Source organism: Rhodococcus sp. NPDC056743 (assembly GCF_042790355.1).
Classification (GTDB): Bacteria; Actinomycetota; Actinomycetes; order Mycobacteriales; family Mycobacteriaceae; genus Rhodococcus_F.
Genome location: NZ_JBHTZI010000005.1, coordinates 1 through 56,820, shown reverse-complemented (window position 1 = coordinate 56,820; position 56,820 = coordinate 1). Strand labels below are relative to the sequence as shown.

53 protein-coding genes (1 of these 53 only partly in view) are annotated in these 56,820 nt (G+C 62.1%); 27 read left to right on the top strand and 26 right to left on the bottom strand.

The genetic code is table 11. The annotated features are described in order from the left end of the window. On the bottom strand, positions 1–2,675 hold the 5' portion of the coding sequence (gene lysX / locus ACFRFQ_RS12510) for a bifunctional lysylphosphatidylglycerol synthetase/lysine--tRNA ligase LysX (protein WP_378657597.1). The gene continues 682 nt to the left of window position 1, outside the view; the window shows 2,675 of its 3,357 coding nt (coding positions 1–2,675); its start codon is at positions 2,673–2,675; its stop codon lies beyond the left edge, outside the window. Positions 2,676–2,762: 87 nt separating this feature from the next. Here lysX and ACFRFQ_RS12505 point away from each other — a divergent pair, with 87 nt between their 5' ends. Further along, positions 2,763–2,990: an RNA-binding S4 domain-containing protein gene (locus tag ACFRFQ_RS12505; RefSeq protein WP_033235435.1), complete on the top strand. Its 228-nt coding sequence runs from the start codon at positions 2,763–2,765 to the stop codon at positions 2,988–2,990. Positions 2,991–3,005: 15 nt separating this feature from the next. On the opposite strand, the gene rraA is transcribed toward ACFRFQ_RS12505, so the two are convergent. Then, positions 3,006–3,482 (bottom strand): ribonuclease E activity regulator RraA, encoded by a 477-nt coding sequence (rraA, locus tag ACFRFQ_RS12500; protein ID WP_095888081.1) that lies wholly within the window; start codon positions 3,480–3,482, stop codon positions 3,006–3,008. A 116-nt stretch (positions 3,483–3,598) separates the two neighbouring features. Between rraA and ACFRFQ_RS12495 the strand changes: the two genes are divergently transcribed. Next, positions 3,599–3,895, top strand: coding sequence for a putative quinol monooxygenase (locus ACFRFQ_RS12495; protein WP_378657593.1), 297 nt, complete (start codon positions 3,599–3,601; stop codon positions 3,893–3,895). A gap of 24 nt (positions 3,896–3,919) precedes the next feature. Here the strand turns inward: ACFRFQ_RS12495 and ACFRFQ_RS12490 are convergent, their stop codons facing one another. Next, positions 3,920–4,816 carry an oxygenase MpaB family protein gene (locus tag ACFRFQ_RS12490; RefSeq protein WP_378657590.1) on the bottom strand — a complete coding sequence of 299 codons (897 nt, stop codon included), beginning with the start codon at positions 4,814–4,816 and terminating at the stop codon, positions 3,920–3,922. Positions 4,817–4,969: 153 nt separating this feature from the next. Here ACFRFQ_RS12490 and ACFRFQ_RS12485 point away from each other — a divergent pair, with 153 nt between their 5' ends. Beyond that, positions 4,970–5,428, top strand: a complete 459-nt coding sequence (locus ACFRFQ_RS12485; protein ID WP_033235361.1) for a hypothetical protein — start codon at positions 4,970–4,972, stop codon at positions 5,426–5,428. Here ACFRFQ_RS12485 and ACFRFQ_RS12480 read toward each other — a convergent pair. Continuing rightward, positions 5,418–6,866, bottom strand: coding sequence for a histidine phosphatase family protein (locus tag ACFRFQ_RS12480; RefSeq protein WP_378657586.1), 1,449 nt, complete (start codon positions 6,864–6,866; stop codon positions 5,418–5,420). The genes ACFRFQ_RS12485 and ACFRFQ_RS12480 overlap by 11 nt on opposite strands. A 132-nt stretch (positions 6,867–6,998) precedes the next feature. Continuing rightward, positions 6,999–7,718 (bottom strand): TSUP family transporter, encoded by a 720-nt coding sequence (locus ACFRFQ_RS12475; protein WP_378657582.1) that lies wholly within the window; start codon positions 7,716–7,718, stop codon positions 6,999–7,001. Between the two features lie 83 nt (positions 7,719–7,801). Here ACFRFQ_RS12475 and ACFRFQ_RS12470 point away from each other — a divergent pair, with 83 nt between their 5' ends. After that, complete coding sequence (locus ACFRFQ_RS12470) at positions 7,802–9,301, top strand: PLP-dependent aminotransferase family protein (protein ID WP_378657579.1); 1,500 nt, start codon at positions 7,802–7,804, stop codon at positions 9,299–9,301. Position 9,302: 1 nt separating this feature from the next. Here the strand turns inward: ACFRFQ_RS12470 and ACFRFQ_RS12465 are convergent, their stop codons facing one another. Together ACFRFQ_RS12465 and ACFRFQ_RS12460 are read right to left on the bottom strand one after the other, a co-directional pair. Then, positions 9,303–10,562 carry a Glu/Leu/Phe/Val dehydrogenase gene (locus ACFRFQ_RS12465; RefSeq protein WP_378657576.1) on the bottom strand — a complete coding sequence of 420 codons (1,260 nt, stop codon included), beginning with the start codon at positions 10,560–10,562 and terminating at the stop codon, positions 9,303–9,305. Then, on the bottom strand, positions 10,559–11,911 hold the full coding sequence (locus ACFRFQ_RS12460; protein ID WP_378657573.1) for an aspartate aminotransferase family protein: 1,353 nt from the start codon (positions 11,909–11,911) through the stop codon (positions 10,559–10,561). Before ACFRFQ_RS12460 ends, ACFRFQ_RS12465 begins: the two co-directional genes overlap by 4 nt. Before the next feature lie 311 nt (positions 11,912–12,222). Between ACFRFQ_RS12460 and ACFRFQ_RS12455 the strand changes: the two genes are divergently transcribed. Genes ACFRFQ_RS12455 through ACFRFQ_RS12435 form a run of 5 tightly spaced genes read left to right on the top strand, consistent with a single transcriptional unit; the run spans position 12,223 to position 17,018 of the window. Further along, a complete protein-coding gene (locus tag ACFRFQ_RS12455) occupies positions 12,223–12,960 on the top strand; it encodes an SDR family NAD(P)-dependent oxidoreductase (RefSeq protein WP_378657570.1) in 738 nt (245 codons plus the stop codon). Continuing rightward, positions 12,957–13,874: an ABC transporter permease gene (locus tag ACFRFQ_RS12450; RefSeq protein WP_378657567.1), complete on the top strand. Its 918-nt coding sequence runs from the start codon at positions 12,957–12,959 to the stop codon at positions 13,872–13,874. The genes ACFRFQ_RS12455 and ACFRFQ_RS12450 overlap by 4 nt, the downstream gene beginning before the upstream one ends. Further along, on the top strand, positions 13,871–14,941 hold the full coding sequence (locus ACFRFQ_RS12445) for an ABC transporter substrate-binding protein (protein ID WP_378657565.1): 1,071 nt from the start codon (positions 13,871–13,873) through the stop codon (positions 14,939–14,941). The genes ACFRFQ_RS12450 and ACFRFQ_RS12445 overlap by 4 nt, the downstream gene beginning before the upstream one ends. Beyond that, positions 14,938–15,762, top strand: coding sequence for an ABC transporter ATP-binding protein (locus tag ACFRFQ_RS12440; protein ID WP_378657562.1), 825 nt, complete (start codon positions 14,938–14,940; stop codon positions 15,760–15,762). Before ACFRFQ_RS12445 ends, ACFRFQ_RS12440 begins: the two co-directional genes overlap by 4 nt. Positions 15,763–15,803: 41 nt before the next feature. Then, positions 15,804–17,018, top strand: coding sequence for a lipase family protein (locus ACFRFQ_RS12435; protein WP_378657560.1), 1,215 nt, complete (start codon positions 15,804–15,806; stop codon positions 17,016–17,018). Between the two features lie 97 nt (positions 17,019–17,115). Here ACFRFQ_RS12435 and ACFRFQ_RS12430 read toward each other — a convergent pair whose 3' ends face one another. After that, complete coding sequence (locus tag ACFRFQ_RS12430) at positions 17,116–18,765, bottom strand: class I adenylate-forming enzyme family protein (RefSeq protein ID WP_378657558.1); 1,650 nt, start codon at positions 18,763–18,765, stop codon at positions 17,116–17,118. After that, positions 18,762–19,715, bottom strand: coding sequence for a cyclase family protein (locus ACFRFQ_RS12425; protein ID WP_378657556.1), 954 nt, complete (start codon positions 19,713–19,715; stop codon positions 18,762–18,764). The genes ACFRFQ_RS12430 and ACFRFQ_RS12425 overlap by 4 nt, the downstream gene beginning before the upstream one ends. A gap of 163 nt (positions 19,716–19,878) precedes the next feature. Between ACFRFQ_RS12425 and ACFRFQ_RS12420 the strand changes: the two genes are divergently transcribed. From ACFRFQ_RS12420 to ACFRFQ_RS12410, 3 genes are all read left to right on the top strand, one after another. Then, positions 19,879–20,757, top strand: coding sequence for a TetR family transcriptional regulator (locus tag ACFRFQ_RS12420; RefSeq protein WP_378657554.1), 879 nt, complete (start codon positions 19,879–19,881; stop codon positions 20,755–20,757). 149 nt (positions 20,758–20,906) lie between these two features. Beyond that, positions 20,907–22,301: a DUF1214 domain-containing protein gene (locus tag ACFRFQ_RS12415; protein WP_378657550.1), complete on the top strand. Its 1,395-nt coding sequence runs from the start codon at positions 20,907–20,909 to the stop codon at positions 22,299–22,301. A 9-nt stretch (positions 22,302–22,310) separates the two neighbouring features. Continuing rightward, entirely contained in the window at positions 22,311–23,648 is a 1,338-nt protein-coding gene (locus tag ACFRFQ_RS12410) for a DUF1254 domain-containing protein (RefSeq protein ID WP_378657547.1), read from the top strand. Positions 23,649–23,694: 46 nt separating this feature from the next. Here the strand turns inward: ACFRFQ_RS12410 and ACFRFQ_RS12405 are convergent, their stop codons facing one another. Both ACFRFQ_RS12405 and ACFRFQ_RS12400 read right to left on the bottom strand, forming a co-directional pair. After that, a complete protein-coding gene (locus ACFRFQ_RS12405) occupies positions 23,695–24,072 on the bottom strand; it encodes a DUF5313 family protein (protein ID WP_378657544.1) in 378 nt (125 codons plus the stop codon). A gap of 31 nt (positions 24,073–24,103) precedes the next feature. Next, a complete protein-coding gene (locus ACFRFQ_RS12400; RefSeq protein WP_378657542.1) occupies positions 24,104–25,075 on the bottom strand; it encodes a GlxA family transcriptional regulator in 972 nt (323 codons plus the stop codon). A 70-nt stretch (positions 25,076–25,145) separates the two neighbouring features. Between ACFRFQ_RS12400 and ACFRFQ_RS12395 the strand changes: the two genes are divergently transcribed. The 4 genes from ACFRFQ_RS12395 (at position 25,146) to ACFRFQ_RS12380 (ending at position 29,150) form a co-directional block, all read left to right on the top strand. Then, on the top strand, positions 25,146–26,471 hold the full coding sequence (locus ACFRFQ_RS12395) for an MFS transporter (RefSeq protein ID WP_378657539.1): 1,326 nt from the start codon (positions 25,146–25,148) through the stop codon (positions 26,469–26,471). 32 nt (positions 26,472–26,503) lie between these two features. Continuing rightward, positions 26,504–28,057, top strand: coding sequence for a succinic semialdehyde dehydrogenase (locus ACFRFQ_RS12390; RefSeq protein ID WP_378657536.1), 1,554 nt, complete (start codon positions 26,504–26,506; stop codon positions 28,055–28,057). Positions 28,058–28,066: 9 nt separating this feature from the next. After that, positions 28,067–28,528, top strand: coding sequence for an SRPBCC family protein (locus ACFRFQ_RS12385; RefSeq protein ID WP_378657534.1), 462 nt, complete (start codon positions 28,067–28,069; stop codon positions 28,526–28,528). Between the two features lie 163 nt (positions 28,529–28,691). Further along, the gene (locus tag ACFRFQ_RS12380) at positions 28,692–29,150 is read left to right on the top strand and encodes a hypothetical protein (RefSeq protein WP_378657531.1); all 459 of its coding nucleotides are present in this window, start codon (positions 28,692–28,694) and stop codon (positions 29,148–29,150) included. A 9-nt stretch (positions 29,151–29,159) separates the two neighbouring features. Here the strand turns inward: ACFRFQ_RS12380 and ACFRFQ_RS12375 are convergent, their stop codons facing one another. The 4 genes from ACFRFQ_RS12375 to ACFRFQ_RS12360 all read right to left on the bottom strand — a co-directional run bounded on the left by ACFRFQ_RS12375 (position 29,160) and on the right by ACFRFQ_RS12360 (position 33,291). After that, complete coding sequence (locus ACFRFQ_RS12375; protein ID WP_378657528.1) at positions 29,160–29,975, bottom strand: siderophore-interacting protein; 816 nt, start codon at positions 29,973–29,975, stop codon at positions 29,160–29,162. A gap of 80 nt (positions 29,976–30,055) precedes the next feature. Continuing rightward, entirely contained in the window at positions 30,056–31,405 is a 1,350-nt protein-coding gene (locus ACFRFQ_RS12370) for a DUF222 domain-containing protein (protein ID WP_378657525.1), read from the bottom strand. 69 nt (positions 31,406–31,474) lie between these two features. Continuing rightward, entirely contained in the window at positions 31,475–32,092 is a 618-nt protein-coding gene (locus tag ACFRFQ_RS12365; protein ID WP_378657522.1) for a LuxR C-terminal-related transcriptional regulator, read from the bottom strand. Further along, positions 32,089–33,291 carry a sensor histidine kinase gene (locus ACFRFQ_RS12360; RefSeq protein ID WP_378657519.1) on the bottom strand — a complete coding sequence of 401 codons (1,203 nt, stop codon included), beginning with the start codon at positions 33,289–33,291 and terminating at the stop codon, positions 32,089–32,091. Before ACFRFQ_RS12360 ends, ACFRFQ_RS12365 begins: the two co-directional genes overlap by 4 nt. Before the next feature lie 114 nt (positions 33,292–33,405). Between ACFRFQ_RS12360 and ACFRFQ_RS12355 the strand changes: the two genes are divergently transcribed. From ACFRFQ_RS12355 to ACFRFQ_RS12345, 3 genes are all read left to right on the top strand, one after another. Then, on the top strand, positions 33,406–34,452 hold the full coding sequence (locus tag ACFRFQ_RS12355) for an ABC transporter permease (RefSeq protein ID WP_378657516.1): 1,047 nt from the start codon (positions 33,406–33,408) through the stop codon (positions 34,450–34,452). After that, positions 34,449–35,189: an ABC transporter ATP-binding protein gene (locus tag ACFRFQ_RS12350; protein ID WP_378657514.1), complete on the top strand. Its 741-nt coding sequence runs from the start codon at positions 34,449–34,451 to the stop codon at positions 35,187–35,189. The genes ACFRFQ_RS12355 and ACFRFQ_RS12350 overlap by 4 nt, the downstream gene beginning before the upstream one ends. A gap of 109 nt (positions 35,190–35,298) precedes the next feature. After that, positions 35,299–35,739 (top strand): PAS domain S-box protein, encoded by a 441-nt coding sequence (locus tag ACFRFQ_RS12345; protein WP_378657512.1) that lies wholly within the window; start codon positions 35,299–35,301, stop codon positions 35,737–35,739. Between the two features lie 18 nt (positions 35,740–35,757). Here ACFRFQ_RS12345 and ACFRFQ_RS12340 read toward each other — a convergent pair whose 3' ends face one another. Then, the gene (locus ACFRFQ_RS12340; RefSeq protein ID WP_378657509.1) at positions 35,758–36,396 is read right to left on the bottom strand and encodes a TetR/AcrR family transcriptional regulator; all 639 of its coding nucleotides are present in this window, start codon (positions 36,394–36,396) and stop codon (positions 35,758–35,760) included. A gap of 53 nt (positions 36,397–36,449) precedes the next feature. Between ACFRFQ_RS12340 and ACFRFQ_RS12335 the strand changes: the two genes are divergently transcribed. Beyond that, the gene (locus tag ACFRFQ_RS12335; RefSeq protein ID WP_378657507.1) at positions 36,450–37,427 is read left to right on the top strand and encodes a hypothetical protein; all 978 of its coding nucleotides are present in this window, start codon (positions 36,450–36,452) and stop codon (positions 37,425–37,427) included. On the opposite strand, the gene ACFRFQ_RS12330 is transcribed toward ACFRFQ_RS12335, so the two are convergent. Genes ACFRFQ_RS12330 through ACFRFQ_RS12320 form a run of 3 tightly spaced genes read right to left on the bottom strand, consistent with a single transcriptional unit; the run spans position 37,378 to position 39,399 of the window. Beyond that, a complete protein-coding gene (locus tag ACFRFQ_RS12330) occupies positions 37,378–37,668 on the bottom strand; it encodes an SHOCT domain-containing protein (RefSeq protein ID WP_378657505.1) in 291 nt (96 codons plus the stop codon). The two genes, ACFRFQ_RS12335 and ACFRFQ_RS12330, sit on opposite strands and share 50 nt — an antisense overlap. After that, positions 37,665–38,156: a hypothetical protein gene (locus tag ACFRFQ_RS12325; RefSeq protein WP_378657502.1), complete on the bottom strand. Its 492-nt coding sequence runs from the start codon at positions 38,154–38,156 to the stop codon at positions 37,665–37,667. The genes ACFRFQ_RS12330 and ACFRFQ_RS12325 overlap by 4 nt, the downstream gene beginning before the upstream one ends. 28 nt (positions 38,157–38,184) lie before the next feature. After that, positions 38,185–39,399, bottom strand: coding sequence for a hypothetical protein (locus ACFRFQ_RS12320; RefSeq protein WP_378657499.1), 1,215 nt, complete (start codon positions 39,397–39,399; stop codon positions 38,185–38,187). 121 nt (positions 39,400–39,520) lie between these two features. On the opposite strand from ACFRFQ_RS12320, the gene ACFRFQ_RS12315 reads away from it, so the two are divergent. Next, a complete protein-coding gene (locus ACFRFQ_RS12315; RefSeq protein WP_378657497.1) occupies positions 39,521–40,108 on the top strand; it encodes a DinB family protein in 588 nt (195 codons plus the stop codon). 8 nt (positions 40,109–40,116) lie between these two features. Here ACFRFQ_RS12315 and ACFRFQ_RS12310 read toward each other — a convergent pair whose 3' ends face one another. Further along, the gene (locus ACFRFQ_RS12310; RefSeq protein ID WP_378657494.1) at positions 40,117–41,679 is read right to left on the bottom strand and encodes a YfcC family protein; all 1,563 of its coding nucleotides are present in this window, start codon (positions 41,677–41,679) and stop codon (positions 40,117–40,119) included. After that, on the bottom strand, positions 41,676–43,052 hold the full coding sequence (locus ACFRFQ_RS12305; protein ID WP_378657491.1) for a M20/M25/M40 family metallo-hydrolase: 1,377 nt from the start codon (positions 43,050–43,052) through the stop codon (positions 41,676–41,678). Before ACFRFQ_RS12305 ends, ACFRFQ_RS12310 begins: the two co-directional genes overlap by 4 nt. Before the next feature lie 174 nt (positions 43,053–43,226). Between ACFRFQ_RS12305 and ACFRFQ_RS12300 the strand changes: the two genes are divergently transcribed. From ACFRFQ_RS12300 to ACFRFQ_RS12285, 4 genes are all read left to right on the top strand, one after another. Next, positions 43,227–43,490 carry a hypothetical protein gene (locus ACFRFQ_RS12300; protein WP_378657489.1) on the top strand — a complete coding sequence of 88 codons (264 nt, stop codon included), beginning with the start codon at positions 43,227–43,229 and terminating at the stop codon, positions 43,488–43,490. 168 nt (positions 43,491–43,658) lie between these two features. Then, complete coding sequence (locus ACFRFQ_RS12295) at positions 43,659–45,119, top strand: hypothetical protein (RefSeq protein ID WP_378657487.1); 1,461 nt, start codon at positions 43,659–43,661, stop codon at positions 45,117–45,119. Positions 45,120–45,212: 93 nt separating this feature from the next. Then, on the top strand, positions 45,213–45,890 hold the full coding sequence (locus tag ACFRFQ_RS12290; protein ID WP_378657483.1) for a class F sortase: 678 nt from the start codon (positions 45,213–45,215) through the stop codon (positions 45,888–45,890). 98 nt (positions 45,891–45,988) lie between these two features. Continuing rightward, complete coding sequence (locus ACFRFQ_RS12285) at positions 45,989–49,210, top strand: carboxyl transferase domain-containing protein (RefSeq protein WP_378657480.1); 3,222 nt, start codon at positions 45,989–45,991, stop codon at positions 49,208–49,210. On the opposite strand, the gene ACFRFQ_RS12280 is transcribed toward ACFRFQ_RS12285, so the two are convergent. The 5 genes from ACFRFQ_RS12280 to ACFRFQ_RS12260 are packed head-to-tail and all read right to left on the bottom strand — an operon-like array spanning position 49,161 to position 52,558. Further along, on the bottom strand, positions 49,161–50,102 hold the full coding sequence (locus ACFRFQ_RS12280; RefSeq protein ID WP_378657477.1) for a CopD family protein: 942 nt from the start codon (positions 50,100–50,102) through the stop codon (positions 49,161–49,163). The genes ACFRFQ_RS12285 and ACFRFQ_RS12280 overlap by 50 nt on opposite strands. A 4-nt stretch (positions 50,103–50,106) precedes the next feature. Beyond that, positions 50,107–50,655: a copper resistance protein CopC gene (locus ACFRFQ_RS12275; RefSeq protein ID WP_378657474.1), complete on the bottom strand. Its 549-nt coding sequence runs from the start codon at positions 50,653–50,655 to the stop codon at positions 50,107–50,109. Next, entirely contained in the window at positions 50,652–51,320 is a 669-nt protein-coding gene (locus ACFRFQ_RS12270) for a YcnI family protein (RefSeq protein WP_378657472.1), read from the bottom strand. Before ACFRFQ_RS12270 ends, ACFRFQ_RS12275 begins: the two co-directional genes overlap by 4 nt. A gap of 46 nt (positions 51,321–51,366) precedes the next feature. Further along, a complete protein-coding gene (locus ACFRFQ_RS12265) occupies positions 51,367–51,894 on the bottom strand; it encodes a hypothetical protein (protein WP_378657469.1) in 528 nt (175 codons plus the stop codon). Between the two features lie 10 nt (positions 51,895–51,904). Further along, positions 51,905–52,558 (bottom strand): DUF6474 family protein, encoded by a 654-nt coding sequence (locus ACFRFQ_RS12260; RefSeq protein ID WP_138873531.1) that lies wholly within the window; start codon positions 52,556–52,558, stop codon positions 51,905–51,907. 124 nt (positions 52,559–52,682) lie between these two features. Between ACFRFQ_RS12260 and ACFRFQ_RS12255 the strand changes: the two genes are divergently transcribed. Further along, positions 52,683–54,239: a TM0106 family RecB-like putative nuclease gene (locus ACFRFQ_RS12255; protein WP_378658559.1), complete on the top strand. Its 1,557-nt coding sequence runs from the start codon at positions 52,683–52,685 to the stop codon at positions 54,237–54,239. Between the two features lie 257 nt (positions 54,240–54,496). Further along, entirely contained in the window at positions 54,497–56,710 is a 2,214-nt protein-coding gene (locus ACFRFQ_RS12250; RefSeq protein WP_378657466.1) for a putative bifunctional diguanylate cyclase/phosphodiesterase, read from the top strand. Positions 56,711–56,820: the final 110 nt, after the last annotated feature.

Below are 56,820 nucleotides of genomic sequence, written 5' to 3'. Positions count from 1 at the left end.
TCGTATGCCTCGAGGATCGTGAATTCGGGGTTGTGTTTGAAGTCGACACCTTCGTTGCGGAACACGCGCCCGATCTCGAACACCTTCTCCATGCCGGCGACGCACAACCGCTTCAGGTACAACTCGGGCGCGATGCGTAGGTACAGATCGAGGTTGTACGCGTTGATGTGTGTCAGGAACGGCGCAGCGTTTGCGCCGCCGTGAACCTGCTGCAGGATCGGCGTCTCCACCTCGAGGAACCCGCGGTTCCCGAGCGAATCACGCAGCGACTTGACGACGGCACTTCTGGCTTCGAGCAGGTCGCGGGCCTTGGGGTTGAGAGCGATGTCGAGGTAACGCTGACGGACACGAGTTTCGGGATCGGACAGGCCTTTCCACTTGTCGGGCAGCGGATGCAGGCACTTGCCGTTCATGCGCCATTCGAGCGCGATCAGTGACAGTTCACCCTTGCGGCTGCGACCGATCGTTCCGCTGACCTCGATCAGGTCGCCGAGATCGAATTCGGCAGCGAACTCCGTCAGCTTCTCGCGTCCGACGTGGTCCTGGTCCACCAGTACCTGAATATCGCCGGACCAGTCACGCACGTCGGCGAATGCAACACCGCCGTAGTCACGGACCCGGAGGATTCGCCCGGCAATCCGAACCCGGGTGCCTTCCGGTGACTGTGCCGCCGCGGCAATCGTGTGTGTCGGGGGGTAAGCGACGGGATATGCGCTGATGCCTTCGTCTGCGAGCGTCGCCAGTTTGTTCATCCGGACGCGAACCTGCTCGGGCCGTCGTGGTCCCGGTGCTGCCACCGCCGGTGCGGAGTCCGGCAGGCTGCCGTCGGCGTGCAGACCTTCGGCGGTGACCAGTGCGGCTGGCAGCGTTTCGTGAATTCCGGTGTGCTGGGTTGCCTTGCTGGATCTGCGACTGACGGTAGGTAGAACAACAAAGCCTTCGGCGATCGCCGATGCAAAGCCGACGCGGGGGAGTTCGCGATTGTCCTCGAAGCACAGGAAGCGCGGCGCCCAGTCCGGCTGGTACTTCACATTGGAGCGGTACAGGGCTTCGAGCTGCCACCAGCGGGAGAAGAAGACCAACACCGATCGCCAGATACGCAGGATCGGGCCGGCGCCGATACGGGAACCTTCCTCGAACACGGATCGGAACACCGCAAAGTTGAGCGAGACTCGGACGATGCCGAATTCGTCGGAGCGCGTGGCAAGTTCGGAGACCATCAACTCCACAACACCGTTGGGTGCCGTCGGCTTGCGGCGCATGAGGTCGAGGGAGACTCCGTTCGATCCCCACGGGACGAGCGAGAGCATGCCGACGACGGATTCGTCATCGGTGCCTTCGCCTATTACGGCTTCGACGAGAAGGCAGTCGCCGTCGAGCGGATCGCCCAGTCGGCCGAGTGCCATGGAGAAGCCGCGTTCGGTTTCGGTGTCGCGCCAGTCGTCGGCGCGAACGATGGCGGCGGACATGTCGATCGGGGGCACGTCGCGGTGGCGTCGTATCCGGACGGTCACGCCGCCGCGTCGTACGCGCGTGACGGCCTGGCGCACCGGGCGCATGTCGCGTCCGTTGAGATTGAATTCGCGAGTACGCAGGATCGCCTCGTCACCGAGTTGCAGGACGTTGAGTCCTGCACGCTTGTAGGCGGTTGCACCGGTTTCGCTGGCACCCATGACAGCGGTGGCCCAGCCGTACTTCGACGCCAGGTCCTGCCAGGCTTCGATGGCGTGCGGCCAGGCTTCGGGATCGCCGATCGGATCGCCGCTGGCCAGGCAGACGCCGATCTCGACGCGGTAGGTGACCGCGGCTTTGCCGCTCGGAGCGAAGATCGCGGCCTTGTCGCGGCGGGTGGCGAAGTAGGCGAGGGAATCGTCGGCGCCAAAACCTTGGATGAGTCCGCGGATCGCGGACTCGTCGTTGCCGGTGAGTGCGTTGTTGGATCGTTGGGCGCGGAAGAGGGTGATGACGGCGGCGAGGAGGGCCATTGCGCCGAGAAGGCCGAGGATCGTATTCACGAAGGCATGGGGGTGGCCGTCGAAGACTTCGTTGTCGACCGCCGCCGCAGCAGTCACACGGTTCAGTGCCCAGAGGAATCGCTGCCCTTCCGGCAGCGAGCCGGGGAAGAGTGCGACCAAACCCCAGCCCAGCAGGGTAGCGATCGCCAAGCCGCCGATCAGGACGCCGAGAGCTTTCCACCCGGCGCCGCGTCGTACGCGGGTGTAGAACTCGGGACGTGCCGCGATCAGAATTCCGATGATGATCAGCAGCACCACCGCGGCGACGGCATTGTTCGGATTCTTGTCGGTGATCGTGGACACGATGTCGGTCAGAACGATCAGCGCAAGATAAATCGTCAACAGCCACCACGCGATGCGTTTGCGACTGGCAAGTGCGGCAGCGAGCAATCCGACGACGAGCGCCCACGACAAGCTCGTATCCGGTGCATCGAAGTAGTAGTTGTCGATGTATTCGCGTGGGACCCGGACGATATGGCGCAGCGTCGGCGAAAGACTCCACAGGAAAACGAGGACGGAGAAAACTCCGAGGATCAAGCCGGAAATGTGCGGGACCTGGCTCAGCCGTCCCGACTGGAATCGGCGTGCTTTCCGGGGATTTTCCGGCGGAGTTTCAACCAACTCCGCGGTTGTATCCGTTACCTCGCTGATAGGTGCCATCGAGCTTCCTCCCATGCCGGTCGATCAGTCCCACTGTTCAGTGTGGCCGTTCATGTCCGGTTTTGTGCGAGGAGCAGAATGATTGCCATGAGTGCCAACATTCCCGCAGTACCGATCCGCGACGAAATGATCCGTCTCGGTCAGTTCCTCAAGCTCGCCAACCTCATCGAATCCGGCGCAGAAGCCAAAGAGGTCATCGCCGACGGCATGGTGTCGGTCAACGGCGAGGTGGAGGACCGTCGCGGTCGTCAGCTCCGAGACGGTGACGTGGTCGAGATCGGCGGGATGGCCGCCAAGGTGGAAGCTCCCGCCTGATCTCGACCTTCATTTCTAGCTTTCGCGGACGACTACCCCGTCCTGGTCGCTGTAGACGATTTCACCGGGATTGAAGGTGACACCACCGATTTCGACGGGCACGTTCTTCTCACCGGAACCGGTCTGCGTGCTCTTGCGCGGGTTGGTGCCGAGAGCTTTGACGCCGATGTCGAGCGTCCGAAGGATTGCGGAGTCACGGACGGCGCCGTTGACGATCACTCCGGCCCAGCCGTTGTCGACTCCGCGACCGGCGATGATGTCGCCGACCAGAGCAGTATGGATGCTTGCATCACCGTCGACGACGAGGACGCCGCCGTTGCCCGGTTCGCTGAGGGTCTGCTTCACCAGCAGGTTGTCCTGGAAGCACTTGATGGTGGTGATGGGGCCGGCAAAAACCTCACGTCCACCGAACTGGGTGAACTGCGTGTCGCAGCTACGGATGTCGGGTCCGATTTCGTCGGCAAGGTCAGCAGTGGCTACAGGCTCGGTCATGCACGACAGAATAGTCGCCGGCGAGAAAATGGCTTCTACGACTTGGCGCACATCACTTTCCGATAGCCTGGCCGCGAACAATTCGATCCATTGCAGCTGGCGACTAGGAGTGTTCTGTGACGATTTTTGCGATTCTGGACTTGCGGTTGAAGAAGGAAAGCCTTGATAGCGCTCGCGAGGTAGTCGGGAGAATCTTGGCTGAAACCCGTGCATTCGACGGTTGTGAAGGCGTCGACGTGGTGATCGATGCCGAGGACGACGCGCACTGGTTGTGCGTGGAGAAGTGGGCGTCCCCCGAGGCCGATGCCGCTTACCGCGAATGGCGCGCGGGTCCGGGCGCCATCAAGGATTTAGGACCGCTTCTCGCCGGAGCGCCGGGTCTGGGCAAGTACGCATTGGATTCCGCGATCTGATCTTCTTTGCTCGCGCTCGGCCACTCAGGCTTGCGCCTGCTCACTCGGCTTGGCGTGCTTGACGGGGCACCCGGTGGGGAAAGTTCCGAGTTGATCGACCTTGAAGCCGGCCGGGTAGCTGCGGATATTCGGAAGATCGCGGGCGAACTTCCGGGTAGTGCGCGGTGGGAAGAATCGTAAGAGGTGGCCGCGTGCCTTGAGGGCGCTCCGGGAGAGCGCCCTCACCGCCGCGGGTGGACGCTTGTAGCCGAACGCGTCGAGTAGGTGATCGTCCATGAGCGAGTAGGCGAATGCCTTGATCAGGGGCTTCGGCGCCAGGTTGTTGGGCGGGAACGTACACATGAGTTCGAGCGTGGAATCGGCAACCGCCCGGGCTCCGGGATCGAACGAAAAGTGTTCGCGCTCATACTCGTCCAACAGTTTTGCGAATCCGTCGTAGGTGGCGGGCAGGTCCTTGATGTTCATGTGACGGCCGAGTTCACGGTAATAGTAGGTGGATCCGGCTATTTCGTTGGGCGTCAGCGGGCGCCAACCGTACGACTCGAGCCAGCGGACCGGGGTGACGACAAAGGTGGCCAGCACGTAACGCATGTCGTCGTTGGAGATGTCGTACGAGCCGTGCATCTGATTCATCCGGCGAACACTCGATCGACCTTCGTCGCTGCCCAGGCCGTGCTCGAGGATGGCGTCGAGAATGAGGCTGGTGTCGTCGTAGCGTTTCTGGACCCGGTCGGTGAATTCACCGGTGGAAAAGAGCAGTTTGCCGATCGACGGCACCGCGTAGGTGCGGAACAGTGCAAAGCTGAGGGCCTGGTTGATATCCCAGGGAAACTCTTGAGCAGCAAGAATGCGAGACATCTCTTCGTAGTCGGTCTCGGGATCGAGTTGATCCGTGCGAGCGCGAAGGTCGTAGCGCTTCATGTGAACACTCCCATGGCTTCGGTGTGAGCTGTGCCACCGAGAGTAGTTCTGACAACGCATGTTGTCTAGAGGTGTCGAATTGCCACCGTTCGGTCGTTTCGGGGTTTGTACCAGGGGTATCCGATCAGGGAGTTATCAACCCGAGGAGTTTCCATGAGCATCTCCCGCACCGCCCGAATCCTGGCAGCCGTCGGATTGCCGATCGTTGCGTCACTCGCATACGTGGGCACGGCGTCAGCGGATCCACCACATCCGTTCGGTGGTGCTGCCGTGACGATCGGCTGTCCCAACCAGGGGTCACTGGCATCGATGACCGGTCTGACCGGGCAGTCCGGGCCAGAGGCAAACCCGCCGATCGCCAAGGGCGACATACGCTTCGAGTCTTTCCCTGCCGCCGCACCGATACCGGCCGCCGGGCAGGTCACGGTCGCGTGGGTCAACACCGACACCGGTAAGGCCGGAATCGTCGATCTGATGGGGACGTATCCCTATCTGTCGGCGACCGTGAATACCGGTGTCGGCAACGTTGTCGCGACTGCTTTCGGTTCCATCAACTGGGGCAGCAGCCCTATCTGCCAAAGCAATCCGACGATTGGCCGGTTTATCGCATAGAAATTTCCGGTAGGCAGCGCTCGAGTTCTGCCGGCGTGTAGAAGTAGCTTCCGCTTGCAACCGGCGTGCATGGCTCGGCGAATGCGGTTTCACGCTCGTTGTAGAGCATGCGAACCAGTTGTGCGTTGTCGGGTCCGGCAAAGACGTCCCACTGGATATTGGCGCCCATCGGGCTTACCTGCTCGCCGCGCCACGGGTTGTTGTCGTACGTGTACAGGGTGCCCTCGGGTTGCGCGACAGTGCTGCCGGGGAGCTTCAGCAGCGCGGCAAAGGGGATGATCGTTTCAGCGTGCGCAAATCGAAAGTCTGCTCCGGGCAGAGCATCTGCACTCGAGTGCTCTTTCAATCCGGTTAGGAATTCATCGCGGAGCACCGACGCCATCCGGTAGGTGACGTCCTCGCCGGCAAATCCCGGACCCTTGGCGTAGAAGTCCTCTGCGTCATTGGTGTACGCCAGCCACTGGGCGTCGTCCTGGTCGATGAAGCGCCCGAAGTTCCAGTCGCCTTCCTCGGACATGCCCGGGGTGATGATGTACGTGTTGTAGAGCATGTACGCGGCGTCGACCTCATTGTCGATCTTCTCCGAGCCCTTGCCCCGGTCGACGAGCGAGAACTCGCCGGCGACAAGACGATCCACGAAGCTCTTCGAGTACAGCTTTTCCATCATGTGACGCGACACGTCGCGAGTGCGAGGCAGGTTCTCGATCTGCTCGTCCACAGCTTCGAGGCGAGGATCGGAATCCTCGTATTCCTTGTAGTCCTCGTTGAGATCGGAATCGTGGAAGTAGAGGACATCCGGATCGGACGCCACGGCTCCGATATTTCCGGCGACGGCCGGAACGGCGGTGCTCACGCCCTGGGCGAAGTTGGCGGCGCTGTCCACTGCGCGGTCTACACCCGAGGACGTCAGGGTGATAGCGCCATCCTGATCGGCGATTGCGTCGAACAGCTGCGGAAGGCGCTCTGTCACACGCGCACCCATCTCGCGATGCTCGGTGACACCGAGACCACTCAGGTTGCCGTAGCCCAACTCTTCATTGGCGGCCATGAGCTCGCGAAGTACGGGGCCGAACTCCTTACCGACGGGAGTCAGGGCGTTCTCCGCCTCGGCGATCTCCCACAGTTGCAGGCTCAGGTCATCGTACTTCAGGCTCGAGAGCGCGCGGGAACCGTGGCGGGCAGCGCTTTCCGTGTACACGGGAGTGAAACCCGCGGGCGCGGCCTGGAGTTCGCCGATGGTCTGGCCGGGTGAATACGGCGTCTTGGACGTGAAGCCCCCGACTGCAGGTGTGCCCGGAGCCTCGGAAGATCCTGAGCTGGAACCGAAATCCAGTGATCCGAAGGGTGATGCGCCGGCAACGGCCGAAGTGCCGGTCGTGACGAGCATGAGTCCGACAGCGCCTGCGGCTGCCAGCAAACCGAAGCGGGGGCTTCGCATGGTGATGAATCCTTTCTGATCGCGCCGATATGGCGCGACGACAGGAAGTTAGATCGGCTAAGCGTCTGTCAGTGGCCACAGGACAGGCGTTCAGGTGGCCGGAGGGTTAATACTTGGTTTCGCGGCTTGGTTTCATACGGCCAGTCCGGCTGCGCTTTTGACGAACAGCACGGTTGCCGCGGCGAGGATGATGTAGGTGGTTGTGCGGCTCAAGGCCGCCAGGGAGATCCGTCGCGCCATCTGTGAGCCGAGCAGGTGTCCGCACACCAATAGTGGAGACAACGCCGCTGCGGTGAGCAATTGGTTTCCGGTGATGCCGATCTGGAACTGGAGCGCGACAAGCGTTGCCGCAGCCATGACAAGAAAGATCGTCGACAGCGTGGACCGCAGGGTTGCAGCATTGTTCGGTCGATAGGTCAGCGACAGGGGCGGGCCCGGCATCGCCGCCAATGCGCCCATGAACCCGGCTGCGGCGCCGGCCCCGGCCAGTGTTCGCCGCGAGGAGGTGACGGACTTTCCCGCGAGCATCGTGGCTCCCGCGGCCAGCGCGAGAATCGCCACCAGGAGTTGAACCGACGCCGTATCAACGCGTTGGATGAACCAGAGGCCGACGGCGATACCGGGAATCATTGTGACGGTTGCGATTGCGACTGTGCGGGTGTCGCAGTGCCCGCGTTCTCGGGCCGTCACGAGCAGCATCATCGGAATGGTGAGAATCAGCAGCGGGGCCGGAACAAGCCACGGGGCAATCAGAATGAGGGCGGGCCCGGCAATCAAGCCGAAACCCGAGCCGGTTGCCGATTGAATCGCCGAAGACGCGACAAGTACGCAGGCAACCAGGAGAAGGATCACATTCCCATTCTCTGGGCGATCTGGCACTGACGGAAGATCCAGATCGTGGGAGTATCGAGGGGGCCAGAATCAGGAGGAGCCGGTTGCGATCACACGAAAATCTCGGCGAGTTTCTCGCGGGCAGGTCGGTGTATCTCGACTCTGCCACCAATACGCCGATGTACCGGCGCGTTCGGGCAATGCTCGAAGACCTCCTTGCGCGCGGAGTGTTCGACGGTGGTCGGCCCATGCCGTCCACCCGCTACCTGGCGCAGGAACTCGGCGTTTCCCGAAACACGGTGGCAGCGGCCTACGACGAGCTGATCGCGCTCGGAGTGATCGAGAGTCGTCCTCGTAGTGGTCTTTACGCCGCAGCTCCGCTCACTCGAACACATTCTCCGCAGTCGCCGTCTCCCGCCCCGGCGGTGGACTGGTCCACATTGATTCAGCCCCGGGAGAGCGTCGAGTTCACCCGCACTCTTGGGCATCCCGACGCTTTCGACTACCCGTACCCGTTCATCAGTTCTCAGCCCGAACTGCGGTCATTCCCGGTCCGTGGTTGGTTGCGCGCCGCGAGCGAGGCGATGACGGGCCCGCATCTGCGATACAGCGTGCGTGACGCCGTCGATCAGGACGACCCGCTACTGGTCGAGGCGCTGCGCAAGGAGATTCTCCCGTCGCGCGGTATCGAAGCGGCGGCCGACGAGATCTTGGTGACCAGTGGAACCCAGCAGGGTTTGTCGTTGATTGCCGACGTTCTGTTGCGGCCCGGCAAGATCATGGGGTTCGAGAACCCCGGATACCTCGACGCGATGCATATTTTCAAGCGCTCCGGAGTGGAGCTGTCTCCCATTCCCGTCGACGGGCGCGGTGCAGTGTTCGACAGCTCGACAGTTTTCGACGCCATGTACCTCACGCCCAGCCATCACCACCCCACCAACGTCACATTGAGCCTGCCGCGCCGCAAGCTACTCCTCGAATTGTTGGAGGAGAGAAACGGTTTTGTGATCGAGGACGACTACGACAGCGAATTCCGCTTTCGCGGAAGACCGACACCGTCCCTCAAGTCCTTGGGGGACAACCGCCGGGTGATCTACCTCGGTTCCTTCTCGAAGTTTCTCTCCGCGGGCCTACGCATCGGGTACATCGTGGCGGATCCGCCTGTCATTGCGGCACTTCGAGCGGAACGGCACCATCGCACCAAACACCTTCCGGGACATATTCAGCGGTCGCTGGCACTGTTCATCATGTCCGGCGACTACCACAAGGTGTTGCGCTCACATCGCCGTCGACTCAAGCAGAATTGGGAAATCATCACCGAGTCGATCAACACGTACATGCCGCGAGTTGAGGCGCCGTCGTTTCCTCCGGGCGGTGTCAGTGTCTGGTACACCGGTCCGGAGGACCTCGATGCTGCCGAACTCACAGAACGAGCAGCCAAGCAGGGAATCCTGGTGGCCGACGGCTCCCGCTACTTCTTCCCGGGAACAGGATCCCGGAACTGCCTGCGACTGGGATTCGGTTCGATAGACCAGAATTCGATCGAACCGGGGATCGCACTGCTCGGCGGAATCGCTCACCGACTGCTGGATGAATCACGCTGAATCAGTGAGTGAGTCCTCGCGCTCGGTGGGCCCGGGCGACGCGACCGACGGCAAGGGTCATGGCAGCGCGTCGTAGCGTGGTGCCGGTAGTCGCAGCTTGATCAAGCACCGCGTCCCAGCCCGCGGTCATCCGAACATCCAGCCCCCGTTCCACTTCGGGGAGAGTCCACCAGTAACCCTGTTGTGCCTGAACCCATTCGAAGTACGAGACGACCACGCCGCCGGCATTGGCCAGGATATCCGGGACCACCAGCACCCCAGCCTGCTCGAGAACATCGTCGGCCTCGGCGGTGGTCGGCCCGTTTGCACCTTCCACGATGACACGCGCCTTGATGCGGTGTGCGTTGCCGCCGTGGATAACTCCTTCAACTGCAGCGGGAATCAGGAGGTCGACGTCGAGTTCGAGAACGGCGTCCGGGTCGATCGACTGCCCGCCGGGGAAGGCGGCGACGGACCCGTGCTCCGCGACGTGGGCTCGCAGTAGGTGCAGGTCCAATCCGGCAGTATTGTGCACCGCGCCGAATCTGTCACTGACAGAGACGATCCGGACTCCGGCGTCGGCGAGATAGTCGGCCGCATCGGCCCCCACCTTGCCGTAACCCTGGACGACGGCAGTGGCCGAGTCCGTTGCTATGCCTTCTCTTTTCAGTGCCAACAACGCGATGTGCGCTACACCGCGCGACGTCGACGTCCGACGGCCGAGCGAGCCGCCGAGATCAAGAGGCTTGCCCGTCACCACACCCGGGACACCGCGGCCCCGGGTGGCGGAATAGGCATCCATCATCCAGGCCATCGTCTGCTCGTCGGTGCCGATGTCAGGAGCGGGAATATCGTTGTCCGGACCGATGACCGGTGAGATGCCCTGGGTATAGGTTCTTGTCAGACGCTCGAGTTCGGCAGGGGAGAGAGTCAGGGGATCGACGTCCACTCCACCTTTTGCCCCGCCGTACGGAATATCGAGGAGCGCGCACTTCCAGGTCATCCACATCGCCAATGCGCGGACCTCGTCGAGGTCTACATTTGCGCTGTAGCGAATCCCACCCTTCGCCGGCCCGCGCGCGATGCTGTGCTGCACACGGTATCCGGTGAACACTTCTACGTCGCCGTTGTCGCGGACCAGGGGAACGCTGACCGTCGTCTCGCGTCTGGCGGACCCGAGGATGCGGTGCAGACCGTCCGGGTACCCGAGGGCTGTCACCGCCTCCGCGAGTTGAGTGCGCGCATCGTCGAGGGCACTCGTGTGGACGGCCGACGCTGTCACCGGGGACCGTCGTAATAGGAATCGGCGACGTCGAGCGCTGTGTCGAGCATGGCAAGTGCGGCGTCGACCTGCGCCTGCGTCACAGTGCACGGCGGGACGACGTGGATGCGGTGGTAGTTGTTGAAGACGAGCAATCCGGCGTCGCGGGCGGCGGCCATCGTCCGGCCGATCGCGGCGTTGGTGCCGCCGTATGGTGACAGCGGCTCGCGCGTCTCACGGTTCGTGACAAGATCGAGTGCCCAGAAGACACCGAGACCGCGGACGTCCCCGATGCTCGGGTGCTTGTCCGCGAGAGCAGCCAGGCCCGGTCCGAGTGATGTGCGACCGATGAACTCGGCATTCTCGACGATGCGTTCCTCGTGCATCGTGGTGATGGTTGCCACGGCGGCGGCGCAGGCGAGGGGGTGGCCGGAATACGTCATACCGCCGGGGTACGGACGCTCGGCAAACGAGTTGTAGATCCTCTCGCCGACGATGACTCCGCCGAGGGGCACGTAACCGGAGTTCACGCCCTTGGCAAACGTGATGAGGTCGGGGACGACGTCGTAATGGTCGATTGCCAGCCACGCGCCGGTGCGACCGAAGCCGGACATGACTTCGTCACAGATCATGACGATGCCGTATCGATCGCAGATGTCGCGGACACCCTTCAGGTATCCGGGAGGCGGCGGCATGATTCCGGACGTGCCGGGAACGGATTCGACGATGATCGCGGCAAACGCGGCCGGACCTTCGAAGCGGATCAGGGTCTCGAGGTGTTCGAGAGCTCGCTCACATTCCTGTTCCTCTGTCTCGGAACGAAATTCGGATCGGTACAGAAACGGGCCGTGGAAGTGAACGGCGCCCGAGTTGCCGTAGTCGTTCGGCCAACGACGGTGATCACCCGACAGATTGATCGTCTCGGCAGTGGCGCCGTGGTAGGAGCGGTAAGCCGAAAGGATCTTGTACCGACCGGTATGCAAGCGCGCCATACGAATTGCGTGCTCGTTGGAGTCCGCGCCGCCGCTGGTGAAGAACACCCGATCCATTCCTTCGGGGGAAATCTCGGCGATCAGACGCGCTGCCTCCGACCGTGCCTCGTTTGCGTGCGCCGGCGCGATAGTGCAGAGCTTTGCAGCCTGCTCCTGCACGGCCGCGACAACCTTGGGGTGCTGGTGACCGACGTTCGTGTACACGAGCTGTGACGAGAAATCGAGGTATTCCTTGCCGTCGCCGTCCCACAGGTAGCAGCCGTCTGTGCGCTCGACCACCATGGGCTGCAACGATTTCTGTGCCGACCATGAGTGAAAGACGTGTGCGCGGTCCAACTCGTACGTGCGTTGCGACGTGCTGATTGCGGGAGCTGCCATGGCAGAAACCTCCTGATCGAGGGATGGAACCTTCTGAGTCCACTCAATGATGGAGAACCGTTGTGGTCCTGCGCCAGATCCAGATTCGAGGGCATCTCCTGGGGCCAGTTACACGATGGAACCTTCGCGTTAACACGAGACCGCTACGTTACGACTGGCCCGAGAAATTCACTACTCAGGTGGCACTGGAGTGGGTGCCAGATCGCGAGCACACTGGTGAGTAGTTCGTTCCATGCCATCGAGATCGCGAGTCTGCGGATCTCTCAGGGCCGAAACATCATTCATCGAGGAGTTCACAAACTATGTCCGTCATGAATACTCCAGTTGCCGTGGTTACCGGGGCCAGCAGTGGCATCGGTGCCGCTACGGTGCGCCACCTCGTCAAAGCGGGTTTCGACGTGGTGATGGGTGCACGCAGAATGGATCGCCTCGAGGAGTTGGCCCGTGAAACAGGCGCTCGTGCTCTGCCTCTCGATGTGACGGACGTCGAATCGGTCGACGCCTTCTGTGCGGCGATCGAGCGCTGTGACGTTCTGGTCAACAATGCCGGCGGCGCTTTGGGTGCCGACAGTATCGCAGAAGCCGACGAGGCCGACTGGACTGCGATGTTCGACGTCAACGTGCTCGGTGTTCTGCGCGTCACACAGCGACTTCTCCCGCGCCTTCGCGAGAGCGGAAACGCTACTGTCGTCACCATCGGTTCGATTGCCGGACGCGAGCCCTATCTCGGCGGTGGTGGATACAACGCCGCGAAACACGCTGTGACAGCGCTCACTCGGGTTCTGCGCCTCGAACTGCTCGGCGAACCCATCCGCGTCTGCCAGATCGATCCCGGCATGGTGGAGACAGAGTTCAGCATGGTGCGCTTCGGTGGCGACAAGGATCGCGCCGACGCGGTGTACGCCGGTGCCGATCCGCTGACCGCGGACGACATTGCGGAATGTGTCGCCTGGGTCGTCACTCGCCCGAGTCGAGTCAACGTCGACTCGATGCTTGTACTGGCTCGCGACCAAACCTCAGCTCAGCGAGTGCACAGGAGGACCGCATGACCACCACAGTTTCACCTAGCTCGGCTTCATCCAGCTCGACTGAAGCTACGCCGATACCCCCGTCTCCGCCCGCGGTGGCTGCGAAGAAGCGCACACCGGTCTTCACGCCGGAGCGGGTGCGCTCCATCGGAGTCCGGGTTGCGGCTCTGGTTGCGTTCCTCGTCGTGTGGTGGGGTATCACCGCAGCCGGTGTGATCGACGAATTATTCCTTCCTTCACCAGGTTCGGTGTGGGATGCGTTCATTCGGGCCAACACCTGGCATCAGGTGGCGCCCGGCGTCGACCGCGAGGTCCTCGGCGAGCAGAACTACTTTCTCTGGGAACATCTGATCGCGAGCGGTCAGCGCATAGCGGCCGGCGTCGGCGCAGCCGTTATCGTGGGTCCGCTGATCGGTTTTGCGATGGGAATGTCGGTTCCGATCAGAACCTTCGTGGAACCGTACCTGAACTTCCTGCGTGCGTTGCCGCCGCTCGGATACATCGGCCTGCTGATCGTCTGGTTCGGAATTGGTGACACGTCCAAGATCTGGCTGCTGTTCCTCGCCGCCTTCCCGCCGATCGCGATCGCCACACTCAACGGCGTCACGTCGGTGAAGATCGATCAGATCAACGCTGCAAAAGCTCTGGGGGCGAGCCGAACCCAAGTACTGACCAACGTGGTCTTTCCGTCGACGCTGCCGGAAGTGATCAACGGTATTCGAATCGCAGTCGGATTTGCGTGGACCACCGTGGTGGCCGCGGAACTCAACAACGGCATCCCGGGGATCGGCGGGCTGGCGTATCTGGCCGGCACGCAGCTCAACACACCACTCACAATTGCATGCATCATCGTCATCGGTTGCGCCGCACTTGTTCTCGACTCCGCGATCAAGGCAATCGGAACACTCGTAGCGCCATGGAAGGGTAAGGCATGACCGGTCAATCGAGGCGTATGGCAATCGCAGTGGTTTCCGCTGCAGCTTTGGGAACAACATTGACCGCGTGTGTGGAAACGGGTCGCGGTGAGATGAGCCGTTCGATGGACAGCTCGGTGAGTTGCCCTGTGACAGTGGATGAATCGGTGACGACGTCGGCCCGTATCGGGTATCAGGACATTCCCAACGGTGATCTGATCGTCAAGGATCAGGGGCTGCTCGAGGCGTGTATGCCCAATGCGGACATCACGTGGAGCAAGTTCAGTTCCGGTCAGGATGTAGTGCAGGCCTTCGGTTCCGGAAGTCTGGATCTGGGGACTTTGGGCTCGAGTCCGGCGACAATGGCGTTGTCGGCACCGCTGAACATCCCGATGCAGGTCGTCTGGATTCAGGACGTCATCGGCGAAGCCGAGTCGCTGGTTGTCAAAGACCCGTCGATCACCACCTTGGAAGGGCTGCGGGGCAAGAGAATCGCGACACCGTTCGGCAGTACGTCGCACTACAGCCTGCTCGCAGCCCTCGGCGCGGCGAACATGGCCGCCGATGTCACCCTCATGAGTCTGAAACCGGACGCGATGCTCGGAGCGTGGCAGGGCGGGCAGATCGACGCGGCATGGGTGTGGGATCCGACCCTGTCGAAGTTGACGGCCGACGGTCACGTCATCATGAGTAGCGCCGATGTCGCGACACAGGGAGCTCCCACCTTCGATCTCTCGGGCGCTACCACTGAATTCGTCTCCGTCAATCCGGAATTCATGCTCATGTGGACAAAATTGCAGGACTACGCCGCCGGCCGGATCAATGCCGATCCCACTGGTGCCGCAGTATCGATGTCCGCTCAACTCGGTATTGCCCCCGACGTCATCAAGCCGCAGTTGGCGGGCTACACCTACCTGTCGGCGGCCGAGCAGGCCGGACCGGCTTTCCTCGGCGGCGAGTTCATCCAGAGTCTTTTCGGCACTGCTGAATTCCTTCTTCAGCAGGGAAACATCGACGCAGTAAGCCCCAGCAGCACGTATGCCGAGGGAATCTACACGGACGCAGTGACGAAGGTGGGCCAGTCATGACAACCGCAGCTACAGACCTCAGCACTCGCGTTGTACTCACCGAAGTTCGGAAGGAGTATGTCACCGCCGGTGAATCGGTACTTGCACTTGCCTCCACCAGTTTGACCTTTGAACCGGAAGAATTTGTCTGCGTCGTCGGACCGTCCGGTTGTGGCAAGACGACGCTCCTGCAGATGCTTGCCGGTTTCCAGGCGCCGACCGAGGGAACCATCATGGTCGGGAACACTCACATCAAGGGGCCGGACCCGGATCGCGGTGTCGTGTTTCAGCAGGCAAATCTGTACCCGTGGCTGTCGGTTCGAAAGAACGTCGAGTTCGGGCTGAAGATGCGGGGAGTTCCCCGCGCCGAGCGGGCCGCTGAAGCTGATCGGATGCTGGAAATGGTCGGTTTGGAGTTGTATGGTGACCGTAAGCCCTACGAGCTGTCCGGCGGCCAACAGCAGCGCTGCCAGATTGCCCGTGTTCTCATCACAGATCCGCGAATTATCTTGATGGACGAACCTTTTGGTGCACTCGATGCCATGACACGCGAAAAGTTGCAGCTCGAACTGCTCGACCTGTGGCGTGAGCGTCGTAAGACGGTCTTCTTCGTCACTCACAGTGTGGAGGAGGCGATCTTCCTCGGAACCCGAGTGATTGTGATGGGAGCCCGACCGGGTCGGGTCATCTACGACCGGAAGGTGTGGTTCAAGGGTGACAATCGCGAACCTGTCGACACCGCCATCCGTTCGACCCCCGAGTTCGTGGCCATGCGTGACGAAGTCGCAGCCAAGATCTACGAGGCACAAGGTTTGATCGGCGCAACGGTTGCGTTGCACTGACTTTCGCTCGCCCTGACTTTCAATCACATGGAGGAGTTTTCGTGAAGCTCGACCGCAAGAAGCGTCTGATCCGAGTATCCAGTGGAGCGCTGGCCCTGTGTGCGGCCGCGTCGGTAGCGGCCTGTTCTGCGCCGGCGTCGGCCGAAGGGTCGCTGTCCTTCGGTGACCCGCAGGCGCCGCAACTGTCGCCGGGAACGTTGATCACCGCGCACAACCTCACCGAATCTGCAGCGTTGCCCAGTGCCGCGAAGAACGAACGCATCACCTACATGTCCCAAAGTGCGTCGGGCGAACCGATTCTGGTTTCCGGGGTGGTCGCCATCCCCAAGACACCCGCCCCGGCCGGTGGCTGGCCGGTGATCAGCTGGGCGCACGGAACAACCGGTGTTGCCGACGCCTGTGCACCGTCGGCGGATACTCCCGCTGGTCCGGTGCACGACTATCTGTCGGTGGTCGACCAGACTCTCGACCAGTGGGTCAGTAGTGGATACGTGGTAGTCCAAACCGATTACGAGGGCCTCGGTACTCCCGGTGGGCATCCGTACATGAACGGGACCAGCGCGGCCAACACCGTGACCGATATCGTTCGAGCTGCTCGACAGGTGGACGATCAGGTAGGCAAGGACTGGTTTGCGATGGGGCACAGCCAAGGTGGGCAGGCAGCCGCTTTCACATCGGAGATCGGCAAGGACCGGGCTCCGGAGCTGAATCTGAAGGGTGCGGTATCGATAGCCCCCGGAAACGGCACTGCGCAAATTCCGGCTATGGTCGCGTCGGGCAACGAGGCAATGGCCGGGGGAGTGCCGTTTGTTCCGGTCATCCTTCTGGGCGTCCAGGCGGTTGATCCGTCGGTGGTTCCCGAAGACTTGCTGTCGGATCAGGCTCAGCCCCTTCTCGAGGCTGCTCGGACGGGGTGCCTTGCGGCAGTGCGTGCCGTCCCCGCTGTTCCGGTCGCTCAGATCTTCCGTGAGGGTGCAGATCTGACGGCGTTGACGGCAAATCTGAACGAGCAGGAACTGTCGACGGTGACGCCAAAGGTGCCTACGCTGTTCGCGCAGGGAACCACGGATGTTCTGGTCTCGGTGGCAAGTACATCCGGTGCTGTCAAGGATTACTGCGCCAAGGGCTCGGACGTCGAGTTCAAGACCTACGAGGGCGCAGATCACCGCGGGGCGATCGCGGCGTCCTACAACGACGCGATGGACTTCACGAGCCGAATGCTCGCCGGTGGAGAGGTGAACCCCGGGGCGTGCTGATCGGTATCCGTGCTGACCGGTATTAACGAACAGGGTGTTCGGTGTTCGGTATCGACCGAACACCGAACACCCAGACTTGAATCTCGAGTCCTCGTGATCAGGTGGCTGTACGCAGTTCCCGACGCAGAATCTTCCCGGTGACGGTCTTGGGTAGTTCCTCCACCAGCACTACGGAACGCGGATACTTGTACGCCGCCATTCGCTTCTTGCAGTGGTCGATGAGGTCGTCCGGGGTGACGGAAGCGCCGGCAACGAGGCTGACAAACGCCTTCACCGTCTCGCCTCGGTACTCGTCGGCGATCCCCACGACAGCCGCCTCACGCACTGCTGGGTGTTCGGCAAGAACGTCCTCGACCTCGCGGGGCCACACCTTGTAGCCGGACGCGATGATCATGTCCTTCTTGCGATCGACGACGTAGAACCAACCGGCTTCGTCCATGAAGCCCACGTCGCCGGTGTGGAACCACCCGTCGCGGATCGCCGACGCGGTCTCCTCCGGTTTGTTCCAGTATCCGCGCACCACCTGTGGACCACGGACGACCAGTTCACCGATCTCGCCGATCGGCAGCACCGTACCGTCCTCGTCTTCGATCCGGACGACGGTATTCGGAACCGGGACACCGACCGACAGCGCGCCCGAGGTGGGATCGACGGGAGTGTCGGCACCGACCGGGACCGCGTGTGTCGGCGATGTGGTCTCCGTCAATCCGTAGATGTTGTGGAGTGCAACGCCGGTCATGGCGCGCACTGCCTCTGCGGCGGTCGGAGAGATCGGTGCACCACCCGAGTAGAGCAACCTCATCGATGTGAAGTCCTCCGGCGCGCATCCCGGAGTGTTGAGCAACGCGGTGAATGCCGTGATCGCGCCGACCGTGAAGGTTGGTCGGTGCTCACGAATCGCGTCGAGCATGACCTCGGGCTGGAACCGGTAGGTCAGCACGAGGGGCATTCTTGCCAACATCGATACCGCGATGTGACCGATCAACCCGGTGATGTGGAACAGCGGCGCAACACCGAGCACGGTGTCCTTCGGCGTCAGGCTCAACCAGTCTCGGTAGACCTGGGCGTTGAACGTCATGTTCGCGTGAGTTGTCATCGCCCCCTTCGGTGGTCCCGTGGTTCCTGACGTATAGGTCAGCACCGCAATGTCTTCCGGCGCAATGTCGGCGCTGATCGGCTCGCCGTCGGAGTAGTTCTCGATCAGCGTCACAAGATCGTCGGTGCCGAGGTTCTTCTTCTCGATTCCTCCCAAAGCCCGTGAATCGTTGCGGCTTTGGAACTCGAGCTCCGACGTGGTGATGACGCGCTTGACGGGAGAGTTCGCGACGACGTTACGGCCGACCGAGTCGTAGAGCCCCTCGAGGGCGATCAGTACCGCTGCTCCCGAGTCCTCGAGTTGGTACCCCAGTTCCCGTTCGCGGCTCATGGGATTGACGGATACGGCAACGCCGCCGGCCTTCCAGATGCCGGCGAGGGCGAGAACGAACTGCGGAACATTCTGCAGGAAGAGTGCAACCCGGTCGCCCTTGGTCAGCCCGCCGGCTCGGAGCGCTCGCGCCAGAGCGTCGCTCTGCCGGTCGATCTCGCTGAAAGTGAGGCTGTGATCGAAATATTTCACAGCCGTGGCATCGGGATCGGAGCGCACAGTAGCCGCCAACATGGTGAGCATCGTGGCGTGCTCGACCTCGATATCCGTCGGAACATCGTTGCGGTACAACGACAACCAGGGGCGATCTTCGTATGTCATTTGATGGCAACCGGATTCACAGGCGAACCACTGGCCTTGGCGACCTTGAGTGGTGCGGCGACGTACAGGAACGTGTACTGACCGTCGGAGGCGCAGTCGGCGGCCAACTTCTCCAGATCGCAGATTTCGGTGAACACCACACCGAGGTTGCGCATCAGAGCGTTGTGAAGAACCAGCGCCACACCGTTTTCGGGATCAGTGGTCACCTCGTTGGCGATGGTGTCCGTAACCAGGTTCGGGATCTCCATATCCTGGAACCACTGAACGAGTTCAGGGCTGTAAATCAGACCAGGTTCGCAGAAGCCCTCGTAGAAAGCGTCACCCTGGTCGAAGAAGAGCTTGAGGAAGTTGGTGCGGATGACGAGGATGTCGCGCTTTTCGATCGTGACGCCCTGCGACTCTGCACACGCCAAAAGATCATGGTGCGTGAAGGTTTCGGCCTTGTCGAGGTTGTCCTTGCCGCGAAACTTGGCCATGTCGAGCAGCACTGCTCGGCCGACGACGCCGCGGTCGGCGATAGGTTCGACGCTGGCCTTCTCCAGGCCGCCGACGGTGGTATCGGCGGAGTATCCGTTCCACAGTGCGCCGTCGAACCAGACGTGGCCGAGTGCGTCGTACTGCGTCGAACCCTGAAGGAACGCGTCGATCTTGTCGTCCGCGTAATGCAGACCGCCAGGGAAGTTGGGGGCGTCGTCGCCGTCCCAGCTGCTCTCGTCGAGAATCTGGGTGCGCTCGGCGGGGCTGCGGCCTGGCCAGACGGGGTCACCCTTGGGGTCACCGATCAAGCGCTGCAGTGTGAACACCGATCCCTGCTTGATGGTCCCGACGCCGCGAAGTACCTGAGCGGCGTCGAGATAATTCAGTGAACCGACCTCGTCGGACTCTCCCCACTTGCCCCAGTTGCTGGGTGCGTCGCGCAGAAGTTCTCCAAGATAGGGCGCTTCGGTCATGATGATGTGATCCTCTCGCCGCCGACACCGAACGATCGCTCGGGCGGACCTCTCAATTTGTGATCCACATCATGTTCTTGCCGATAAACGGTAGTCAACCGCTTTGGCAATTTCCGTGGTCATCGCATTGTTGGAATTCCAATGTTCGGTGATACTGAACACTGTGACGGAATTGGAGAACGCTGTGCAGATCGGAGCGTCGATCCGGAACGCTCGCCGGGGCAGGGGTCTCTCGTTGCGGGAACTGGCCAGGCAACTCGAGGTCAGTCCCGCCACTCTCAGTGCCGTCGAAACTGGAAAAACCAGGGTCAGCGTTGACAGGTTGGCGGCGATCGGAGGCATTCTCGGCGTGCGCTTCGACGCTCTGTTGCCCGCTGCGGTGGTCCGCCCGGCCGAGCAACCGCGGTGGGGTGGCGGCGAGTCCGGTCTCGATGTGAGCTTCCGCGTCGAGGAGTGGCGAAAATTCGGCCCGAGTTCTTTCGACCCGGTGTTGGCCGCCGCGCTCGCGGAGATGGTGAAAACCGGTTATCACGGTGCCGCTATGCGTGAGATCGCGAAACGCGCGCAGATGAGCGTCCCGGGTCTTTATCACCATTACGCCAGCAAGCAGCAGATGCTCGTCGAGATTCTCGATCGCACCATGGATGAATTGAATACCCGGTCGTTAGCGGCTATCAACGAGGGAACGAACCCGTCGGAGAGAGTCGCGTTGCTCGTCGAATGCATGACGCTGTTCCATATTTATCGCCGGGAACAGGGTTTCATCGGAGCCAGTGAAATGCGTAGCCTCACAGTGGAGAACGAGCTTCGTATCGCGGAATCACGCAACTACCAGCAATGGCTGATGACAAAGCAAGTGGCCGACGGAATCGCCGCCGGTGCGTTCGGGACCGATCGGCCACGGCAGGCCGCCCGCGCCATCGTCGTGATGTGTGTCTCTGTCGCGCAATGGTATCGGGTGAGTGGACCGCAAACCCCCGAGGAAATTGCGCGTGACTACGCACGTTTCGCGCTGGATCTGGTGCGCGCGGCTCATCCGTGACGGGGATCGTCCGTGACGAGGCTCATCCGGTTCGGGTGATGCGATAGCGGGCGAGGAGGCCCATGCTCGGATCGCCGCCCCTTCCCGGATGACAAGTCGCATTCACAGCAGCACAGAGGCCGGCCGGTGACACCACCAAGGAGGCATCAATGCAGGACGCGACAGCAAGAACACCGGACGGATTTCCCGCCCCGGAAACCGTCCAGGCGGCATACGACGCATCCGACCTCACGCGGGCTGTCACGTGCTACAAACACTTTTTCCCTGCGGTGTCCGGGCTGATGATCCTTCGAGGAAGCGCAGCAGTGGGAATCGTTCCGAACCAAGTCTTCGGAACGATGGATACCCGTCCCGGGCAGGTCGGCCTGACACTGAACTCCGACACGCCTTATGCGCCGGTAGTACTCGACCTCGACCTCGGCGCGATGATCGTCGACATCCCGGCCGGGCCGATACTCGGTGCGATCCTGAACGCCGATCAATCGTGGATCGCCGATGTCGGCATCCCAGGTGCCGATCGCGGGGAGGGTGGCCGCTACCTCGTCGTACCTCCCAGCGGCGACCACATCGAGGTAGACGGCGCGATCACCATTCGCGCATCGACACGGCACGTACTCGCCGGCCTGCGCGCTGTACCTCTCGGTGGCGATCTCGACAAAGCGGTCGATCTGCTACGGCAGACGCGGGTCACGCCGCTGGACGCAGAAGTGCCGTGGGTGGAGCCGACATGGATCGACATGACCGGCCTTCCCCAGGACACCAGCCCGAACTCGGTGCAGGGAACACCGAAGTTCTGGGATCTCGTCCACGATTACCTCACGGTCGAAGGCGCGACCCCGGCGGATGAGGTGTACGCCGCCGAGCTGTCCGAGCTGGGCATCCGCGCCGGGACTCCGATGCCCACCGATACTCGCGTCGTCTCGCTGCTCGCACGCGCTGCCGTGGAAGCCGACGCGCAGATGCGCGTGCAGTCCCTCGCCGACCGTCGCGACGACCGCATCGCCTGGGCCGACCGAAATTGGGAATGGGTGAGCCTGCGGCCGGAAAACGCGATGTTTGAGCACGACGGAATGCTCGACGTCACGGCACGGGAAACCTGGTTCTATCAAGCCATCGCCACCTCACCCGCGATGTTCCGCCGCAAGGCGGGTGGCGGATCGCTCTACTGGTTCTGTGCCCGCGACGGGGCGGGCCGATATCTCGACGGCGGGTCGCGTTACTCACTCACGCTGCCACTTCCGGTGCCCGGCAAACTGTTCTGGAGCATCACCGTCTACGACGCGCGAACACGCAGCCAGATCGATACCGAGCAAGGTCACGCAGCACTGCGGTCCCTCTTCGAACTCAGTGAGCACCTAGGCGGTGAAACGGTCACTGTGCACTTCGGCCCTTCTTTGCCGACCAGTGGGGACGAACCGTGGATCCAGACGATCCCAGGTGCGGGCTGGTTCGTGTACTTCCGCATCTACGGCCCTACCGATGGTGCATTCGACAACAGTTGGAAGCCAGGAGATTTCGAGCCCGCGATCACAACCGACCGATAGGGAGCTCTCATGACCGCTACTCCTCTGGACATACTCGGCCGCGGTATACACAGACGTGCGGTGGAGGCGGCAGTCTGGGGCATGGCCGCCGTGAACTTCGAGCTCATGCGGGAAGTGCTGGCGTCGAGCAAGTCGAATGAGTTCGTGTATTGGTCACGCCTTCTCGACTGGCACAACCAAACACTCACTCCGAACCCCGATCTCATCTACTACATGGCGTTCTTCGATACTCACGACGGCCCCGTCGTAGTCGAGATCCCCGCCGAAAGCGAGGGACAGGCTCTCAACGGCACCCTCTGCAACGTCTGGCAGGTTCCTCTCGAAGACGTCGGTCATTTCGGTGCCGACCAGGGCCGCGGAGGAAAATACCTCATCCTGCCGCCCGGATGGGACGGTCAGGTTCCGGACGGGTACATCGCCTTGCCGTCCGAAACATACGGCAGCTACGCACTATTGCGCTCCGTGCTCAGCGAAGGGACGCAAGAGGCGCTGGATCGGGGGCTGGAACTGTGTCGGCGCATCCGGGTCTACCCGCTGACACAAGCGGACAACCCACCCGAGACCCGCGCCCGCGACCTCAGCGGCGAGATCGTCGACACCACGATCCCCTACGACATTCGCTATTTTCACCTGTTGCACCGCGTCATTCAGGACGAACCGTGGCTGCCGCGTGATCGAGCGTTCGCCGAGATGCTCGCCGGAATCGGCATCGAGAAGGGCAAAGACTTCGACCCGAACCCCGAACGAGTCAAAATTCTCGAAGACGCGATCCGTGAAGCACACGACTGGGTTCGCGTCATCTACGAAGAGAGCTTCGAGCCATTCTTCACAGGCAGCCAGTGGTTCTTCCCGGCAACTCGAGATTTCATCGAAGGCCAGCGCGACGGATTCGACGCACACAGCCAGGTATACCCGTACACGAGCCGCGGAGTGGTCTATCACATGGCCTTCATCGGCCTCAAACATCTCGGAGTCGGTCAGTTCTACCTCGTAGACCTTCGCGACAAGGACGGCTCACTCTTCAACTCTGCCAACACATATCGCATGTCGGTGCCTGCTGACGTGCCGGTCTCGCAGTACTGGTCGGTCACCATGTACGACGCCGACACGCATGGATTCATCCGCGGCAACGCCAAGTACTCCGTTTCGTCACAGACACCAGGACTGGTGACCAACGACGACGGCACCGTCGATGTGTACTTCGGACCGCACGCCCTGCCCGGTCACGAATCGAACTTCATCGAGACCGGCGACTCCACAGGCTTCGAACTGATGTTCCGGTTCTACGGTGTCGGCCCCGAAGTGCTGGCAAAGCAATGGTCACTTCGCGACGCCGAACGCCTGTGACGAGGTTCCGCTGACGAGGTTCCGCTGACGAGGTTCCGCTGACGAGTCAGCGACCGTGACGCTTCTCGTAGTCCTCACGAGTGCGATCGGCGCGGCGCTGGGCTTTCTCGTTCATCAGTTCGGGATCGAGTCCGTGACTCAGTAGACGATGACGGCGGTAGATGTTTCCCAGCGCCACGACAAAATAGGCCAGCGGGATAAGGAGTAGTGCCATCATGGCGAGGGGAATCCAGATCGGCCCCGGAATCAGAAGAAACAGCAGGAGGATGAGCGTCGCCGGCACGGTGAAACGAACTATGTAGCGAACCTGCGCGCCGGGACCGACAAGATCGTTCCGAACCCAATCCTGGTACCTGTCGGGGAGCGTCTTGCCCAGAAGGTATCCGCAGTACTGGATAAAATTCGGGCGGGTCGATTCAGCCATACCTCCAGGATAGTTGCCGGTAGTGCCTGATTTACCCCGGTGCCTGGAAAGTGCGACGGTAGGTGCTCGGTGAGACGCCCAGTGTGTCGCTGAGGTGTTGACGCATCGAGGTGGCGGTTCCGAATCCGGAGCGGGCCGCGATCGCGTCGATCGAGAGATCGGTTTCTTCGAGCAGTTCGCGGGCGCGATCGATCCGCCGGGCAGCGAGCCAACGGCCCGGGGTTGTCCCGACCTCGTCGCGGAATCTGCGACTGAAGGTGCGCACGCTCATGTTGGCGCCGTTCGCCAGGTCCGTAAGGGTGATCGCTTCCCCGAGATGCTCGAGTGCCCAATGTCGGGCGACGGCAGTAGATTCGGAAGGTTTGTCGGCAAGTGGGCGCCGAATGTACTGGGCCTGCCCACCGTCGCGCCATGGCGGTACGACGCATCGCCGGGCGACGGTATTGGCCACTTCCATTCCGTGATCGCGCCGCACGATGTGTAGGCACAGATCCACGCCCGAGGCCACGCCGGCGGAGGTCAGGATGTGGCCCTCGTCGACGAACAGGACGTCGGGGTCCACTTTCACCTTGGGATAGATGCGCTGGAAGTGATCCGTGTTGCGCCAGTGCGTGGTGGCTCTCAAGCCGTCGAGCAGGCCGGCTGCGGCCAGGATGTACGAGCCCGTGCAGATCGACACGAGTCGCGTACCCGGGCGAATGTGTTCGAAAGCCGCCGCCAACTCCGGGGCGAGATGGCCGTCCTCGTAGGCGGGACCAAGTTCGTACGACGCCGGAATGACGACGGTGTCCGCCGTCGCGAGCAGTTCACTGCCGTGGTCGACGGTGATGCTGAAATCGGCGTCCGTTCGCACAGGCCGACCATCGACAGTGCAGGTGAGGATCTCGTACAGCGGCTGGTCCTGCGCGTCGATCGCACGTCCGAAGATGCGCGCCGGGATGCCGAGTTCGAAGGGAATGACACCGTCGAGGGCGAGGACAACAACTCGATGCGGTCCGCTCATGGCCTGATTCTTTCACATATTGGCAATCTGGCCACTGTCGCAGGCAGGCGAGGTACAGCAGAATCCTCTTGTGACTTCTGAGATCGCTCTCCCCGAACCGGGTCGACAGTGGGTGCGCCCACCGCGCTTTCACCATGCCTGGTCGGTGGCGATCGTGGCCTTCCTGGCGTTGGTCGGTGCTGCTAGTTTCCGCGCGGCGCCGTCCATTCTGATCGACCCGTTGCATGAGGATTTTGGCTGGTCACGTGCCAGTATCTCGGCTGCGGTGTCGGTGAACCTGGTCCTGTACGGACTCACCTCGCCGTTCGCGGCGGCTCTGATGGAGCGCTTCGGTATCCGTGCTGTTGTCACCTCGGCGCTGGCGTTGATCTCGCTCGGCAGTGGTTTGACGATCTTCATGACATCGAGTTGGCAGTTGATCCTGCTGTGGGGCGTCTTTGTCGGCTTGGGCACCGGATCGATGGCGCTGGCCTTCGTCGCCACCGTCGTCGACCGTTGGTTTGTCGAGAAGCGTGGGCTCGTCACCGGCATCCTGACGGCCGGCGGCGCAGCCGGGCAGTTGGTGTTCCTGCCCGTCCTGGCAAAGATCGCCGAAACCTACGACTGGAAGAGCGTCGCCTTCACGGTCTCCTTCGCCGCTTTGGCTGTCGTGCCGTTTGTGCTGCTGTTCCTGCGCAACTACCCCTCGGACGTCGGGACGACGCCATACGGAGCGCCCGCCGATTACGTCGCGCCCGCTGCGCCGGTTCATCAGCGCGGCGGCGCTGGGGGCCGCGCAATTTCCGTGCTGGTCATGGCTTCGAAGACCAAGGTGTTCTGGCTCCTTGCCGGCACATTTGCGATCTGCGGCGCGAGTACCAACGGCCTTGTCGGCACGCACTTCGTTCCGGCGTCGCACGATCACGGAATGCCGATCACCACGGCCGCCTCACTGTTGGCGCTGATCGGAATTCTCGACATGGTCGGAACCATTGCGTCGGGGTGGTTCACCGACCGGGTGGATTCGCGCAAACTGCTCGGCATCTACTACCTGTTTCGCGGAATCTCGCTGCTCTTCCTGCCGCTGCTCCTCGCGAACACGGTCAACCCGCCGATGATCGCGTTTGTCATCTTCTACGGGCTCGACTGGGTGGCGACGGTTCCGCCCACCGTCGCGCTGTGCCGTCAGCACTTCGGCGCCGACGCTCCCATCGTGTTCGGCTGGGTGCTGGCGTCGCACCAGATCGGTGCGGGACTGGTGGCTTTCCTCGCGGGCCTGGTCCGCGATCAGATCGGCTCGTACGACGCGGCTTTCTACGTGGCAGGCGCCCTGTGCGCGATTGCTGCCGTGATGTCTCTGATGATTGCAAAAAGGCGCACTGTGATCGGTACCACCGAAGAGGTAAGTTATACGTAACTCCAAGAACTACTCACCAGTAGGGGTACCGAATGCCAGCTCCGTCCGCTGCGACCTTCTCGCGGCTCGCCGAACTGATCGCCATCGACAACGCTGCCGATCGCCCGACGAAGTCCATCACCGAGGTGTTCACCGGCAAGGAGCTGGCGACCATCCCCGTGGGCACCGCCGACGACGCTCGTGCCGCCATCGCTCGCGCCCGCGTCGCACAGAAGGAGTGGGCAAAGCGTCCCGTCCTCGAACGTGCTGCAATTTTCCATCGTTACCGCGACCTCATCCTCGAGAACCGCGACGCACTCATGGACATGGCTCAGGCCGAAACCGGTAAGTCGCGCGCGGCTGCGCAGGAAGAAGTTCTCGACATCTCGATGACGGCACGCCACTACGCGCGCGTCGCCCCGAAGCTGCTGCGTCCGCGCCGGGTATCCGGCATGCTCCCCGGCCTGACCAAGACAGTTGTGCGGTACCAGCCCAAGGGCGTTGTCGGCGTCATATCGCCATGGAACTACCCGATGACGCTGGCGGTGTCCGACGCTATTGCCGCGCTCCTCGCCGGCAACGGTGTTGTTCTCAAGCCGGACAGCCAGACGCCGTACTGCGCTCTTGCCTGCGTCGAATTGCTGTACAAGGCAGGCCTTCCCCGCGATCTGTTTGCCGTAGTTCCCGGGCCGGGCGGCGTTGTCGGAACAACGTTGGTCGAGAACACCGACTACCTCATGTTCACCGGCTCCACCGCAACCGGGCAGTTGCTCGGCGAGCAGGCCGGTCGTCGTCTGATCGGGTTCTCCGCAGAACTCGGTGGTAAGAACCCGATGATCGTTCTTGCCGGGGCAGATCTGCGTGAGGTCACCGACGCCGCCGTGCGTGCGTGCTTCTCCAACTCCGGCCAGTTGTGTATTTCCATCGAGCGCATCTACGTCGAAGAGTCGATCGCACCCGAGTTCACCCGGATGTTCGGTGACCGCGTCAAGAAGATGAACATCGGCGCCGGGTACGAATTCGGAATCGAGATGGGCAGCCTTGTCTCCGAAGCCCAGGTCAAGGCCATTTCCTCACATGTCGACGACGCTGTGGTGAAGGGCGCCACCGTCATTGCCGGTGGCAAGGCGCGGCCGGATATCGGACCGTTGTTCTACGAGCCCACCCTCCTCACCGGTGTGCCCGAGGACGCAGAGTGCTACCGCGACGAGACCTTCGGCCCCCTCGTTTCGATCTACCCCGTCAAGGACGCCGAAGAGGCAATCGCCGCTGCAAACGACACCGAGTACGGTCTCAACGCCAGTGTGTGGGCGGGAAGCAAGGCCGCTGGTGAAGCGATTGCCGCACGAGTGCGTGCCGGAACTGTCAACGTCGACGAGGGCTACGCCCCCACTTGGGGCAGCACCGCAGCGCCGATGGGCGGCATGGGAGTCTCGGGCGTCGGACGCCGTCACGGCGCCGAAGGCCTGATCAAATACACCGAACCGCAGACTGTTGCGACCACCAGAGTCATGAATCTTGGTGGGCCGCGCGGAGTTCCGGCCAAGTTGTGGGCCAAGATCATGCCCCATGCCATCAAGATCATGTCCTGGGTACCGGGTCGGTAGGGGGTGCGGATGGACCGCTCGAGCGCATTCATCGAAGCCGCGCCTGACGCTGTTTGGGCTCTGGTCAGCGACCTCGAGGGAATCGGTCGTTTCAGTCCCGAAAATACCGGTGGTGCATGGACTTCCGGTAAACCAGGCACGGTAGGTGCAACATTCAAGGGCACCAACAAACATGGTCTGGTGCGGTGGAGCACTCACTGCACCGTCACTGAAGTTGTTGGTGGGCAGAAGTTTTCCTTCGAAGTGGATGAGTCGAAGGCGCGATGGAGCTTTCTCGTGGAGCCGTCGGGAACGGGAACTCTGCTCACCGAGACTCGTGAAATCTTTGCGACGGCACCCCTGTATGTGCGGATCCTGTCCGGTAGCGGAGTTCTCGGCCGCGACCGCGATCGGATCATCCAGGCCGGGATCGACACCACCCTGGCGCGAATCAAGATGCATCTCGAACAGTCGGCGCATCTCGGAAAGTAAGACACGATAGACAGCGGGGCACGGTAGAGCGCGGGGCAGCACTCGACACGAGTGCTGCCCCGCTTTGACGTCTCCGGGAATTTTTCTTCAAACCCTTGCGTTCGATCTATTGACGATATATCGTCGATACGTCAAACAAACACAGACAGTCCAGGAGGACAACATGTACGCCCCATACAACAACCCAGAAATGCAAGAACGTCGCGAAGGCGGCGGACGTGGACAGCGCCGCGGATTCGGTGAAGGCCGCTTCGAAGGTCAATTTGAAGGCCGACGCGGCCGTGGCGGCCCTGATCGTCGAGGTCGTGGTGGCCCCGAAGGGCGAGGTGGCCGCGGAGAATTTGGTGGTCGCGGTGGCCGCAGTGGATTTGGAGGCCGCGGAGGTCGCCCGGAGTTCACCGAGGCAAGTGCAGCTCTTCGCACCGAGACGGGCCTTCTCCGAGGCGCCGTAGTTGCGGTAGCCACGGGCGGAACGCCCGAGCAGGTCGCTCAGGCTGAGGCGATTCTCGCCGAAGCGCGGCGCGCGCTGTTCGAACTGCTGGCCCAGAAGCCGGCTGAAGCGCCCGCTGAAGAGGTAACCGGTGAGTCCACCGAAAATCCTGCCGAGACTTCGGCAGAGTGATCACCGCGCTCAGGCGCCGACGATAACGTCCTCGCTGTTCATGCCGGACACGTGACCGTCGGCGCCTTCTCTCCAGTACCCGACAACATTGTGCTTGTCGCGGGCGATTCCACGAACTTCCCTCAGATGCTTACGAATTCGACGGCTTGTTGCGCTCTCGCACGCCACCCAGGCGTAGGTATTCTCTGAATCGGAGTCAGGGAACTCCACCTTCTCGACAGCATCGAAAAGTGCGCTCGGCGCCTTTCCGAGACCACTCCCCGTGAGCCACGTGTACGTGACTTCGCCGCGAGTGGTTAGTTCCTGTCGATCTTCTTCCGTTTCGACCTCGATGATCGCGTGTGCGACGTCGCCTTCGCGGAGTTCTTCGACAATCCTGCCCAAACCGGGGAGACCCGTTGCGTCTGCGACAAGCAGTTGCCAGCGAGGGCCCGCCGGGGCTTGGTAATGGGAGCGAGAACTATCTGACCAGAAGACACCGAGTAGGTGTCCGGGCCTCGCCCGCAAAGCCCAATCCGCAGCAATACCGCCAGGGTGCACGACGAAGTCGATGTCGAGACGTCGACCGCCGTCGTGCACTTTGCGCACGGTGTAGTGCCGCCACGGCGGTTCGGTTCCGAGGTCGGCCTTGCCGTAGTCGGGATTGTTGAAGAACTCGTAGTTGGCTTCTGTCTCACCGGGTTTCGGGAAGGCGAGGTCGATTCGCTCGTCTCCCTGCCCGCCGGTCGGCCAATGCCAGTCACCTTCTGCTTCGATGCTGATCCGTCGCATGTGTGGGGTCAAGGACAGTACGGATACGACGCGGGCAGGCTCGCAGAAAGACATGCGTCGACCATACGGTTTCGGCCTGTCGATGGGGGGACAGATGCTGTCGCAAGGAGGACACAGTCCGGCGCCTATCGAATTCAGTCTCGGTGGACGGGGCCGTGGCGGGTGGTGGAGCGTCGGCGTCGTTGTTTCGGGTCGATCGCGGCCGGTGGGATGAACCAGGGTTTGTGATCATCGCCCATCGTGATTTCCCAGATTCCGCGGAACCCGCTGGTGCTGTGCATCAACGTGTGGTGGCTGCGGCAGAGCAACACGAGGTTGTCCATCACCGTCAAACCGCCCGTTGACCACGGTTTTATATGGTGCGCGTCGCACCAGGCCGGTACCGCATCACAGTTCGGGAAGGCGCAACCTTTGTCCCGGGCGATCAACGCGATGCGTTGCTCTTTGGAGACCAACCGCTCGAGTGGAGTCACATCCAACGGTGCGCCGTTACCGTCCATCAAGACGGTCGAGAGCATGCAATCGCACGCCAGCATCCGAGTTTTGCTGACGCTCAGTGGTCCCATCCACGGCATGTAGCCGACATCGAGATCCGCGAACACAGACTCGTCATCCAGATCAGGCGCGTCATCACCCTCGGCTCGCATGGTGGCGCATTCCCGATGCTCCGCAAGATCTTTCGCGGTGATATGCACATTCACATGCGGACGCTGACCACCATCCACACCGGTGACAGCGTTGTCCAGATAGCGGCGAATCAACTCCGTGAACGCGTCGGCGGTGCGCTTCGCTGCCGACCGCGCATCCGGGGTCCCGTCCGCAGCAGGTTTGGGCATCGACAACCCCGACAGTGCCGATAACAGCATCTCACCGGTCAACGCGTCGAAATCACCCTTGATCGCCACCCGGCCATTCAACGTCGGCGCGATCCGCAAAACATTCAGATCGTTATCCTCGCCGGGCGGAGGCTCGTCGGACTCGAAAATCCGCTCCAAAACAGCAATCGCATACCGCACCTTGACAGTGGTCGCTTCCACCCCGGATGCGGCGGCCAACAGCGTTTTCAGGCTTGGCATTAACGCGCTGTCCGGCATCCCTTTTGGTGGCGATTCACAGAACGCGGCGATCAACCCTGCATGGTCGAGCGAGAGGTCACCGGCCTCGAACTGCGCAGCAATATCCGGGAAGCCGCGGAGTGCGGCACCGAGGGCGGCGATCTTGTTGCCGGCCGAGTTCTGCAGCATCGTATTGGCCGCCAACCACCGACCGACACCGCGGTAACACAGCACCTGCTCGTCTGGATTCAGTGCCAGCTCGTCGATCGCAGCAACTCGAATCGCTTCCAACCGAAGAATTTCCGCCGATGCACTGACCGCCACGTCACGAACCTCGGACGGACGCAACTGCCACAACATGGCGCGCACACCCACAGCCGAACCGGCTACAACATCCCCCACCGCAATTGAATCGCTAACTATGGTCATCAAGGCCTCCCCACCCGTGACCCAATTATACTCGAACATCCATTCGATTCAAGGTGCATATCGGACAGGTTAGATCGAGCCCAACTCTCGTGCCCGGGCGACGGCAGAGGTTCGTGACTTCACACCCAGCTTGCCGAAAATATGGACCAGGTGAGATTTCACCGTGGTCTCGCTGAGGAACAATTCCTTGCCGATTTCACGGTTCGATTTTCCGGCCGCTACCAGCTTCAGCACCTCGATTTCTCTTGGGCTGAGGCTGGTTTCGGGTTTTCTGACACGGGTCATCAACTTGGATGCGATTGCGGGAGAGAGAACGCTGTCACCTGCAGCAGCCGAGCGGACGGCCGCAAGGAGTTCTGGCGGTGGAGTGTCCTTGAGCAGGTATCCGCTGGCTCCGGCTTCGACGGCGCTGAGGATATCCGCATCGGTGTCGTAATTGGTCACCACGAGAACGTGTGGTGGTTGCGGCAGTGCGCAGACAGCTCGGGTGGCGTCGACGCCTGACTTTCCGGGACCGAACCGTAAATCCATGAGTACCAAGTCGACTGGTGTGGTGGCACAGAACGCAATGGCTTCTTCGGCGGTTCCCGCTTCGCCGATCACTTCGATGTCGGGTTCGCTCTCGAGAAGAGCGCGCAGGCCGGCTCGCACGATGGCGTGATCGTCGGCCAGGAGTAAACGGATCATTCGTCGCCGATCTCGAGGGGGAAGGTCACGGTGACTGCAGTGTGCCCCGGTTCCGACTCGATGTCGAAGGTGCCCCCTTGCAATTGGACGCGTCGCCGAATCGCGTTGAGTCCAAAAGATTCGGCGGGTCCGTGATTCAGGACCGAGATGTCGAACCCGACACCGTTGTCGACGATATCGAGGCTGACGGTGTCCGCGGAATACGTGAGTGTCACGGCCATTCGAGTGGCGTGGGCGTGGCGCAGGACGTTGGCCACTGCTCCTTGCGCGATCCGGACGAGAGTTGCCTCGAGTGGCATCGGAAGTGCGATCGGTTCGCCTTCGACCACGGAGCGGGCTTCGAGGTGAGCGCTGGACGCGCGCTCGCAGATTCGGCCGAGGGCATCGGAGAGTGACTGCCCTTCGAGTGCCGCTGGTGTCAATTCCGCTATCAGTTGCCGGGTTTCGGCAAGGCTGTCTGCCGCGGTTTCTCGCGCAAGGCTGATCTGCCGCACGGCGGGACTGTTCGGATCGGCGCGTTCTGCTGCATGCAACAGCATCTGGATACTCGAAAGGCCTTGTGCAACAGTGTCGTGAATTTCGGCGGCCAGTCGCTCGCGTTCTGCAAGCTTGCCGGCATCTCGTGACGTCGACGCCAATTCCTCGCGGGTGTTCATCAACTCGTCGATCAGACGGCCGCGCTCGGCGGCTTCCCGGTACAGTGCTTGATAGCCGAAACCGATGGCAACCGCGACAGCGGCGCCGATCATCGGACCGATTGCCCCCGCGATGGACCACCCTCGGTGCAGACCCGTTCCGATTACCGCGACCGACGTCGCGCTCACTACCGCAACCAGGCTCCAGGGGCGTCGCAGCAGGTGAACGTAGAGGAAGAACAAGCCGAAAACGAGGTAAGCGGCCTCGGCGGACAATGCCATCAACACTATCCACACCAGTGTCAGCAAGCCGAGCCACCAGCGCGCGGCCTTTCCGCGTAGGCGCTTGAGCACCCCGAACAGGTAGATCGCGGTGAAGATCAGCGTCAGGACGATGATGTACGGCGTCGCCGCGGTTTCGTCGACGATCGCCCTCAGGAAAACGACGCCGGCCAGCGCAACAACCAGTATGTGCAGGCCGAGTTGGAGGCCGGCAAAAACGGGTGTGAGCGGTGATCGGTGCATCTCGCCCAGCATAACCAGGTTCGGCGCCTGGCCATCCATCAAAAGTTGTAATCGGGGATCGTACTTCGGTTGGTCGCGATGTCCGTCCGAGGTGCGATGGAGAGAGCGTGTATCAGCGGGAGTGTAGAGGCAAGCACAGGAAAGGAATTCACAGTGTTTGTCGCGATGAGGGACTTACGGGCAGCGCGAGGTCGTTTCGCGCTGATCTCGACGGTGGTTCTGTTGGTTGCACTTCTGGTCAGCTTTCTCAGCGGTTTGACCGCCGGGCTGCGCCATCAGAACGTGTCTGCCATCGAATCGATGAAAGCGGATACCGTCGTGTTCGCCGATACCGGGGCTGGTGCGTCGTTCGACGAATCGGCGCTCACTGCTGATCAACTCGCAGCCTGGACGGCAGGCGCACAGACTGTGGATCCTGTTGGCATCGGCCGCGGTAAAGCCGCTGTGGTGGGCTCGAATCAGAAGTCGGTGGCGCTGTTCGGCGCTGACGGAGGCTTCGGTGATCTGACACCCGCTGCCCCCGGAACGGTGGTCCTCAGTGAAGGCGCAGCTCGTGACCTGGGCGCAGCCGCCGGGGACCGAGTCAGTGTCGGTTCCGAGGAGTTCACGGTCAGTGCTGTTCGCGGCGACGACTGGTACAGCCACACTCCCGTCGTCTGGATGACGCTCGCGGATTGGCAGGATCTGAATCCGCGCGGCGGGGTGGCAACCATCCTGGCTGTTTCCGGAACATCGGATGCGTCGTCGATCGACGACGCGGCAGCAACCACGTCGACGACGGTGACCGGGTCGCTCGATGCCATCGGGTCGTACAAGTCCGAGAACGGGTCGTTGACCTTGATGACGGTGATGCTTCTGGCGATTTCGGCTCTCGTGATCGGCGCATTCTTCACGGTGTGGACGATCCAGCGCATGCCGGATATCGCAACGCTGAAAGCGCTCGGCGCCACATCGGGTTCCTTGGTCCGCGACGCCCTTGGCCAGGCGTTCATCGTGCTGGTCGTCGGAGTGTCACTGGGAATTGGCTTGACCGCGATCGCCGGCTCGGTGATCGGTGATTCGATGCCGTTCGTCCTGGACGCGTCGACGACTCTGACGCCCGCAGTGGCGCTCATCGGGCTTGGCCTGCTCGGCGCCGCGTTTGCTCTTCGATTCCTCTTCACCACTGATCCGCTCACAGCACTAGGGAGTTCGCGATGACCTCTGCAGCCGGAAGCACTGTTCTCGACATCCAAAACGTCAACCTCACGTTCCCCGACGGGCAATCCCGCGTCACAGCCCTCGATGACGTGTCCTTGCGGCTTGATCGCGGGGAGATTGCCGCGATCACCGGCCCGTCGGGTTCGGGCAAGTCCAGCCTGCTCGCGGTGGCGTCGACGCTTATTCGCCCGGACTCCGGCCACGTGTACCTGCGTGCCGGCGGCGAGGCTACGGATCTTGCGACACTCAGTCGCCGGGACGCGTCCGAACTTCGGCGCACGTCCATCGGCATCGTGTTCCAGCAATCCAATCTGGTGTCGTCGTTGACCGCACTCGAACAGCTCGAGGTGATGGCGCATCTGGGGCAGTCCGTGTTCACGTCGCGGGCGCGTCGTAAAGCTGCGAAGGAAAAAGCGATGGATTTGCTGGACGCGGTTGGATTGGCGGATCACAGCGGGAAGCGGCCTGGGCAACTGTCCGGTGGTCAGCGTCAGCGGGTGAATCTCGCGCGCGCCTTGATGAACGATCCGCAACTGTTGGTTGTGGACGAGCCCACGAGCGCACTCGATCAGGAGCGGGGCGCGGCGGTCATGGATTTGATCATCGGAGTCGTGCGAGAACACAATGCTGCAACTCTTCTCGTGACACACGACCGCGGACACCTGCATCGGATGGATAATGTCTATCGTGTGGTTGATGGATCCTTGACAGTCGATCGGGAGGTATTCGCGGCCTGACTGCGGGGGCGTGGTCTCCAGTGACCGTCGAAACTCTCGAACCGGAAGTCAACCGACGATTTGCTGGGACGCTAGACTGTTGCGACTGGGCAACATGAGAGGACGTGTTATGGAACGCCGCCGCAATGTTGCGCCGCCGACGCAATCACCGATCGCAGATCTCGAGCAGATGCCGCCGTTGATCCTGCTGGACAGGTTGCCGGTTCCGGTGGTGGCCGTACACCGCGACGGCAGCATTGTTTTTGCCAATCCGTCCTTTGCCGACATGCTCGGTTACCCGAAGAAAGCCGTCGCTGCACTGCGTCTGCAGGACATCCTGTACGACAAGGACGCCGACGACGTCAGTGCGGAGCAGGCTCACCGCGAGTTGAGTTCCGAGCCGGGGTCGATCAAGGAATTTGTCCACGCCGACAGTACTTTGGTTCGCGCGACGGTCAGTCAATCGTTGCTTCGCCGTGACGACGACACGATCACTCTGGCAGTTTTCCACGATCTGACAGAGCGACTGTGGAACAACCCGCGGCACGCTCTCGACAAACCTAAAGCCTGAGACAAACCTGAAGCCTGATCACACGCGGCGCGGCCTGGACTTCTTCGATTGGTCCAGGCCGAGAGTGGCGGCGAGTGTGCCGACAACCCATTCCTCGTATTGCTCCCCGGTCCACCCCGACTCGACGACGAGATCGGTGTAGGTCTCGGCGCTCGTCAAAGTAAGTGCGACGTTGATCGCGGTCTCGAGATCGACCGACGGATCTTTCTCCACGAGCCCGATCATGAGGTGCTGCTGCACGGTTCGCCGCTGAGCGAGATTGGTATGCCACAGCAATGCTGCGTCCTCGTCCGCGGAGGCGGCCGCTCGCAAGGCCAGCAGGATATCTGCGGTTCGTTCGAGAATGAGCCGAGCATGGTGAATCTGAATGCGCAGTTGCCCGAGCGGATGCGGGGCGCCGAGTGCGGCGGCCACCCACGGCCGGTCGAGAGTGCTCACGCGGGCTTCGTCACCGGCAACCGCGACATCCAGTAGCGCCGACAACACGCTCGGTTTGTTGCCGAACACGAAGTACACGCTTTGCACGGAAACGTCGGCCGCCTCGGCCAACTGCTTGATGGTCGCTGCCGCATAACCGGGATTCACGAAGACGCGTCGTGCTGCTTCGATGATCTTGGATCGCGCGGACACATCTGCCACTTTCTCTACCCCCACCATGGACTGAAGTTTAGCTCTAGAGTGAAGCTCTAGCGACTTGGAGGGTAACAAACATGAAGGTGTTGGTTCTCGGCGGTTATGGCGCGGTGGGGATTCCATTGATGGAGCAGTTCAGCACAGACTCCACGGTGTCCGCGTCCTCCGCGGGGCGCAATGCCGCTCGGGCTGATGTGGCCGTCGATCTGACTGACCTCGACGCCTACGCTCAGGCTGTGTCGGGCTACGACGTAGTGGTCAACGCTTCAGGATTCGAAGACATCAGGTTGGCGCAGCAGACAGTGCGCAGTGGAGCCACTTTTGTGGATATCACCGCGACGTCGTCGTACTGCGATGCATTGGAAAAGGTCGACGGCCCCGTGCTGCTGGGTGTGGGATTGGCGCCGGGATTGACCAGTGTTCTTGCAGCGGAGGCACATCGACTCGGCAGCGGTCCGGTCGACATCATGGTGGGTCTTGGCGGTGGCGAGCTTCACGGTCCCGCGGCCACGGCGTGGACGTACGGAATGCTGGGTACCCGGTTTCGTGATCCGGGCGGTGAACTTGTCCGCAACTACACCGGAATGAAAGTCTTCGACGTCCCGGCCGACGTGCCCGGCTACCGCAAGGGTCCGGCCGTGCGCGCGGACTTCTCCGATCAACATGCTTTGACGCGCGATCTCGGTGTGTCGGTGAGAACCTACTTGCGTCTGGACACGTCCGCGGCGACGCTCGGTTTGGCTGCGATGACGTGGGTACCACCTTTGCAGAAGATGGTACCCAAGAAAATGTGGGGTTCGGATCGCTGGATTACCATGGCCCGCACCGAAACCGGCCCGACGCTATGGGCGTCTGGCCGGAATCAGTCACGGGCTACGGCGGCGTTTGCGGCACGCGCGGTGCGCGCACTTCACGACAAGTCACTCGACTCGCCGACCTGGTTGCATTCGTTGATGGAGTCGGACGAATTGACCAGCGGCCTCGGTGCGATAGATGCCCGCGGTCTCAGTTCCCGAGAATCCGGGCCTTCTGGGAGTCGAACTCGGCGTCGGTGAGGATGCCGGCAGCTTTGAGCTCACCGAGTTTGGTGAGCTGTTCGATCTTCGCGTCCATCGACGGCGCGGGTGCAGTCTGGGGCGGCAGCGGCGGCAGATCCGGAATCGGGGGAGCAGCTTGTGCTGCCTGTGCCGCCTTGGCCTGGTCTTCGGCGGCCCAGCGAGTTCGCTGCCGGCGCTGAACATTTCCGTGGATGGAGCTCGCGACAGCTACGCGGCCGGCCCGCCTCAGGAAGCTCATTCCTTGTTCTCCGTCTCGTTCAATGCTGATTCCAGCTCGTCGAGTGAAATGTGGCCTTCGGTGATTACTCGGGCACCGCTGCGAACCCAGGCATCCAGAACGGGAAGTACAGCTAGCTCCTCGTAGACGAGAACCGCTGCAACACTTCCGGCCGCGATGCCCTCGCCCACGGCGGCGATGTCGCCGGCGTCGAGCAGTCCGGACGCGGCACCGTCGAACTGGGACAGATCAAAATCTGCGATGTCGAACGTGGATGCCGGAACCACGCGCAGCGAGTTGTCCGCAGCTTTGACAACGAACTCGAGATCGAGAATGCGGATGGATCCGTTGTCGACGGTCTCGAGCAACTGCTCGAAACCATCGGCAGTTACCGAGCCGTCGGGAAACTCGACGGCAACATATTCGATCGGACCGAACTGGTCTTGACTGGCCATCAGGTCTGTTGTTCCTTCTTCGAGGCCGGTGTTCCGGCCTGGTGAAATGATCATCTGCAACGATAGTCCGACTGTCTGGTTTCTACGCTTTCACGGTTTCGGCAGCGTCGCGGTAGACGATCATCTCGCGCTGCAACGCGCGACGGAACCGCGGCTGCTCGGCCAGCAGCACTGCCAGCACCGTCAGGAGTAACCACGTCGCAGCGGCACTCACAACCAGCATGAGCACCGGAATCCACGGCCCGCCCATCTGCTCGAGGAGCGTCGTCTTTGCCCAAACACGCCAGTAGAGCATGAGATTGACGATCAACCCGACACCGTATGAAATCGCGAAGGAGAGTAGGAAGGGTTTCCACGTGCCGTCGTAGCGCCGTTGGAGAATCGGTTCGGCGCGCAACGGCAAGCTCACGGACATGACATTGGCGACTCCGAGCCACAGCAAGATCATCGTCAGGACCTGGCCGCAGGCTTTCAGCAATTCGGTGCTGTCTCCGGCGCGCCATGACAGAACGACGCTGAGAACGAAGCCGGCGGCGCCGACCAGGATCAGCATCACGATGTTCTTGGCGACCAGCACGTGCCATAGGCGAGTGCCGCCGGAGAGCGCGGCGCGCACCCGGCCGGCGTCGAAGCTCAGAGAATTGGTGCAGACGACACTGCCGACGACGCCTGACAGTGCATACAGAGCCAGGTAGGGCAGGCGGTCTTCCTTGCTGTCCCACTGGAAAAATCGGATGAACGCGAGGTACGCGAACCCGAGCCCGAGACTCAAGCCCAGGCGGAACGCAATGGATCGAGGTTTCCCGTTGAATACGTGTCGAAATTCCTCGCGTATACGGCTGCCGAGGTCCTGCAGATGCCGCACCGCGGGGTTTCCGGCTGCGAGCGGAACATAGCCGCGGATCGCAGCGGCAACGTCGTCGCTGTCGCCGGCATCGAGTGCGGCGACACGAGCTTCGAGAACTGCGAGATGCGCTGCTTCGAGCGCAATTCGGGCCGTGGTGACCGCCGCTACCGCATCGGCTTCGGCTTGCGCTGCGGCGCCGATGCTGGCGTCGGCGGGTAGCGGGGGCTGAAGGCGGGTGATCAGTTCGAGTTGGCGGGCCATGTGTGGTGACGGCGAGAGTCCGCTGTACGTAGGTTGGCTCAGCGCCGCTCGATCCTTGTCCAACAAATTCCGGGCAGTGGTTGCCGCCTTCTCGACCGCCGTTCGACTTTGCCATCGGACCGAACGAACCTCGGTTTCGGCTGCCACGGCGCGCGACGCCACTTCGGCCAGATCTTCGACCGCGGTCAACTGCTCACTCCACTCGGTAGTTGATATTCGGTAGTTGATATTCGGTAGTTGATATAGGGGAAATCAGCTCTCCGGCTCACTATCTCACGGGAGAGTGGGTGTCGGTGCAACACTGACAGGCATGACACGTGTGCACGACAAGACCGATCTGCAGCGGTACCTTCAGTCGGCTCGAGACGCCTTGCTCTGGAAGCTCGAAGGACTGTCGGAGTACAACATCCGGCGACCGATGACGCCCACCGGCACCAATCTGCTCGGATTGGTCAAGCACATGATCGGCGTAGAACTCGGGTACTTCGGCCCGGTGTTCGGACGCCGGGTGCCTGACCTGCCGCAGTGGTTGCGTTCGGACGAGCCCAATGTCGATATGTGGGCCCGCGCAGACGAATCCAGGGAGTACATACTCGAGACGTACCGTCGCACGTGGGCATTTTCGGACGCCACGATCAGTGATCTGGATTTGGATGCGCCGGGCGAGGTGAAGACGTGGCCGCCGGAGCGTCGCGAGGTCACCTTGCATCAGATACTCGTGCACGTCGTCACGGAAATTCATCGCCACGTCGGTCACGCCGACATCGTGCGCGAAATGATCGACGGCGCTGCGGGTCTGCGATCCGACAACGCCAACGTCGCGCCGGGTGATCAGGCGTGGTGGGCTGAATACCGAGACCGCCTCGAAGAGGCAGCTCGCAGCGCCGACCACGCCTGACCCCATTGCTACTCGAGAACCGCGGCGGCGCCGATCACGACAACCACGATCACGAAGTTGATCAACAGTAGTGGCCATACGAAGCGAAGGAACTTGTCGTAGCCGACTTTGGCCATCGCGAGTCCGCCGACAACGACAACGTTGGTGGGTGCAACCATCAGCATCAGGCCGTGGCCCATCTGGAAGGCCGTGATCACCAAAGATCTACTGACCCCGGCAAAATCGCCCAACGGTGCCAACAACGGCATCGCGAGAGTGGCGTGTCCGGAGCTGGACGGAATCAGGAATGCCAGCGGAATGTTGACGAGCATCACGAGGATCGCGAACACACCCGCGGACGCGCCGGAGACCAACTGCTCCATCGCATTGAGGATGGTGTCGAGGGTTTCGGTGTTGGTCATGATGACGGAGACGCCGCGAGCGAGCAGGATGACAATGGCAGGCCCGACCATGTCACCGGCACCACGGGTGATCAGTGAGACGGTTTTCTTCTCGCCCATCTTGGCGACGATGCCGACGAGGACGGCCGCGAGGATGAACAGCATCGCCAGTTGCGGGAACCACCAGTTCAATTCGAACCAGTACGGCTCGGTGGCGGTGACGTGGTACGCGTCGTACTCGGCCGGCCCGGTGGTGCCGCCGAAGATGCTCGACCACGGGATGACGGAGAAGATCATCAAACCGAAGGTGAGTCCGGTGATGACGAGGACCAGTTTCTGAATCCCGGTCAGCTTGCTGTCGATGTCGACGGGTGGCGGCGCCTCCTCGTCATCCTCGTCGTCGACGTCGAATCCGACGATCGAAGTGCTGGGGTCCTTCTTCACCTTGGCGGCGTAGCGGAGTACGAATACCACTGCCACTGCGGTCAATACGACCCACAGGATGACACGCAGGACGATGCCGTCGCCGATGGAGACGCCGGCTTCACCTGACGCGACGCCGATCGAGAACGGGTTGACCGTCGACGCCATGTTGCCGACCAGTGCGCCGAGGATGATCATCGTCGCCGCGACCATGCGGTCGTAACCGAGAGCCGTCATCAGGGGGATGAGGAGTGCGTAGAAGCCGAACGTCTCGACGGAGAAGCCCATGGTCGAACCGAGCAGCGAGAACAGCACCATGATGACGGTGATGAGCAGCCAGCCCTTGTCGCTGAGCTTGGTGGCTAGTTGCGAGACAGCGGTTTCGAGGCTGCGGGTGGCGAAGCTGACTGAGATGAAGGCGCCGAGAGCCATGATGAACAGCACGACACCGACGGAGCCGAAGAGCCGTCCGATGTTGTCGGTGTCGACAAATCCGGTGAGTGAATCCTGGACACCGTAGAGGCCGTTGACTGGCGAGAGAATCAGCTGCTGAATTCGTTCCCAGAACGTCAGCGGGGAAGTGACGGTTTCGAAGCTACCGGGGACGGGCGACCCGTCGACGTCGACACCGAAGCGTCCGGCCGGAATGAACAGTGCGGCAACCCATACCAATACCGTGACGATGGCAAGCATCGTGACGGCGCCGGGAGACTCGAACTTCTTCTTCGCCGGGGTTTGCGCGGCGCCTTCTTCGGTCTTGGTGCTCATTTCTTTCCTTCGAATGTGCGGGCGTACTCCTGGAAGAACAGAGCTTTGGCGACAACGGCTTTTTCGAATTCGTCGAGAAGTACACGCTCGTTGGGGCCGTGAATGTTTGCGTACCCGTCTGTTGCGCCGAAGAGCAGTTTCTCGGCGGTGGGCACGGCGGTGTCGAGCGCCATCACGATCGGGATGGAACCGCCGCCGGCCATCTGACCGGCTTCGCCGTCCCATGACTGCGAGAGCGCGAACATGGCGGCGTCGAATGCGGGACCACCCTGTTCTGCGGCAAATCCGTCCCCGGTTTCTCCGGCTTTGACGTCGAGTTCGAGGCCGAACGGGCGTAGCGCCTGCAGGTGGCGGACCAGCGCGGCCTGCGCTTCGGATGCAGGCTGACGCGGATGCACGCGGAGGTTGATCACCGCGCGTGCGGTGCTCGCGACGGCGTTGACTGCGCCGTCGACGGGCGGTGCGTCGATTCCGGTGACGGTGATCGCGGGCCCGGACCAGATCCGCTCACCGATTCCGCCGGTGCCGAGGAGGGGGAGTCCGTCGCGTACTTCGGCGAGGGTGCGGAATTCTTCGTCGGTGTAGCTGCTTCCCGTCCATTCCTCGCGCAGCAGGCCGGCGACGGCGACGTCACCGTTGTCGTCATGCAGTGATGCCAGTGCGCGGATGAGCGCGAGGCGGGCGTCGGGAGCGGCGCCGCCGTAGAGGCCGTTGTGTTTGTCGGCTCCGAGGGTGGTCAGTTCCACGATCACCTGGGCAGATCCGCGCAGTGCGACGGTCAGGGTGGGTGAGCCGGGGCGAACACTTCCCACATCGGCGATCACCATGGCGTCTGACTGGAAGAGTTCCGGGGCTTCGGGAGGATAGTTGTCGAAGGGGCTGCCGAATTCTTCCTGGCCTTCGATGACGAGTTTGACTGTCACCGGCGGTTTTCCGTCGAAGACGCGAAGGGCGCCGATCATGCCGATCACGTTTGCCTTGGAATCCGCCGTGCCGCGGCCGTAGAGCGCGCCGTCGCGTTCGGTGGGCTCGAAGGGCGGTGTGTCCCACAGCTCGAGGTCTTCGGCGGGAACGACGTCGTAGTGCGAGTACATGAGGACCGTGGGCGCCCCAACCGGTCCGGGAATGGTCGCCAGGATCACCGGGGCTGTCTTCCCCGGAATCTCGAGACGATCGATCTGGGTGACCCCGGATTTCTCCAAGAGCGACACGATGTAGTCGTGAGCCTCGAAGAGCGGTGCTGCGGGGTAACCGTCGGTTGCGACCGACGGTATCCGTACCAGTTCGATCAGTTCGTTTCGAAGCGCAGGCATCAAATCTGCCGCAGCATTCTTGATCTGAAGAGGCGTCATCGGCCCAGCGTTTTCGGGCATCGCTTGATCTCCTTCTGGAGCAAAGTGGACAGCAGGTGCCGAGCTCTGCAACACGTGAGCTGAGCACCCTTCAGACCGGTCAGTCCTTAGTCGGAAAGATTACGGTTGTCTGGTTGATTTCGTGTGGTCGGTGTCGACATTTCGTACCGCGGGACCACAGGACTGTGCGCCTTGGTGTCTACCCCCAAGGGGCGAATAACGCAGTTTGAAACGCGTTGCTTCATTCATGTGCGCGTTAACCAGCAGGGCTTTGGATGCCCGATTTACTACCTTTCAGCTATTTTCAAGCACAGCTATCGAGGTGTAACTGTGCTGATTGTTGAATTTGTGACGATTTTTTACGTGGCCGGTGAAAGACTGCTGGACGTGTCCGGAATTGTGGACAAATGTGCAGGTTATCCCGGTTTGTCTATGCGTTTCGGGCAGAGCGCCACATAACAAACCTTTTGGCTGTTTTGCGGCGATATGTGCGTTTTCCGCCGAATAGTGACGTTTGACAGCAAGCGCACAGCAAGTTTCAATCATCGAACTGTGTTGGCAATCACGTGGCTAATGCCATGTTGGCCTGCTGGGTGCCCCAACTGTTACGTCTCGAGGAGATCGTCCATGAACACATTGTCATCAGCCGTAGTGCGGCGGAAAAAAATCGGGTTGGCGTCAGTGTCCGCCGTCTCGACGCTTGCCCTGGTCGGTGGAATTGTCGCCGGGTTAGCGGGGCCGGCAACCGCGGCGCCGGCGTCGGCAGCCTTCACTGCGCCGATGTGCGAAGGCACTCAGACATCGGCAGGTTACCCCTTCGCTGACGACATGGTTATCGATCGTGTGCGCCTGGACTACTACAACGCCGGAAATGTGGTGCCGCTGTACTACAACAACGACAAGCGGTCACCGGCACCCATTTGTGGTGTGCGAGACGTCGCCGACGCCAGCGGTCCACAGTCGGAGTGGATGTACTGCACCGACATGAAGGAAGAGACGTGCGATGAAATCTCGCCGGATGGTGAACCCGGGTACGCGGAAGACGGGCAGTTCAACGCAGTAGGGCCGACGCTTCCGGTCGGCGGCAACGACCGTCTGACTCAGGAACAGGAACTGCTCATCAGTTACCTGATTCAGAATCCTCACCCGTTCACCCCGGGTGGTGTCGCTGATGATTCGACGGCCCAGAACAGGGCGAACCGCCAGCTGCTTATCTGGTGCGTATCGGACAAGGAGTATCTGGAGGGAACCGACGCCGTAGTCGATTGCGACGCCGATCTCGGCCCCGCTGAGCAGGCTCGGATTCTCGGGATCATGAATGTGACACCCACCCTGAACATCTCGCTCACGGACCCGGCCAGTGGCACGCTTGCCAATGGCGGCAAGGCCACATTTACGGTGTCCACCAACATGTACGGAAAGCCGCTCACCGTGAGTACGCCGGCAGGCGCGACTCTGGAACTGTGTGAGCCGAGCGCCAATGTGAAGCTGACCGGTAACACCCTCGTTGTCAGCGGTGAGGGGAATGATCCCACCAGCGTCGCGCTGTGTGTCACGTCCTCGGGCACTGGTGAGGTCAAGGTATCCGTCTCCGGCGCGCCCAGCTCGTTCGAGAGCATCCACTGGAACAACGCCGGCGCCGAGTGCCAGGTTTTCGCGACGTTCAATACCGTCACCCCGTCCAGGCTCAAGGGTGATGCGAGCGTGACCTTTGATGCGGCTCCGACCACGACGCCGTCCACGACTGTCCCGACCACGACGCCGTCCACCACCGTGCCGACCACGACCGTCCCGACGACGACCAAGCCCAACGTGACCGTTCCCGTCATTCCGATCATTCCGATTATCCCGATCATTCCGGTGATTCCCGGAGTGCCGGTTGCCCCAGCGCCGACCACGGTTCCGGCAACCCCGCGTGTGGTCACGCAGACGACCCCGAAGGCTCCGACGGGTCAGCGTCCGACGTCCATCGACGGTGGCGCGGCTGACGAGACTGAAGGTCCGCACGTCGGAATTGCGATTGCGGGACTCGGCCTGATCGGGCTCGCTGCCGGCGGCACGATTGCCGTCCGCCGCCGCCGCTCGTAACTCGATCGATCAACGTCCGGTGCCGACTCTCCCCGTCGGCACCGGACGGTGCTCGTTCACGACATTTCACGTTCACACGAAGGAACATCTCTGATGACGTCGATGGAACAGAATCCCGTACCGGACGAGCCCGGCAGCTCCGCGGAACCTGCGGGTAGGCGCAAGTCTCGTGTATTTGCCACTGCCGCAATAATTGTCGCGGTAACTGTGGGTCTGTTCATGACCTACCTCGGTACCCGGGCGGACGAGAGCACGGCGATACCGCCGGCGCCGACAGCCGGCCAAGCACCGCCGGCAGTAGGTGCTGCTGCGGCCGCCCAGATGGTGCCTGCCACCTTGTCCCTCGATCCGCTCGGGGTGCAGGCACCGATCGTCGACGCGAGCGTCATCGACGGAGTCTTGACCCCTCCCGGCGACGTCAGTGAGGTCGGGATCTGGTTGGACGGTGCGCCATTGGATTCGTCGACGGGCACAACGCTGATCGCCGGGCACGTGAATCTTGCCGGTCAGGGAAACGGTGCGTTGTTCGACCTCGGGACGGTCGAGCCGGGGCAGGAGATCCGCACGTCCGATGCTGCCGGCAACAGCACCCGGTGGCGGGTCACCTCGGTGGTGTCGCGTGCGAAGGCAGACGGAATCGAGGAGAGCGTTCTCGCCGGACCGGAGGGTCCGCGCAAGCTGGCTGTGGTCACGTGTGGTGGCGAACTGGAGTTCACGGATGGGATCGGTAACTACCAGGACAACGTTTATCTGTATGCCGACCTGATCTAGTGCTACGGGTGATCCAGTGTCGCGGGTGATCGCCCATGCTTGACATTGACGTCAACCTCAAAACACACTGTGGCGGTGACTGACTGCGAAACCTCGACATGAGACTGCTGATCGCCAATCGAGGCGAGATTGCTCTGCGAATCATTCGAACAGCCCGCGAACTCGGGATCGACACCGTGTCCGTCTATGCCGCCGATGACGCAGCAAGTCCGCACGTCGAAGCGGCGACGGAGTCGTTTCCCCTGCAGGGCAGCGGCGCGTCCGCGTATCTGGATCAAGACACGCTGCTGTCGATCGCCCTCGATTCCTCAGTCACGCATATCCACCCCGGATACGGATTCCTCAGTGAGAATCCGGAATTCGCGCGGGCCTGTGCCAGTGCCGGTCTTGTATTCGTGGGTCCGAGCGCTGAGGTGCTTCACGTCTTCGGGGACAAGTCACGTGCGCGTACCGCTGCTGACCGGTCCGGGATTCCGGTGCTACCGGCGACGGCGGGCGATGCAAGTCTCGACGAGGTGCGGGAGTTCTTTGCGCGACATTCGCAAGGAATCATGATCAAGGCACTTGCGGGCGGCGGCGGCCGCGGTATGCGGGTGGTGCGCCACCTGGATTCGCTCGACGACGCCTACCGTGCGTGTGCTGCAGAGGCTCAGGCAGGCTTCGGTAGTGCCGCACTGTTTGCCGAGGTGCTCAGTGAACGCGCTCGCCATATCGAGGTGCAGGTTGTCTCGGCGCCTGGCGCGACGGGTATCTGTGCACTGGCCCTGGGTGATCGCGATTGCAGTGTTCAGCGCCGGCATCAAAAGCTTGTCGAAGTCGCTCCTGCGCAAGGTCTTTCGGAACCTCTTCGCGATCGATTGCATTCCGCCGCGGCGAGATTGTGTGCGGACGCCGGATACCGTGGGATCGCAACGGTGGAGTTTCTCGTCGAAGAGCGGGGATTCGTTTTCCTCGAGGTCAACCCGCGTATTCAAGTGGAACACACCGTCACCGAAGAGGTGAGCGGCGTCGACCTTGTCGCCGTGCAGTTGATGATCGCCGACGACGTGAGTTTCGAATCATTGGGTCTGCCCGGCGGGATTACCTGTGCAGCCGGGGTTTCTGGTCACCGGGGAACGGTTGCGGCGGCGTCGGGCACAGCAATCCAGGTGCGGGTCAACATGGAAACAATGACGCGCGACGGCGGTGCGCGTTCGGAAACCGGAACGCTCGACGTGTTTGCGCCGCCGAGCGGCCCGGGAGTGCGCGTCGACACCTTCGGTGCGCCGGGTTTGTCGCCGAGCGCACGCTACGATTCCTTGCTGGCGAAGGTGATCACACACACCCGTCGGGCAGATTTTGCTGCGGCAGTACGCAAGTCGATCGCCGCGCTCGACGAGTTTGCGATAGACGGGGTGGCGACCAACCTACTTTTCCTGCGAGCAATTCTGTCGGAGAAGGATTTCCGTGACGGCGTCGTCGATCTCGAGTGGCTGGAGGGACGGATCGCAGACCTCGTCCCGGCAGTCGAGGTTTCCCCAACCGCGCCCCACCCTGTTGCCGTGCAGGGTGAGATGGTGGTGCGCGCGCAGATGGCCGGAATAGTTGTCGAGATTGCGGCCGTCGGCGATGTCGTTCACGAGGGCGGTCAGGCTGCCGTGCTCGAAGCGATGAAAATGCAGCACGTCCTCACTGCCGAGTCCGATGTCGAGGTGATTCGGGTACTGCGCGGCGTCGGCAAAGCTGTGGTTGCCGGTGAACCGCTCATGGTGGTGCGGGATGCCGCAGCGACTGAGAGAGTGGGGCGTTCCGAGGCCGTCGACCTCGATCTGGTGCGCCGCGATCTCGCGGAAATCCTTGCCCGACATGAGGTGACCTTGGATGCGGCGAGGCCGGAAGCGGTGGCCAAGCGGCACAAGCTGGGTCGTCGGACGGCCCGCGAAAATGTCGACGACCTGATCGACGACGGCAGCTTTGTCGAATACGGCGCATTGACCGTGGCGGCTCAGCGTAGTCGCCGGAGCGAAGAAGACCTCATTGCGAACACTCCCGCAGACGGATTGATCGGTGGTGTGGCGACGATCAACGGCGCCGAGAGCGTTGTCATTTCGTACGATTACTCGGTTCTTGCCGGTACGCAGGGCATGCGCAATCATGCCAAGACGGACCGGTTGCTTGCGCTCTCCGCCCGTAAGCGTGTTCCCGTGGTGTTGTTCGCAGAGGGCGGTGGTGGTCGCCCCGGTGATACGGATGCGGGAGCCGGGTCAGGGCTCGAATTGGGTACCTTCCGGGCGATGGCGGCACTGCGCGGCCGAGTCCCGTTGGTGGCCGTCGTATCCGGTCGTTGTTTTGCGGGCAATGCGGCATTGGCGGGTGCGTGCGATGTTCTGATCGCCACGCCGGACGCGACTATCGGAATGGGTGGCCCGGCAATGGTCGAGGGCGGTGGACTGGGCACCTTCCGTCCGGAGGACATCGGCCCGATCGACATTCAGCGGCGGAACGGTGTTGTACACGTAGTTGCCGAGAACGACGCTGAGGCAGTCGAATTGGCAAAGAAGTATCTCAGCTATTTCCAGGGGGCGACGCACCAGTGGATGGCGCCTGATCCTCGGCCGGCTCGGCATGTAGTGCCGGAAAACCGGCTGCGCTCGTACGATGTGCGGCGAGCCGTCGAGGCGATAGCCGACGTCGATTCGGTCCTGGAGTTGCGGCGCGATTACGGCCGCGGCGTCGTGACGGCGTTGATCCGGGTGGAAGGCGCCGCTGTTGCCGTGCTCGCCAACAGTAGTGAGCATCTGGGTGGGGCAATCGATGCGGAAGCGGCAGACAAGGCGTCGGACTTCCTGGAACTGTGTGAGGCGCATCGGATTCCACTGGTCACGCTCTGTGACACTCCGGGATTCATGGTGGGACCGGATTCGGAGGAACAGGCGACGGTACGCCGGTTCGGTCGCTTCTTCGTGGCCGGGGCGAGGCTCACGGTGCCGTTCGGGACGGTGATTCTTCGTAAGGGTTACGGTCTCGGAGCCATGGCAATGGCCGGTGGGTCGTTCCACGCACCCGAGTTCACGGTGGCCTGGCCGACCGGCGAGATCGGGCCGATGGGGCTCGAAGGCGCTGTACGACTGGGTTTTCGGAAGGAACTCGAATCAGTCGAGGATCCGGCGGCGCGGGACACCCTGTTCGGTCAGTTCGTCGAACTGGCCTATGCGCAGGGCAAGGCGCTGATGGCGGCAACGATATTCGAGTTGGACGACGTCATCGACCCGGCAGATACCAGGAAGTGGATCAGGCAGTTGTCGCCAACGCCGCAGCCAGGCCGAAAGCCACTGCCATGAGCACAACTTCGCCGATTGCGCGGCGTAGCGATCCCTCGGCGCTCATGCGGTGGGCGGCGCTCGCGACCACCCACGTACGACGCCACCACCACCCCAACCCGAGGAGCAGGGCAACGGCAACGAGCTTGGCGAGGACGACGCGGCCGTACGCGGTGTCGTAGAAGGCAGACAGCGATTCGAGTCGTACGGCCGCGTTGACGGTTCCCGTGATGATCAGTGCGAGAACGCATCGCCAGGCGAGGGCAGAGTATTTCGGCAGCCAGAGTGCCCAGGCGCCGCGAGCGGGCATGGCGAGTGCGAGTGCGGCGAGGACACCGAACCACAGGCCGGCGGCGAGTACGTGGACGGCGTCGAGGACGGAACCGAAGCTCTGCTGCGCCATGTGACCGGTGATGGGGCGGGTGGCGAGAGCAAGTGCGGTGACAACCAATGCCGGTGCGACGGGCACTGTTTCAGGGTTCTTGAATCCGTACACGCCGTAGCAGACGACAGCAAAAGCGCACACGATGATGGCTGCTCCCACCCGGCCGACATTGACTTCGCCGACAAAAGTGGCGAAGTGGCCGACGGTCAAAGCCGTGATCGGCTGTCCGTCGGCGGCAGCAGCACTCAGTGCGAGCAAAGCGATTTCGGCAACCAGCCACACTGCGGCGATGGCGGTGAGTTGTGTCCACATCGCGGCGTTGGGGGAAGCCGGCCGGCGCTCGCCCCGGCCCATCCAGGCAAGTGTGGCGATTCCCAGTGTGACGGAACCACATCCGATGGCGAGGACACGTACCGTGCTGGACGCCTCAGGGCCGGCTGGGCTTGCCAGTCCCCAGGCGATCAGCACTCCCAGAAGTGCTGTGGGTACGGCAAACAGCAACCACCATTTGTTTGCCGTACCGCTCACAGGATCAGCTCGACTTCGGCTTGCGCAGCACGAAGAACAGCGCGCCGCCGAAGACGACGACACCGGCGAGGATGAATCCCCAGACCGGGATGCTGCTCGACGACTCGGACGACGAACTGTCACCAGCCGACGCGGCCGGGGTGACCGGTGCGCCGGGACCGGCCTCGGTGAGTGTGAAGTTCAACGTTCCCTGGACGGGGTGACCGTCGGCGGACGTGACGCGATACGCAATCGTGTACACACCGGCAGGTCCCAGATCTCCCAGGTCCACACTCACAGTCGCGCCCTCGACGGAGGGCTCACCCTTGGTCCATTGGTCGCGGCTGTCCCCGGGCCCCGTGACGGTCAACGCAGCGAACTGCGCTTGCAGTGCTTCGTTGAAACTGACGGAGACGTTGTCCGGGGGAACCTGGATGGACGCGCCGTTCTCGGGGTTCGACCCGACCACAGCGGAGTGCGCGGCGGCCGTGCCCACTCCGAGCATCGACGCGAGCATGGCAAGTAGGCCGACAGTGACGACCTTCAATCCGGTACGCGAGATCCGTGTGCTCATGAACGCTTGCTCCTCACCAGTGCGCCCAGGCCCAGTGCAGCGCCGAGCGCGCCGAGAACCAGTCCGGCTCCTCCGAGCCAGCGGGCGGTGTTGTCGTTCGATGATTCTGTCGCAGATGTTTCGTTCGCGGCGTGGGTATCGTCACTGCTCCCGTGCGCGTCACCCGTCGCGGCCGCCAAGGTCAGGGACGGCGCGGGCTTGTCTGGCTCACTGCCGTCGGCGAGGGCTGCCTGATCCCAGTTGACGACGTTGCCGTCGCTGTACGTCTGCACCGCATTGAACGAGACCTCGTCCTGCGTGGGCAGCGGTCCGGCGGAGAGAACGAACTGTTGGAACTGGCCGGGGCCGACGCCGACGCCGGGATCTGCTGTCCAGGTCACGGACTTGGCGACCAACGACGTCGGATCCTTCTCGACGACGGCCGTCCAACCGGGCATCGGTTCGGTGCGCGCGGACTTGAGGTCGGGCAGAGCCACCGTCACCTTGGTGGTCGACGCGGTGTCGGATTCGGTGGGTACGCGGAAGGTCAAAACGCTGTACCCGCCCTGAGTCGCTCCCGGAGCGACGACGCTGACGTGCGCTGACGCGATGCCGCCTGCAAGCAGGATGGCTCCGCCGGTTGCTGTTGCCGTGATGAGCGCACGCGAAATCAGGGTGTTCTTCATTGTGAATGTGTCCTCTCGGTCTGGTGAAGGGATGAGTGCGAGTTCTTCAGACCAGAGCGGGAGGTCCACGCGGCGAAATGCCGGCGCGAAGGAGAGCGTCGACGGGGCCGCGGTGGTGTGTCGTCGGGTATCGCCGGATTCGGGCTGCAACGGGCGTCGGCGGCGCTGACAGCACTACGCGCACGACGTGGGTGACGACGCGGAACAGTCGCTCGGCAGCCAAGACGAGGGTCGCGCAGACGAGTGTGGCGACTATGTGTGCTCCGAGCATCGCCAGCCCTGGGGAACGGGCCGGAGAAGGGGAATGAGAATGCACAGAGAGTGCCATGGTGGTGTGCGCTGCCAGTTGGCCGGCGCCGAGAGCCGCGATGAGCGGCAGTGGTCCGCGCGTCAGAACGGGGAGGGTTCCGGTGACGGCACCGATAACCGAACACACGGCGATCAGCAGTGTCAGCGACGACGCCGACGGTACGTCGCCGCCGGCCAGGCCGTGCGCTGCGATGGCAAGAGCGGCCGACACAGCCCCGACAGCACTACCCCGAAGGAGTGCTGTCGTGGGCGCGTCGGTGGACACTCGAGCAGGTCTAGCGGACGCCGAGGCGTGCGAGGAGATCAGCCTCTACGCCGTCGAGTTCGGTGGAAATAGCGTGGTGGGCGGCCTTGCGGCGAGCCTGCGGCATCTGCTCGGCTGCCCGTACTGCGGTGCTCAGATCGCTCAGACGCTCACGGATGGCCGCGGCGAACCGCTGCGTCTCGGCGTCGTTCGGCTTGTGGCTGAGGATCTCGGTGACCGAGCTTTCCGCTCCCGCGATGCGGGCGCTCAGCTTGGCTCCGTGGCCCGTGTAGTCGCCCAACTGGTCGACGGCGATACCCATCTTCTGAGCGCGCGCGGTGTCCAACTGCCCCCGAACTGCGGTTGCTGCCCGGTAGATGATCGGCAGCAGAACCGGAGCCAGCAGGCGAGCGACACCCAGGTACTTGCGCACCTTGGCAACGGTCAGACCCTGATTTGCAGCGGCCTTTTCCTGGGCCTTCAAGGTAGCGATCTGCGCCTTTTCGATCTTGTGCGTCGAATCGATCTCGGCCTTTTCCAGCTTCTTGATCGACTTGGTCTCGACCTTGTCGCGCTTGCGTTGGCTCTTGGCGTTGAGTTTCGCCTCGACCTCGGCCTTGTGCTTGAGAGCCTTCGCCTCCGCCTTGCGGGTGGCACGAGACTTTCGCTTCTTGAACAACCCCATCGAAAAGGACCCCGTTTCCAGGTGTTTGTGCGCTGCCAGGTACCTGCGCTTCGGCTTCAGCCTAGGGGAGCACATAATCTTCGTCATCGTGTGTTCCGATAAATGCCCCGCGCCCTCGCTCCCTCTGATCGATTCAGGGGCGCTGACGCGTTGCCGTCATCGGGTGCGTCTCGACGGATTGTTTCCGGGCAAATGGGCGTCGGAGCCTCTCGACACGGGCATCAAACAGCGGCAGGAATCGGCAACCGCCAAGCGTGCGGAGATCGCGGAGCTGGTGATCGGTGCCGCTCCTGATCGTTGGGTGCGGATCAACGCTGATCAGTCGACGGCGGCGCAAGCTCGCGACACCCTGGCCGCCTGCGAAGCCGGCGCTGACCGCATCTGGGGCGCCGTGTTGCCCGTCGAACGCGACACCGGCCGCAAAGGTCGATGCGAAATGCTGATCCGCGATACCGACGGCGGCGGCTATATCCCGGTGATCGTCGTCAACCACAAGGTCACCGACCCGGGACAGGGTGCGATCACATCTGGTCTGTTCGAGTGGGAGCCTGCGGTCGATCCGAAGCGCAAGGTACGAGGCCAGGTGCGCGACCAGATGCGCGTCGCGCAGGTCTACCGGATGCTCGAGCGCCGGGGACTGGCAAGTCCGTCGTTGCAGGCGGGTGCGATCGGTTACAACGGCGACTGCATCCTCGTTCACGACCTGAGTGCGATTCTCGAGGATTACGACGAGCGCTACGACGACAGGATTGCCGTGGCGCGCGGCGAGGTGCTGACGTCGCCCTCACAGGTCGGTGAGTGCAAATCGTGCCCATGGTGGATCGAGTGCAAGGAAGAGTTGGTCCGCAACCGCGACGTCAGCCTCGTCGCCGTGGGATCGAGGGCCGAGCTTCTGCGCGACGCCGGATGCAACACCATCGATCAGCTTGCGGCCTGGGAGGGCGAGCCGCTCGAGGATTGGCCGCACGGAAATTTCGAGGACGCCGTCGTAATCGCAAAAGCGTGGCTGGCGGGCGCTCCGTTGGTACGACGCTTCGAGAAGATCTCGGTGACGCGGGCGGACATCGAGATCGACGTCGACATGGAGAGTTACCAGGAGCACGGCGCCTATCTGTGGGGAACTTTGCTCAATGTCGGTGGCTTCTCGATGTATCGGGGATTTGCGACGTGGGATCCGTTGCCGACGCGTGACGAGGCGCGATCGTTCGCGGAGTTCTGGGGTTGGCTGATGGCAGAGCGTGCGGCCGCAGCCGTATCCGGCAAAACCTTTGCTGCGTACTGCTATTCACGTTCCGCGGAAGACAAGTGGCTTCTGGATTCTGCTCGGCGATTTGCGGGCGAACCGGGTATTCCGACCAAAGAGGAGATCCGCGAGTTCATCGACAGTCCGCAGTGGGTCGACATCTACCAAGCCGTCAGTGACCAGTTCATCTGCCCGGATGGCAAGGGGCTCAAAAAGATTGCGCCCGTTGCCGGATTCCATTGGCGCGATGCCGAGGCCGGTGGTGAAGCCTCGATGGCGTGGTACCGCGAGGCGGTCGGCTACGACGGTGAGCCGGACGAGACACAACGGACACGGATCCTGCAGTACAACGAGGATGACGTCATCGCCACCAAGGTCTTGCGTGAGTGGATGACCGACCGCGCGGAGAAGGAAATTCCGCTCGCTTCCGAGCTGTAATCCGGCGAATGCGTCGTAACCGGTCGGCGTGCGCGACAGTCGCTAGTGTCCTAAAAGTATGAAATGCCGGATTTAACAGGAAGTTTCACAACCCAAAAACCTTCCATAGTGTGTCTCGACCTCGCGCACGCGCTACCGTCATCTGGTTGGCTCCATGATGGGGGTGTCGAATGCTGCGCACAGTGGCTGAGCGTCGGAATGACTCCGAATTGTCTGATCTCGAACGGCGTGACCTCTTCGCGCGACAAATTCTGCAGGTGACGACAGTCGCTCCGCTGGCCAACTTGGTCAACGTGCTCAGCATGTGTGCGTTGCTTGTCTACGTCGTACCTCCGGGGCATGACGAGTTTCGGTTGATCTGGGGTACCGCCGCCCTCCTCGTGGTTCTCAATTCGGTGCGAGTCTGGATACCCCGGGTCATTCTGAAGGACCGATACCGGCCCAAACACACGACACAATACGATTACTGGGCTCTGATGCTCGAGGTAATCCTGCTTGGCCTGCTGATTGTCATTCTCGCTGCCGCAATGCTTCCCGTGATCGACAGTTCGCGAAAGCTGGTGCTGATCGCGACATTCGCCGGCGTGATGGGCGCCGGCGCGGTGGCATTGTCGACGGTTCGCTCGATAGCTGTGGTCTGGATTCTGGTGCACAGCATCGGATTACTTGCCGTGATTCTTCCCAAGGGGACAACCGAATACGCCGTCCTCTCGTATCAATTAGTCGTGTACACAGTCACGTTGGTGATCGGTGTCGTGTACCTCTGGGCTTCGTTCCGCAGTAGATGCCTAGCCGAGTTCGCGGCCGCCGCTGAGCGTCAGACCGTCAGCCTGCTTCTCGACGACTTCGAAGGCGGAACTCGTGACTGGCTCTGGGATGTCGACAACACCGGAAGGTTGTCCCATACGTCCATTCAGCTGTCGCAGATATCGGGTATACCGGTCTCCGAGTTGAGGGTGTTATCGCTTCGAGGCTTGCTGGATCGCCTCGAGGTCGGCTCGACGAAGAGTGGGCGAACTTCGCTCGCTGTGATCGACGATCATCTCGAGCGACTAAGGCCGTTTCGCGAGGTGGTTGTTCCGGTTCGTTCTGGAGGCGTCGACCGATGGTGGTCGTTGTCCGGACATCCCAGAGTTACCGAGGCATCGGAGTTTCTCGGCTGGCGCGGTGTCGGGTCGGACGTCACCGAGAAGTACAACTACGAACGGCGGATTCTGTGGCTGGCTGCAACAGACGGCCTGACCGGGCTACCCAATCGCCGGACATTCGGTACCGAACTCGTTGCCGCACTCGGTTCGCTTCGCCCCGAAGAGCAGGTATTTGTCGGGATCCTCGATCTGGACAATTTCAAGTCCGTGAATGACACGCTTGGACATCCGGTGGGTGACAAATTACTGATTTCCGTGGCCGCACGCTTGAATCGAGCGAGTGCAGGTGTGATCTGTGCCCGCATCGGTGGTGACGAATTCGGGCTGATCGTTCGCGAATCACGCGAGCGGGACGGCAACGCGATGTTCGCGCACTATTTGGAGACGTTGCGCGAGCCGTTCTACGTGAATGGCAACCGGATCGAGATGCGAGCGTCGATTGGATATGCCAGTGCCCCTGACGATTCCGATGACGCCGATACCTTGGTCATGTCGGCGGATCTGGCCCTCTATGCGGCGAAGTCCGCGGGAAAGAACCGGGTTGGGCGATACTCTCCGGCGCTACACACGCAGGCAAGTGAGCGCGCATCTGCGTTGCAGGAACTCGGGAGTGCAATCGAAGCTCGACAGTTCGAACTGTATTACCAACCTCAGGTTCTGGCGGAGAACGGTCGTGTCGAGGGATTCGAAGCGCTTCTTCGTTGGAATCATCCCGTGCGTGGACTGCTCACGCCGCGGCATTTCATCGATGTGGCAGAGGAAACAGGACTGATAGTCCCGCTCGGGTTGCAGGTGCTGCACATGGCATGCACCGAAGCAGCAACGTGGCCTGAGTCCACTTATGTCACAGTGAATGTTTCTCCAGCGCAGCTTATTTCGGCAGGGTTTGGGGAACGGGTACTGGACGCACTCGAATTGTCCGGATTACCGAGTAAGCGCCTGCAGCTGGAAATCACCGAAACGGGAACAGTCGACGGTCTCGGTGTCGCCGAATTGGACCGTCTTCGCGCGACGGGGATCGTCATTGCATTGGACGACTTCGGAACCGGCTACTCGTCTTTCGAGAGTTTGAAGAAACTGCCCGTGGACATTCTCAAAATCGACAGATCTTTCATCACCGAGCTGAGCGAAGGTGATTCGGCGGTCGTCACGTCCATTGTCGAAGTTGCCAAAGCACTCGGGATGCAGTCACTGGCAGAGGGCGTGGAGACGGCGGAACAACTGCATCTTCTGCGCAGCGCCGGTTGTGAGTTGGTTCAGGGTTACTACATCAGCGAGCCGCTACCGGCAGCGGAAGTGGCCGAATACCTCAAAAGGACATAGCCCTGTGCGCCTTTGTTAACCGCGGGCGGTTGGCAGATTCGGGTGGTTGTCGCAACGTGCCTGATCATTAACGGGTGATGGTGTTGATGGTGGGTCGTCCTGCGTATTCG

Bases quoted from the DNA above. Each gene is read 5' to 3' on its own strand.
- ACFRFQ_RS12295 (WP_378657487.1), top strand. From the start codon at position 43,659: ATGAACACATTGTCATCAGCCGTAGTGCGGCGGAAAAAAATCGGGTTG.
- ACFRFQ_RS12270 (WP_378657472.1), bottom strand. From the start codon at position 51,320: ATGAAGAACACCCTGATTTCGCGTGCGCTCATCACGGCAACAGCAACC.
- ACFRFQ_RS12485 (WP_033235361.1), top strand. From the start codon at position 4,970: ATGAGCATCTCCCGCACCGCCCGAATCCTGGCAGCCGTCGGATTGCCG.
- ACFRFQ_RS12285 (WP_378657480.1), top strand. From the start codon at position 45,989: ATGAGACTGCTGATCGCCAATCGAGGCGAGATTGCTCTGCGAATCATT.
- ACFRFQ_RS12410 (WP_378657547.1), top strand. From the start codon at position 22,311: ATGACCGCTACTCCTCTGGACATACTCGGCCGCGGTATACACAGACGT.
- ACFRFQ_RS12345 (WP_378657512.1), top strand. From the start codon at position 35,299: ATGGAACGCCGCCGCAATGTTGCGCCGCCGACGCAATCACCGATCGCA.
- ACFRFQ_RS12305 (WP_378657491.1), bottom strand. From the start codon at position 43,052: ATGCCCGAAAACGCTGGGCCGATGACGCCTCTTCAGATCAAGAATGCT.
- ACFRFQ_RS12415 (WP_378657550.1), top strand. From the start codon at position 20,907: ATGCAGGACGCGACAGCAAGAACACCGGACGGATTTCCCGCCCCGGAA.
- ACFRFQ_RS12445 (WP_378657565.1), top strand. From the start codon at position 13,871: ATGACCGGTCAATCGAGGCGTATGGCAATCGCAGTGGTTTCCGCTGCA.
- ACFRFQ_RS12380 (WP_378657531.1), top strand. From the start codon at position 28,692: ATGTACGCCCCATACAACAACCCAGAAATGCAAGAACGTCGCGAAGGC.
- ACFRFQ_RS12290 (WP_378657483.1), top strand. From the start codon at position 45,213: ATGACGTCGATGGAACAGAATCCCGTACCGGACGAGCCCGGCAGCTCC.
- ACFRFQ_RS12330 (WP_378657505.1), bottom strand. From the start codon at position 37,668: ATGAGCTTCCTGAGGCGGGCCGGCCGCGTAGCTGTCGCGAGCTCCATC.
- ACFRFQ_RS12315 (WP_378657497.1), top strand. From the start codon at position 39,521: ATGACACGTGTGCACGACAAGACCGATCTGCAGCGGTACCTTCAGTCG.
- ACFRFQ_RS12340 (WP_378657509.1), bottom strand. From the start codon at position 36,396: ATGGTGGGGGTAGAGAAAGTGGCAGATGTGTCCGCGCGATCCAAGATC.
- ACFRFQ_RS12460 (WP_378657573.1), bottom strand. From the start codon at position 11,911: ATGGCAGCTCCCGCAATCAGCACGTCGCAACGCACGTACGAGTTGGAC.
- ACFRFQ_RS12405 (WP_378657544.1), bottom strand. From the start codon at position 24,072: ATGGCTGAATCGACCCGCCCGAATTTTATCCAGTACTGCGGATACCTT.
- ACFRFQ_RS12350 (WP_378657514.1), top strand. From the start codon at position 34,449: ATGACCTCTGCAGCCGGAAGCACTGTTCTCGACATCCAAAACGTCAAC.
- ACFRFQ_RS12505 (WP_033235435.1), top strand. From the start codon at position 2,763: ATGAGTGCCAACATTCCCGCAGTACCGATCCGCGACGAAATGATCCGT.
- ACFRFQ_RS12360 (WP_378657519.1), bottom strand. From the start codon at position 33,291: ATGGATGGCCAGGCGCCGAACCTGGTTATGCTGGGCGAGATGCACCGA.
- ACFRFQ_RS12455 (WP_378657570.1), top strand. From the start codon at position 12,223: ATGAATACTCCAGTTGCCGTGGTTACCGGGGCCAGCAGTGGCATCGGT.
- ACFRFQ_RS12260 (WP_138873531.1), bottom strand. From the start codon at position 52,558: ATGGGGTTGTTCAAGAAGCGAAAGTCTCGTGCCACCCGCAAGGCGGAG.
- ACFRFQ_RS12400 (WP_378657542.1), bottom strand. From the start codon at position 25,075: ATGAGCGGACCGCATCGAGTTGTTGTCCTCGCCCTCGACGGTGTCATT.
- ACFRFQ_RS12375 (WP_378657528.1), bottom strand. From the start codon at position 29,975: ATGTCTTTCTGCGAGCCTGCCCGCGTCGTATCCGTACTGTCCTTGACC.
- ACFRFQ_RS12385 (WP_378657534.1), top strand. From the start codon at position 28,067: ATGGACCGCTCGAGCGCATTCATCGAAGCCGCGCCTGACGCTGTTTGG.
- ACFRFQ_RS12335 (WP_378657507.1), top strand. From the start codon at position 36,450: ATGAAGGTGTTGGTTCTCGGCGGTTATGGCGCGGTGGGGATTCCATTG.
- ACFRFQ_RS12450 (WP_378657567.1), top strand. From the start codon at position 12,957: ATGACCACCACAGTTTCACCTAGCTCGGCTTCATCCAGCTCGACTGAA.
- ACFRFQ_RS12440 (WP_378657562.1), top strand. From the start codon at position 14,938: ATGACAACCGCAGCTACAGACCTCAGCACTCGCGTTGTACTCACCGAA.
- ACFRFQ_RS12430 (WP_378657558.1), bottom strand. From the start codon at position 18,765: ATGACATACGAAGATCGCCCCTGGTTGTCGTTGTACCGCAACGATGTT.
- ACFRFQ_RS12480 (WP_378657586.1), bottom strand. From the start codon at position 6,866: ATGCGAAGCCCCCGCTTCGGTTTGCTGGCAGCCGCAGGCGCTGTCGGA.
- ACFRFQ_RS12275 (WP_378657474.1), bottom strand. From the start codon at position 50,655: ATGAGCACACGGATCTCGCGTACCGGATTGAAGGTCGTCACTGTCGGC.
- ACFRFQ_RS12310 (WP_378657494.1), bottom strand. From the start codon at position 41,679: ATGAGCACCAAGACCGAAGAAGGCGCCGCGCAAACCCCGGCGAAGAAG.
- rraA (WP_095888081.1), bottom strand. From the start codon at position 3,482: ATGACCGAGCCTGTAGCCACTGCTGACCTTGCCGACGAAATCGGACCC.
- ACFRFQ_RS12370 (WP_378657525.1), bottom strand. From the start codon at position 31,405: ATGACCATAGTTAGCGATTCAATTGCGGTGGGGGATGTTGTAGCCGGT.
- ACFRFQ_RS12390 (WP_378657536.1), top strand. From the start codon at position 26,504: ATGCCAGCTCCGTCCGCTGCGACCTTCTCGCGGCTCGCCGAACTGATC.
- ACFRFQ_RS12425 (WP_378657556.1), bottom strand. From the start codon at position 19,715: ATGACCGAAGCGCCCTATCTTGGAGAACTTCTGCGCGACGCACCCAGC.
- ACFRFQ_RS12365 (WP_378657522.1), bottom strand. From the start codon at position 32,092: ATGATCCGTTTACTCCTGGCCGACGATCACGCCATCGTGCGAGCCGGC.
- ACFRFQ_RS12325 (WP_378657502.1), bottom strand. From the start codon at position 38,156: ATGATCATTTCACCAGGCCGGAACACCGGCCTCGAAGAAGGAACAACA.
- ACFRFQ_RS12490 (WP_378657590.1), bottom strand. From the start codon at position 4,816: ATGAAGCGCTACGACCTTCGCGCTCGCACGGATCAACTCGATCCCGAG.